The organism is Azospira sp. I09 (assembly GCF_009177135.1).
Lineage (GTDB): Bacteria > Pseudomonadota > Gammaproteobacteria > Burkholderiales > Rhodocyclaceae > Azospira > Azospira oryzae.
Window position 1 is genome coordinate 2970730 of the sequence record NZ_AP021844.1, and the last position, 56388, is coordinate 3027117.

Here is a 56388-nt window from a genome sequence, read left to right on the forward strand (position 1 = left end):
CTGCTGCTCTCCTTTGCCCTGGCCGACCGCATCCAGGCCGAGCGCCTGGCCCGGGAACTGGCCCAGGGCGAGGCTCTCCACAGCAAGCAGGACCTGGTCAACGCCCTGCGCAGCAATGAGCAACTGCTGGAGGCCCGGGTGGCGGAACGGACCCGGGACCTGGCCGCCGCCAACGATCGCCTGCTGGCCAACGAGCAGCAGTTGCAGCGCATGGCGCGGCACGATCCCCTGACCGGGCTGGCCAACCGTCTGCTGCTCGACGACCGTATCAGCCACGGTCTGGCGGTGGGGCGGCGCAACGGCACCCGTCTGGCCCTGCTGCTGATCGACCTGGACGGCTTCAAGCCGATCAACGATAAGCATGGTCATGCCGTGGGCGACCAGTTGCTGGTGGTGCTGGCGGACCGCCTGCAACGCTCGGTGCGGGCGGTGGATACGGTGGCGCGCCTGGGCGGTGACGAGTTCGTGCTGGTGCTGGAGGATCTGGCGGCGGTGGAGGACGGGCGCCAGGTAGCGGCCAAGGTGGTGGCGGAAATGAGCCGGCCGGTGGTGCTGGAGGGGCGGGAACTGCTGGTCTCCGCCAGCGCCGGCCTGGCCTTCTATCCGGAGGACGGGGAGGACGCCCAGACCCTGCTCAGGCGGGCCGACGAGGCTATGTACGAAGCCAAGCGGGCCGGCCGCAACACCTTCCGTCAGGTGGGCCAGTAGGGCGTTGCGGGCAGCGTGAACGTGCAAAAGGCCGCCCGTGGGCGGCCTTTTCATTGCGAAAGCCTGTGGGCGGCGCTGCTCAGCCGGCCAGCTTGGCGAAGGCGTCCACCACTTCGGCGGGAGCCTGCACCAGCTCGATCAGCACGCCTTCGCCGCCGATGGGGGATTCCTCGTTGCCCTTGGGGTGCAGGAAGCAGATGTCGAAACCGGCCGCGCCCTTGCGGATGCCGCCGGGGGCGAAGCGCACGCCGTTGGCCGTCAGCCATTCCACGGCCTTGGGCAGGTCGTCGATCCACAGGCCCACGTGGTTGAGGGGGGTGGTGTGCACCGCCGGCTTCTTTTCCGGGTCCAGGGGCTGCATCAGGTCCACTTCGACCTTGAAGGGGCCCTTGCCCATGGCGCAGATGTCCTCGTCCACGTTTTCCCGCTCGGAGACGAAATTGCCGGTGACTTCCAGGCCCAGCATGTCGACCCACAGGGTCTTCAGCTTGTCCTTGGAAGGGCCGCCGATGGCGATCTGCTGGATGCCGAGAACTTTGAAGGGACGCTGGGACATGGAGAGGCTCCTGAAATCGGTGGAATTAAAAATACATAATTATACAGAGCGGACCGCCGCCCAGGGAGAGGGGCGAGCGGTACTCGGGGCCGGAATCCGGGGTGGAGCCCGGGCGGGCTCCCGGGACCATGTTCCAGGGCGGACACCGGCCCCGGGCGGACGGAGGAGGATGCCGCCTCACGCCACCTGTCCGGCACGATGGGGCGCGAAAAAAAAAGCGGAGCCCCGCCGCCGCAGGTGCTCCGCTTCCCTCTGTAACCGGGCGGACCCGGAAGTGATGGCAATCGCCGTTGCTGCCGGCAGGCGTAACGGTCTGCTTATTTCTTCTTGGCCTTGGCGTCCTTGCTGGCGGCGATGTTGCCGACGAAGGTGTTTTCCACCAGGGGCGGAGCATCCACCTGGGGCACGTGGCACTGCACGCAGTTGTGGCGCAGGTGGGTGACTTCGGCGTGCTGCTTGCCTTCCCGGTCGATGAAGTGGCTCTCGCCGATCTTCGGGGCCTTCTTCTCCTTGTACTTCTCCGGACCGTGGCAGGTCAGGCACTGGTTCTCTTCCAGGGTGATCTCGTCGAAGTTGTCCACCGCATGGGGGATCACCGGCGGCTGCTCCTTGTAGGTGCGGGCGATGGGCTGTTGCAGGCCCGGCTTCTTGCCGGCGTAGGCCTTCACCTCGGGGGCCGGGTCGCCGGCGGGAATGTCGGCGCCGCGCATGGTCTTGGGCGCATCGGCGGCCTGGGCCAGGCAGGCGAAGGAGGCGGCCAGGATGGCCAGGGTCAGTTTGTGCAGTCGGTTCATGGTCGGCTCCTCAATGGATGGTCTTGCGATGGTCTGTCTGGCCTTCGGCCTCCCCGGCCGGGGCGCAGCGCTGGGTGTGCTGGTTGAAGCGGCTGCCGAAGACGAAGACGTCCTTGGCGCAAACGTCGATGCAGCGGCCGCAGTTGGTGCAGGCAGAGGCCAGGATGACCGGGCCGGTGCCGTTGGCCTCGCCCTTGAGGGCGGGGCGGATGACCTGGGGTTCGGGGCAGGCGGCGAAGCAGTCCATGCAGTCGTCGCAGTCCTGGCGCCGCCGGGCGCTGACCCGCAGCAGGCTGGTGCGGCCGAGCAGGCTGTAGAAGGCGCCCACCGGGCACAGGTGACCGCACCAGCCCCGGCTCATGATCAGCAGGTCCAGCAGGAAAATGGCGAGGACCACGGTCCAGGCGGCGCCCAGGCCGAAGATGAGGCCCCGGTGCAGCATGGATACCGGATTGATCAGCTCCCAGGCCAGGCCGGCGCCGGCCAGGGGCAGCAGCAGGGTCAGCCCCAGGATCCAGTAGCGGCTGCGGCGGCTGATGTGGGCGCTGCCCTTGAGACCGAGGCGCTCCCGCAGCCAGCCGGCCAGGTCGGTGACCAGGTTCATGGGGCAGACCCAGGAGCAATACACCCGGCCGCCCACCAGCAGGTAGAAGGCGAGCACGATGGCGGCGCCGAGCAGGGCCAGGCCCTCGGGGCGATGGCCGGAGAACAGCACCTGCAGTACCAGCAGGGGATCGGCCAGGGGCAGGGTGTCCAGGGTCAGGCTGTAGCTGAGGTTGCCCTTGACCAGCCACAGGCCGGCCAGGGGGCCGAGCAGGAACAGGCCCAGGATGCCGAACTGGGACAGGCGCCGCAGCAGCAGCCAGCGGTTGGCGCCGAGTCGGCCCTTGGCGGCCAGGGCGGCGGGGAAACGGGGAGAGAGGAAGCTCATCGCGCCGCCTCGTCGGAAAGCCGGTTGGGCAGGCCGCCACCGGGGATGTTCTGGGGTATGGCCGGAACGCCCGGTCCATGGGCATCGGCACCGGGGATGCTCGGCGCCAGGCTATCGACGCCGCTGCCCGGGGTGGCCGGCTTGCCGGGGACGAGGGACGGGCCTCCCTGGCTGGCCGGGTCGAAGTGGCCCTCCAGGCGGGCGCCTTCAGGCATGCGGTCCGGCAGGTCGCCCAGGCCCTTGTCGTCCACCAGGGAATGGCCGGCCTTCTGTTCTTCCTCCCAGCCGACCCGGTAGTGCTGGCCCAGCTCGCCCTTGGCCAGGGGCACGGGCAGGACCTTGATGGCGGCGGTTTCGAGGACGCAGGAGCGCTCGCATTTGCCGCAGCCCGTACAGTGCTCGGAATGCACCGCGGGAATGAACATGCTGTGGCGGCCGGTGCGGGTGTTGGGGCGCAGCTCCAGGGTGATGGCCTTGTCGATCACCGGGCACACCCGGTAGCAGACGTCGCAGCGCAGGCCGAGGAAATTGAGGCAGGTCTCCTGGTCGAGCAGGACCGCCAGGCCCATGCGGGCCTGGTTGATGTCGGTGAGGCCGTGGTCCAGGGCGCCGGTGGGGCAGGCCTTGACGCAGGGGATGTCCTCGCACATCTCGCAGGGCACCTGGCGGGCGACGAAGTAGGGCGTGCCGGTGGAGACCGGCTGCTCCGGCCGGGCCAGGGACAGGGTGCCATAGGGACAGTCGCGCACGCACAGGCCGCAACGGATGCAGGCACCGAGAAAGTCCTCCTCCGCACCGGCACCGGGCGGGCGCAGGGCTGCCGGCGGCAGGGCCCGGGCCTGCTTGGCGTGGAAGCCCAGACCGAGACCCAGCAGCCCGACGCCGCAGGCCATGCGGCCGGCGTCGGCGAAGAACTGGCGCCGGGCCGCCGCAGCCTTGTCGGACTTGGCAGGAGGGGAGTTGGAAAGATCGCTCATGGCGTGACCGGCGGCGGGAACCGACTGGGGGCGGACTTCGCTGTCCGCCCCGCCGGCCTCCCTGATGCCTTATCCGGTTGTGTAGGTGCTTAGGCCTTGACCACCTTGCAGGCGCACTTCTTGAAGTCCGTCTCTTTCGAGATGGGGCAGGTGGCGTCCAGGGTCAGCTTGTTCACCAGCCGGTGCTCGTCGAAGAAGGGCACGAAGACCAGGCCCAGGGGCGGCTTGTTGCGGCCCCGGGTTTCCACCCGGGTGGAAATCTCGCCGCGGCGGGACTGCACCTTGACCGTGTCGCCGCGCTGCAGGCCGCGCTTCTTGGCGTCTTCCGGATGCATGTAGATCCAGGCGTCGGGCATGGCCTTGTACAGCTCGGGCACGCGCCGGGTCATGGAGCCGGTGTGCCAGTGCTCCAGCACGCGGCCGGTACAGAGCCACAGGTCGTACTCGGCATCCGGCTGCTCGGCGGCAGGCTGGTAGGGCAGGGCGAAGACCACCGCCTTGCCGTCGGGGAAGCCGTAGAAGCGCACCTTCTCGCCGGCCTTGACGTAGGGGTCGTAGCCTTCGCGGAAGCGCCACAGGGTTTCCTTGTTGTCCACCACCGGCCAGCGCAGGCCGCGGGCCTTGTGATAGGTGTCGAAGGCGGCCAGGTCGTGGCCATGGCCGCGGCCGAAGGCAGCGTACTCCTCGAACAGGCCCTTCTGCAGGTAGAAGCCGAGGACCTTGCCTTCCTCGTTCTCGAAGCCCTTCAGCTGGTCGGAGACGGGGAACTTGTTCACTTCGCCGTTGGCGTAGAGCACGTCATAGAGGGTCTTGCCCTTGTACTCGGGGGCCTTGTCCAGCAGTTCGGCGGGCCACACTTCCTCCATCTTGAAGCGCTTGGAGAATTCCACGTACTGCAGCACGTCGGAGCGGGCCTGGCCCTGGGGCTTGACCTGCTGGCGCCAGAACTGGGTGCGGCGCTCGGCGTTGCCGTAGGCGCCTTCCTTTTCCATCCACATGGCGGAGGGCAGGATCAGGTCGGCGGCCAGGGCGGAGACGGTGGGATAGACGTCGGAGTGCACCACGAAGGCGGCCGGATTGCGCCAGCCCGGGTAGACCTCGCCGTTGATGTTGGGGCCGGCCTGCATGTTGTTGGTGGTGGTGGACCAGAAGAAGGCCACCTTGCCATCCTTCAGGGCGCGGCTCTGGGCCACGGCGTGCAGACCCACCCAGTCGGGGATGGTGCCGGCGGGCAGCTTCCACAGCTTCTCGGTGATTTCCCGGTGCTTGGGATTGACCACCACCATGTCGGCGGGCAGGCGATGGGCGAAGGTGCCCACTTCCCGGGCCGTGCCGCAGGCGGAAGGCTGGCCGGTGAGGGAGAAGGGGCCGTTGCCAGGCTCGGAGATCTTGCCCACCAGCAGGTGCACGTTGTAGATCATGTTGTTCACCCAGGTGCCCCGGGTGTGCTGGTTGAAGCCCATGGTCCAGTAGGAGACGACCTTCACCTTGGGATCGGCATAGGCCTTGGCCAGGGCTTCCAGGTTTTCCTTGGGCACGCCGGAAATCTCGTGGGTCTTGTCCAGGGTGTACTCGGCGACGAAGGCCTTGAACTCGTCGAAGGAGATGTCGGTGGCCTTGTTGGGGTCGCCCTTGGGTTTGCCGTCCGGGCCCGGGTAGCCGTTGTTGCCGGCGGCCTGTTCCAGGGGGTGGTTGGGACGCAGGCCGTAGCCGATGTCGGTGACGCCCTTCTTGAACTTGACGTGGTTCTTGACGAAGTCCTGGTTCACCGCGCCGTTCTGGATGATGTAGTTGGCGATGTAGTTGAGGATGGCCAGGTCGGACTGGGGCTTGAAGATCAGCTCGTTGTCGGCCAGCTCGCAGGAGCGGTGGGTGAAGGTGGACAGCACGTGAATCTTGACGTGCTTGGCGTTGAGGCGGCGGTCGGTGATGCGGGACCAGAGGATGGGGTGCATCTCCGCCATGTTGGAGCCCCACAGGGCGAACACGTCGGCGTGCTCCGCATCGTCATAGCAGCCCATGGGCTCGTCGATGCCGAAGGTGCGCATGAAGCCAGCCACGGCGGAAGCCATGCAGTGGCGGGCATTGGGGTCCAGGTTGTTGGAGCGGAAACCGGCCTTCCACAGCTTGGCGGCGGCATAGCCTTCCCAGATGGTCCACTGGCCGGAGCCGAACATGGCGATGTTGCGCGGGCCGCCGGCCTTGAGGGCTGCCTTGCACTTCTCGGCCATGATGTCGTAGGCCTGGTCCCAGGAAATGGGGGTGAAGTCGCCGTTCTTGTCGTACTGGCCGTTCTTCATGCGCAGCAGGGGCTGGGTCAGGCGGTCCTTGCCGTACATGATCTTGGAGAGGAAGTAACCCTTGATGCAGTTGAGGCCCCGGTTTACCGGCGCTTCCGGATCGCCCTGGGTGGCCACCACGCGGCCGTCCTTGGTGCCCACCAGGACACCGCAGCCGGTGCCGCAGAAGCGGCAGACGCCCTTGTCCCAGCGGATGCCGTCATTCTTCGGCTGCTGCGCCAGGGCTTCGGATACGCCGGGCACCGCCATGCCGGCGGCGTTGGCGGCGGCGGCGACGGCGCTGCTCTTGATAAAGTCGCGACGGGTCAGGTTCATCTCAGGACTCCTTCTCGGGATCAGGTTCGAAGTGGTGATACACCATGGCCAGGGACATGACGCCCGGCAGCTGCTGTATCGCCTCGTAGGTTTGGGTGGTTTCCCGGTCGCCGTCGCTCTCGATGGTGACGATCATGCGGCCCTCTTCGGAGACGGCGTGGACCTCCACGCCCGCCAAGGTCGCCAGACCCGCCTCGACGGCCGCGATCTGCTGCGGCCCGGCGTTGACCAGAATGCTGGAAATATTCACGGATGATTCCCCCAATCGGCAGGCACGGCTCGAAGGGCCGGCTCAAGGTTCGACCACTCTATGCCCCTACGGAAACCCAGGTTTATGATGTGAATCAAAAGCGAAAAAAAGCCCCCGCAGGATGTAGGTGATTTGAAAAGTCACCGGGCTTCGGTTAGCCTGATCGGGCTTTGCCTGGTGCGGTTTTCCGCCGCATCGGGGTTAATGAGAATGACCCACAACAAGGCCCGCCCCATGTCGGCAGGCCGGCGGTTCGAGTAACAGCCCCGATTCCCCAGAAGGCTTGTTTTCCCACCCACCCATGTCCCGGCCCCTGCCCATTCTCTCGACGCCCGCAGCCGCCCCCCCGGAGGCCGCTCCCCTGACCCGCTACAGCCCCATTCCCTGGGGCCTGGTGATCGTCCTTTCCCTGCTTTTCGTCGTGGTCTGGCTGCTGCCGCCCCTGGGCGGACTCAAGCAGAGCGACACCATCTTCCCCCTGACCCTGCACACGGTGATGGAGAGCTTCTCCTTCGTCGTCTCCGTGCTGGTCTTCGCCGTATCCTGGCATGCCTACAGCCGGGAGCGGGCGGGCAACCTGATGATCCTGGCCTGCGGCTTCCTCGCCGTGGCCCTGCTGGATTTCGGCCATACCCTCTCCTACCGGGGCATGCCCGACTTCGTCACCCCCTCCTCGCCCCAGAAGGCCATCATCTTCTGGCTGGCGGCCCGCTATGTGGCGGCCCTGACCCTGCTCACCATCGCCCTGCGCCCCTGGCAGCCCCTGGCCCGCCCCCGGGACCGCTACCGGCTGATGCTGTGGGCCCTGCTGGTGACCGCCGCGGTGTTCGTCTCGGAGCTTTACCTGCCGGATTTCTGGCCCACCATGTTCGTGCCCGGGGTGGGCCTCACCGGTCTCAAGATCGCCGCCGAATACGGCCTCATCGCCATCCTCGGCGCCACCGCGGTGATCCTCTATCCGAAGACCCAGGGCAAGCCCGCCTTCGACGCCGCCAACCTGTTTACCGCGGTGCTCATCACCATCCTCTCGGAGCTGTGCTTCACCCTGTACTCCAACGTCAATGACGTGTTCCAGCTGCTCGGCCACACCTACAAGGTCATCGCCTATTTCTGGATCTACAAGGCAGTGTTCGTCTCCAGCGTGCGCGATCCCTACCTGCGCCTGAGCCTGGAGATGGCCGAGCGCCAGGCGGCGGAGGCGCGCATCCAGTTCCTCGCCTACCACGACCCCCTGACCGAACTGCCCAACCGCATCCTGGTGCGGGAACGTTTCGAGCGGGCGGTGGAGCGGGCCCGGGACCAGTCCTCCCGGGTGGGCCTGGTCTATATCGATCTGGACAATTTCAAGACGGTGAACGACTCCCTCGGCCACACCCTGGGCGACCTGCTGCTGCAGGCCATCGGCCAGCGCCTGCAGTCCCTGGTGCCGGCCGGCAGCACGGTCAGCCGCCAGGGTGGCGACGAGTTCCTCATCCTGCTGGAAGACCTGGAGCAGTCCCGGCTGGCGGAGAGCCTGGTGAGCCGCATCGTGGAGCAGATGCAGGCGCCCTTCGAAATCCAGGGCCACGACCTGTCCACCTCCGTTTCCATCGGCGTTTCCCTTTTCCCCGACGACGGCGGCGATTTCGACACCCTGCTGAAAAAGGCGGATACGGCCATGTACCGGGCCAAGGGCGCCGGCCGCAACGGCTACCGCTTTTTCGACCGGGAAATGGACAAGGACGTGGGCGAGCGCCTGCGCCTGAGTAACGACCTGCGCCTGGCCCTGGCGCGCAACGAGTTCGTGCTGCACTACCAGCCCCAGATCGATTTGCGCACCCAGGAAGTGATCGGTGCCGAGGCCCTGATCCGCTGGCAGCATCCGGAACTGGGCCTGCTGGCCCCGGGCCGCTTCATCGGCATCGCCGAGGACACGGGCCTGATCGTGCCCATCGGCGAATGGGTGATCCGCATGGCCTGCCATCAGGCCGCCGCCTGGCAGCGGGCCGGCCTGCCGCCCCTGGTGGTGGCGGTCAATCTTTCCGCCGTGCAGTTCATGCGCGGCGACCTGGTGGGCACGGTGGCCAGCGCCCTGGCCACCTCCGCCCTGCCTTCCCGCTGTCTGGAACTGGAACTGACCGAATCGATCCTGATCCAGGATGCGGAGAACATCCTGGGCACGGTGCAGCGCCTCAACGCCATTGGTGTGCAGATGTCCATCGACGACTTCGGCACCGGCTATTCCAGCCTTTCCTACCTGAAGCGCTTCGCCGTGGACAAACTGAAGGTGGACCAGTCCTTCGTGCGCGACCTCTGCAGCGATCCGGACGACGCCGCCATCGTGCGGGCTATCATCCAGCTGGCCCGCAGCCTGGGCCTGAAGACCATCGCCGAAGGGGTAGAAACGGCGGAAATCCTCGCCCTGCTGCAGGAGCTGGGCTGCGACGAAGCCCAGGGCTACTACTTCGCCAAGCCCCTGCCGGCGGACAACTTCAGCGCCTTCCTCAGCCAGCGCCTGTCCTGACGGTCCGGCGCTGCCGCAGCGCCGGCAGCCCCCATTTCCCCCAACTGAAAACTACTGCCGCACTTCCCGGATGTTGTCGGGCGGCAGGAACTCGCCGCTGCTGCGGAAGGGATTGATGTCCAGGCCGCCGCGCCGGGTGTAGCGGGCATACACGGCCAGGGACTGGGGCGCGCAGCGGGCGCTGATGTCGCAGAAGATGCGCTCGACGCACTGCTCATGGAACTCGTTGTGGCCGCGGAAGGACACGATGTAGCGCAGCAGGGCGGCGCGGTCGATGGCCGGGCCCCGGTAGCGCACCACCACCATGCCCCAGTCGGGCTGGCCGGTGACCAGGCAGTTGGATTTGAGCAGGTGGGAATAGAGGGTTTCCTCGACGCTGCGGCCGGCATCGGCCTGCAGCAGTTCCGGCGCCGGCTGGTAGCGGTCGCACTCGATGTCCAGCTCGTCCAGCAGGATGCCCGAGGGGTAATCCACCCGGGGCCGCGGCTGGGCAGCCAGAGGCTCCAGCTGCACCGTCACCTGGCCGCCGGCGGCGGCGGAAAGATCCCGGACCAGGGTGGCGGCCACCGTTTGCGCGTCGGCGAAGGCGCTCTGGTTGAAGGAATTCAGGTACAGCTTGAAGGACTTGGATTCGATCAGGTGCGGCGTCTGCGCCGGGATGCGGAAGGTGCCCAGGGCCACCACCGGCTTGCCCCGGGGATTGAGCCAGGAAATCTCGTAGGCGTTCCACAGGTCCTCGCCGACGAAGGGCAGGCGGGCCGGGTCGATGCCGATCTCGTCCCGCTTCAGCTGGCGGGGAATGGGAAAGAGCAGTTCCGGGGCGTAATGGCAGCGGTACTCGCTGGCCTTGCCGAGAGGGGAGAGGGCGCTGGGATCGATGGTCATGGGGCGGATTTTACCCCCAGGCGGAGGCAGGCCCCAGCATCGGCCGTGAGCGCCGCCTAGAGCAGCACGTAGCCCTGGGGCTGCAGCAGGGGCGGCAGGTCGGTCTCGCCCAGGGCTTCGCCCAGGTCCCCTTCCAGCATGCGCACCATGGCGTCCAGGGGCAGGTCGTTTTCCAGGGTGCCGAAGGGCTCTTCCAGCTCGTCCCCCAGTGCGTCCAGGCCGAAGAAGGTGTAGGCCAGCACCGCCGTCAGCAGGGGGGTGGCCCAGCCGACGGAGCGGGCCAGGCCGAAGGGCAGCAGCAGGCAGAAGAGGTGGGCGGTGCGGTGCAGCAGCAGGGTGTAGGCGAAGGGCAGGGGGGTGAAGCGGATGCGCTCGCAGGCGGCCTGGATGCCGGAGAGGGCGTGCAGGCGCTGGGTCAGGCCCTGGTAGACGATGTCGCCGAGGCCGTCCCGTTGCCGGGCCTGGACCAGGTCGTGGCCGCACTGGCGCAGCAGGGCATCGGCCGGATTGCGGCTCTGGGCAAGGCGCTCGGCCTCGCTGGGAGGCAGGAAGGGTGCCGCTTCCAGGGCTGCGTCCCGGCCCCGCAGGCGGGCGGCCAGGGCGTGGGCGAAGGCCAGGCTGCGGCGCACCAGGAGGCGCCGGGGTTCCGCCTCCAGCACCAGGCTATCCCGGGCCAGGGAGCGCAGTTCGACGATGAGGCCGCCCCACTGCTTGCGTGCTTCCCACCAGCGGTCGTAGCAGGCGCTGTTGCGAAAGCCGAGGAAGATGGAAAAGGCCAGGCCGAGCAGGGCGAAGGGGGCGGCGGAATAGTCGGGGAAGAGGTGGCCGAAGTGCTGGGCGCCCCAGGTGATGAGCACGGCGAAGCTGGTGGTGAAGACGATCTGGGGCAGCACGTGGGGCACCACCGAGCCGCGCCAGATGAAAAAGAGACGGAGCAGGCTGGGGCGTTCGCGGACGATCATGTCGAGGCAGTCGGTGGAGTGGTGGTCGGGGTGGCGCTCGCCAGTGCGGCCAGGCCGGGCAGGGCGGCGCGGGCGTTGGCGCCGGTGGCGGCGATCAGCTCGGCTGTGGGCATGCCCCGCAGCTCGGCCAGGAGGGCGGCGAAGCGGGGCAGGTAGGCGGGCTTGTTGCGCCGGTCCGGGCTCGCCGCGGTGAGAAAGGCCGGGGGAATGTCGGGGGCGTCCGTTTCCAGGACCAGGGCTTCCAGGGGCAGGGTGGCGGCCAGTTCCCGGATGCGGGTGGAGCCGCTGAAGGTCATGGCGCCGCCGAAGCCCAGCTTGAAGCCGAGCTTGATGAATTCGTCGGCCTGCTGCCGGCTGCCGTTGAAGGCATGGGCGATGCCGCCCCGGGGCCGGTAGCGGCGCAGCTGCTTGAGAATGGGGTCCAGGGCCCGGCGCACGTGGAGGATCACCGGCAGGTCGAACTCCACGGCAAGCTGCAGCTGTTCGGCGAAGAAGTGCTGCTGCCGCGCCAGGGCCTCGCCCTGCTGCAGTTCGGGCACGTACAGGTCGAGGCCGATCTCGCCCACCGCCAGCGGCGCCAGGGGGCCATCCCGCTCCTCGGCCAGCCAGCGGCGCAGGGTGGAGAGGTCTTCCTCCCGGGCCGCCGGCGTGTACAGGGGATGGATGCCGTAGGCCGGCGCGCAGCCCGGGTAGGCGAGGCAGCAGGCGCGCACCTCGGCGAAGGTGGCGGCGGCCACTGCCGGCACCACCATGGCCTGTACACCAGCAGTGACGCCATCCTGGAAGATGGCCTCCCGGTCAGGGGCGAATTCCGCCGCGTCCAGGTGGCAGTGGGTGTCGATCAGCATGGAATCTGGCTGTCCGGGCAGGCCGGGGGGAGAGTCCCGCCCTGCCTTACTTCTGGCCGAAGGCAGGTTTGCGCTTTTCCAGGAAGGCGCCCAGGCCTTCGGCGAAGTCGGGATGGACGGAGCAGGCGGCGAAGTTGCCCTGTTCGGCGAACAGCTGCTCCGGCAGGGAATTGCCGCTGGAAGCCTGCAGCAGGGCCTTGGTGCGGGCCAGGGCCTGGCGCGGACCGGCGGCCAGGCGGCGGGCCAGCTTGGCGCTCTCGGCCTCCAGCTCGGCGGCGGGCACCACCCGGTTGATGAGGCCCCACTCCCTGGCCTGGGCGGCATCGAAACGGTCCCCCAGCAGGGCGATCTCGGCGGCCCGCTTGGCCCCCACGGCCCGGGGCAGGAACCAGGTGGCGCCGCCGTCGGGGGAAAGGCCGATGTGGCAGTAGGCCAGGGTGAAATAGGCGTTGTCGGCGGCCACCGCCAGGTCGCAGGCCAGCATCAGGGACAGGCCGAAGCCGGCGGCGGCACCGCTGACCGAGGCCACTACGGGTTTGCCCATGCGGCGCACCTGCAGGGTGGTGGCGTGCACGGCGGCGATGGTCTGTTCGAAGAGGGCCTGGCGTTCCGCCGGGGGCAGGGCCAGCTGGCTGTGGAACCACTTGAGGTCGCCGCCGGCCATGAAGTGCTCGCCGCCGCGCAGGACCACGGCGCCGACGGCCTCGTCGTGCTCGGCCCGGGCGGTGGCGGCGCGCAGGTCCTCGATCATGGCCAGGTTGAGGGCGTTGAGGGCCTCGGGGCGGTTCAGGGTCAGGGTCAGGACCCCGTCCTCCAGGTGGGAAAGCACGGTGCTCATGGGTTGTCTCCTTTGGGTGGTGGTTTTTATGGTTTTATTGCTTTGTCGTTCCGAGGAACGGGAAATCCGGTTCCGGCCGGCGGCCGGAAATGAGGTCCGCCAGGGCCGCGGCGGAGCCGCAGGACAGGGTCCAGCCCAGGGTGCCGTGGCCGGTGTTGAGCCACAGGTTGGGCAGGCGGGTGCGGCCGATGAGGGGCACGTTGGAGGGCGTCACCGGGCGCAGGCCGCACCAGTAGAGCGGGTCGCCGTCGGGGCGCAGCTGGGGGAACAGTTCCAGGGCGCGCCGCAGCAGGGCCTCGCAGCGCACCGGGGTGAGCTCCAGGTTGTGGCCGTTGAACTCCGCCGTGCCGGCCACCCGCAGGCGGTTGCCGAGGCGGGACATGACGATCTTGCGTTCGTCGTCGGTGATGCTGACGCTGGGGGCGACGCTGTCCGGGGAGAGGGCGATGGTGGCGGAATAGCCCTTGCCCGGATAGACGCAGGCCTTGACCCCGGCGGGCTTGAGCAGGGCCGGGGAATAGCTGCCCAGGGCCACCACGTAGGCGTCGGCCAGGAGCAGGTCGCCGCCGGCGACGACGCCGGCCACCCGGCCGCCGGCGCTGGCAATCTTCTCCACCGGGCAGTTGTAGCGGAACTGCACGCCCCGGGCGGCGGCGGCCTCGGCCAGGCGCTGGGTGAAGCGGTGGGCGTCGCCGGATTCGTCGCTGGGGGTGTAGTCGCCACCAGCCAGGCGCCCTTGCACCGCGGCCAGGGCCGGCTCGATGGCGACGCAGCGGGCGGCGTCCACCGGCTCCCGGTCCACCCCGAACTCCCGCATCAGGGCGGCGGCGTGGCAGGCGGCCTCGAACTCGGCGGCCTGGGTGAAGATGTGCAGGATGCCCTGGCAGCGCTGGTCGTAGTCCAGGGGCAGGGTCTGGCGCAGGGCCTGCAGCCGCTGCCGGCTGTAGAGGGCGAGGGCGATGATGTCGCGGATGTTGCGGCGGGTGGCCCCGGGCGGGCAGTTGGCGAGGAAGCGCAGGCTCCAGGCGAAGAGGGCCGGGTCGTAGCGCAGGCGGAAGAGCAGGGGGGCGTCTTCCTTGCCCAGCCACTCCAGGGCCTTGAAGGGGGCCCGGGGATTGGCCCAGGGCTCGGCGTGGCAGACGGAAATCTGGCCGCCGTTGGCGAAGCTGGTTTCCAGGGCGGCGCCGGGCTGGCGGTCCACCACCGTGACTTCGTGGCCGGCCTCGGCCAGGAACCAGGCACTGGTGACGCCGACGACGCCGGCGCCGAGGACGAGAACACGCACCCGGCCTATTCCTCCTGGCGTTCCCGGGTGATGCGCACCACTTCGGGAATCAGGCGCACGGCCCGCAGGACCCGGGCCAGGTGGGCCCGGTTGGCCACCTGCACGGTGAAGTTGAGGGTGGTGTAGAAGCCCGGATCGGGGGCCATGGAGACCTTCTCGATGTTGGAGCCGGACTCGGCGATCTCGGTGGCCACCTTGGCCAGCACGCCGCGGGCGTTGCGGGCGGCGACGTGGATGTCCACGTCGAACAGCTTGCCCGGTTCCGGTTCCCACTCCACGTCGATCCAGCGCTGGGGTTCGGCACTGCGGGACTTGCGGATGACGGCGCAGTCATGGGTGTGCACCACCAGGCCCTGGCCCTTCTTGATGGAGCCGATGATGGGGTCGCCCGGGATCGGGCGGCAGCAATGGGCCAGCTGGATGGCCATGCCCTCGGTGCCGCGGATCACCACCGAGGTGTGGGGTGCCGGTTCCGCGTTGGGCAGGGCCGCCTCGTGGGCCAGCAGGCGGCGCGCCACCACGGCGGCCAGGCGCTTGCCCAGGCCGATGTCGGTGTACACCTCCTTGACGGACTTGCTGCCCCCTTCCTTGAGCACCGCTTCCCAGCTGGCGTCCGGCAGTTCCGAGGGCGTGATGCCGAGGCCGAACAGTTCCTGGTTGAGCAGGCGCTCGCCCAGAGCGGCGGATTCCTCGTGCTGGCGGGTCTTCAGGAAGTGGCGAATCTTGCTGCGGGCGCGGCCGGTCTTCACATACGAGAGCCAGGCCGGATTGGGATTGGCATGGGCGGCGGTGACGATTTCCACCTGATCGCCGCTGTTGAGCTCGCTGCGCAGTGGCATCAGCTCGTAGTTGATCTTGGCGGCGACGCAGCGGTTGCCCACGTCCGTGTGCACCGCATAGGCGAAGTCCACCGGGGTGGCGCCCTTGGGCAGGGAGAATATCTTGCCCTTGGGGGAGAAGACATAGACCTCGTCGGGGAAGAGGTCGATCTTGACGTGCTCGAAGAACTCGGCCGAGTCGCCGGCGGTGCTCTGCAGCTCCAGCAGGGACTGCAGCCAGCGGTGGGTCTGGTACTGCAGTTCGGCGGCGCTCTTCTCCGTGTCCTTGTACAGCCAGTGGGAAGCCACGCCCTCCTGGGCCATGTGGTGCATTTCCTCGGTGCGCAGCTGCACTTCCACCGGCATGCCGTAGGGGCCGATCAGGGTGGTGTGCAGGGACTGGTAGCCGTTGGCCTTGGGGATGGCGATGTAGTCCTTGAACTTGCCCGGCAGGGGCTTGTACAGGGCGTGCAGGGCGCCCAGGCCCAGGTAGCAGCTGGGCACGTCCTTGACCACCACGCGGAAGCCGTAGATGTCCAGCACCTGGGAGAAGGAGAGGCGCTTTTCCACCATCTTGCGGTAGATGGAATAGAGGCTCTTCTCCCGGCCGAAGACCTGGGCCTCGATGCCCGAGTCCCGCATCTTGCTCTGGACCCCGTCGAGAATCTTCGACAGCACCTCGCGCCGGTTGCCCCGGGCCGCCATGACGGCCTTCAGCAGCACCTGGTAGCGCATCGGGTGGGTGTGTTTGAAGGAGAGGTCCTGCAGCTCCCGGTAGACCGTGTTCAGCCCCAGCCGGTTGGCGATGGGGGCGTAGATCTCCAGGGTCTCCAGGGCGATGCGGCGGCGCTTGTCCGGACGCATGCAGCCCAGGGTCTGCATGTTGTGCAGACGGTCGGTGAGCTTGATGAGGATGACCCGCAGGTCCTTGGCCATGGCCAGGAGCATCTTGCGGAAGTTTTCCGCCTGGGCTTCCTGGTAGGAGGAGAACTCGATCTTGTCGAGCTTGGAGAGGCCGTCCACCAGGTCGGCCACGCCCTTGCCGAAGCGTTCGGTCAGCTCCTCCTTGGAGATGCCCGTGTCCTCCATGGTGTCGTGCAGGAGGGCGGCGATGATGGCGGTGGAATCCAGCCGCCATTCGGCAATGGCCCCGGCCACGGCCAGGGGGTGGGTGATGTAGGGTTCGCCGGAAAGGCGCTTCTGGCCCCGGTGGGCGGCTTCGCCGAAGGCAAAGGCCTCCTTGATCTTGGCGATCTCTTCCGGTTTCAGGTAGTCGAGGCTGTCCAGGAAGACCCGGTAGGCCGGGTCGTCGTTGAACGGGTAGGGGGTGGGCGGCGCCGCCGGGTCAGGTGCCGGCGCGAAGGGCGCGGCGGAAGATGCAGACGGTTTGGCCGGGGCGGGGTCGGTTGCAGTATCCATACCGGTTCACCTTACCCGCCCGGGCCCGGGGTCAGGCCTGACCGCGGTTGAGGATTTCCAGGCCGATCTGGCCGGCAGCCAGTTCGCGCAGGGCGATGACGGTGGGCTTGTCCTTGCTCGGTTCCTGCATGGGGGTGGAACCATTGGCGATCTGGCGGGCCCGGTAGGTGGCGGCCAGGGTCATCTGGAAGCGGTTGGGGATTTGTTTCAGGCAGTCTTCAACGGTAATGCGGGCCATGGTCCATCCAATCAAAAAGCGGAAAATTTAGAGCAGCGAGGCGAACAGCGAAGCGTGGCGTTCCTGCTGCACGGGAAGCTTCAAGCGCGTTGCGCGCACCACGGCCAGCAGGTCGCTGAGGGCCGTCTGCAGGTCGTTGTTAATAATAACATAGTCGAATTCCCCCACATGCCGCATCTCGTCGCGGGCAGCGGCCAGGCGGCGGGCGATGACGTCCTCGCTGTCGGTGCCGCGGCCGGCCAGGCGGCGGGCCAGTTCTTCCATGGAGGGCGGCAGGATGAAGACGCCGATGGCGTCGCCGAACACCTTGCGCACCTGCTGGGCGCCCTGCCAGTCGATCTCCAGCAGCACGTCGCGGCCGGCGGCCAGCTGCTGTTCGATCCAGGTGCGCGAAGTGCCGTAGTAGTTGCCGTGCACCTCGGCCCATTCGAGGAACTCGCCCCGGTCCACCCGGGCCAGGAAATCGGCCACGTCGGTGAAGTGGTAGGCCTGGCCGTTCTCCTCCCCGGTGCGGGGCGCCCGGGTGGTGTGGGAGACGGAGAGGCCGATGGCCGGGTCGTTCTGCAGCAGCAGGCGGACCAGGGTGGTCTTGCCGGCGCCGGAGGGGGCGGTGACGATGTAGAGGTGGCCGCTCATGCTGGCATCCCTTTCCTTATTCGATGTTCTGGATCTGTTCGCGCATCTGCTCGATGAGCAGCTTCAGGTCCATGGAGGCCTTGGAGACTTCGCTGAGGACCGACTTGGAGCCCAGGGTGTTGGCCTCCCGGTTCAGTTCCTGCATGAGGAAGTCGAGGCGCTTGCCGGCGTTGCCGCCGGCCTTGAGGATGCGCTCCACCTCGGTGAGATGGGCCTGCAGGCGAGACAGTTCCTCGTCCACGTCGATACGGGTGGCATACAGCACCACTTCCTGGCGCACCCGTTCGTCGTCGGCGCTGCCCAGGGCCTCCACCAGGCGCTGCTTGAGCTTGTCCTGGTAGGCAGCCTGGGCCTGGGGAATGAGGGGGGCAACGGCGGCCACGGTGGCGCGGATCTTGTCCACCCGCTCCTGGATCATGGCGGCCAGCTTGGCGCCTTCCCGGGCCCGGCTGGCGGTGAAGTCCTCCAGGGCCTCCTTCAGGGTGGCCTGGACGGCGGCGTGCAGGGCGGCCGTATCCACCTCCGGTTCGCCCAGCATGCCGGGCCAGCGCAGCACTTCGGCCACCGACAGGGCGGCGGCGTTGGGCAGGGTCTGGCGTACCTGGCCTTCCAGGGCCTGCAACTGGGTCAGCAGGTCGGCGTTGATGGCCAGCTGGCGGTTCTGGCTCTGGCTGGCGACCAGGTTGAGGCGCAGTTCCACCTTGCCCCGGGCCAGCTTGGCGGTGATGGCTTCGCGCAGGGCCGGCTCCAGCACCCGCAGGTCGTCCACGATGCGGAAATGGATGTCGAGGAAGCGGGAATTGACGCTGCGCAGTTCCAGGTGCAGGGAGCCGCCTGCCACTTCCCGGGTTTTGGCGGCATAGCCGGTCATACTGTAGATCATGGAATTCCTTGCTGTGTGGGGTGTGCCGGCCCGGACGGCGGGCCTGGGAGAGGCTTCTTGAGGCTTCTTTACAGTCCGTTGGCAAAGCCTGACAATGCGCGCAGTGCGCCTGAGGCGCTATCTTAGCTTCGGACTTCATGGCGTCACAAGCCAATCACCCCCTCCCTGCCGGATTCCAACTGGAAGACTACCGCATCGAAAAGCAGATTTCGGTCGGCGGTTTTTCCATTGTTTACCTGGCCCACGATGCCAGCGGCAAGGCGGTGGCCATCAAGGAATACCTGCCGGCCAGCCTGGCCCTGCGCTCCGAGGGGCAGACCAAGCCGGTCATTTCCCAGGAGCATCTTTCTGCCTTCCGCTACGGCATGAAATGCTTTTTCGAGGAAGGCCGGGCCCTGGCCAAGCTGAACCATCCCAACGTGATCCAGGTGCTGAACTTTTTCCGCGCCAACGACACGGTTTATATGGTCATGGAATACGAGCGGGGGCGCACCCTGCAGGAATTCATCCAGAAGCACCACGGTCACATCCACGAGAAATTCATCCGCGGCGTGTTCACCCGCATGCTCAACGGCCTGCGCGAAGTGCACACCCACAAGCTGCTGCACCTGGACCTGAAACCGTCCAACATCTACCTGCGGGCCGACAATACGCCGGTGCTGATCGACTTCGGCGCCGCCCGCCAGACCCTGCATTCCGACACCCCCATGCTGAAACCCATGTACACCCCGGGTTTCGCCTCCCCCGAGCACTACTTCAAGCGGGACGAACTGGGGCCCTGGAGCGACATCTATTCGGTGGGCGCCTCCATGTACTCCTGTCTGGCCGGGGCGGCGCCCCAGGCGGCCGATGCGCGCATGGAGAAGGATCAGCTGCAGCCGGCCTCGGTGCGCTGGGAGGGCCAGTATTCGGACCAGCTGCTGGAGACCATCGACTGGTGCCTGTGCCTCAACCACCTGTACCGTCCCCAGAGCGTCTTCGCCCTGCAGAAGGCCCTCACCGAGGCGGTGGACATGCCGGGTCAGGGAGCCAGCAAGGCGGCGGAAAAGGAAGGATGGCTGGGCCATCTGGTGGGCAAGATCAAGGGAATGACTGCTAAATGAAATTCACCATCTACCAGGAAAGCCGCATCGGCAAGCGGCAGAACAACGAGGACCGGATCGCCTACTGCTACTCGCGGGAGGCGGTGCTGATGGTGGTGGCCGATGGCATGGGCGGCCATTACCACGGCGAGGTGGCCTCCCAGATCGCGGTGCAGACCCTGACCTCGGCCTTCCAGCGGGATGCCCAGCCGGAGATCGCCGATCCCTTCCTCTTCCTGCAGAAGGGCATGACCAATGCCCACCACGCCATCCTGGACTATTCCCAGGAGCACCGGCTGAAGGATTCGCCGCGCACCACCTGCGTCGCCTGCCTGATCCAGGACAACATCGCCTACTGGGCCCACGTCGGCGATTCCCGCCTCTACCACATGCGCGACGGCAAGGTGCTGGCGGTGACCCGGGACCATTCCCGGGTGCGCCTGCTGATGGACGAGGGCCTCATCAGCGAGGCCCAGGCCGCCACCCACCCGGACCGCAACAAGGTGTACAGCTGCCTGGGGGGCGAAAACCCGCCGGAAATCGAGTTCTCCCGCAAGACCCCCCTGGAAGTGGGGGATGTCCTGGTGCTGTGCACCGACGGCCTGTGGGGGCCGCTGCCGGCCGATGTCATGGCCGCCTCCCTGAAGGGGGCCAACCTGATGCAGGCCGTGCCCATGCTGCTCAACCAGGCGGAAATCCGCTCCGGCCCCTACGGCGACAATCTTTCCGTGGTGGCGGTGCGCTGGGAGCAGAGCTACAGCGAGGAGGCCTCCAGCACGGTGATGACCCAGACCATGCCCCTGGACGCGGTGACCACCAAGCTCGGCGAATTCGGTCGGGACCCGGCCTACAAGACCGATCTTTCCGACGACGAGATCGAAAAGGCCATCGACGAAATCCGCGCCGCCATCCAGAAATTCTCCAAATAAGGAAGTTCCATGCGTCCCAGCCAACGTGCCGCCGACCAGCTGCGCCAAGTCCGCATCACCCGCCGTTTCACCCGCCATGCCGAAGGTTCGGTGCTGGTGGAAATGGGCGACACCAAGGTGCTGTGCACCGCCAGCATCGAGGAAAACCTGCCGCCCTTCCTGCGCGGCAAGGGCCAGGGCTGGGTCACCGCCGAATACGGCATGCTGCCCCGCTCCACCCACACCCGCAGTTCCCGGGAAGCGGCCAAGGGCAAGCAGACCGGCCGCACCCAGGAAATCCAGCGCCTCATCGGCCGTTCCCTGCGCGCCGTCACCGATCTCAAGGCCCTGGGCGAGCGCCAGATCACCCTGGACTGCGACGTGCTGCAGGCCGACGGCGGCACCCGCTGTGCCTCCATCACCGGCGCCTGGGTGGCCCTGTGGGACGCCTGCCAGTCCCTGGTGGCCGCCGGCAAGCTGAGCGAGAACCCCCTCAAGGAACACGTGGCCGCCATCTCCGTCGGCATCTACAAGGGCACCCCGGTGCTGGACCTGGACTACCCGGAAGATTCCGACTGCGATACCGACATGAACGTGATCATGACCGGCAGCGGCGGACTGGTGGAAGTTCAGGGCACGGCCGAAGGCGAGCCCTTCTCCCGGCAGCAGATGAATGTGCTGCTGGACCTGGCCGAAGCCGGCATCCGCCAGCTCATCCACGCCCAGGAAACCGCCCTGGCGGATTGATTCGGAGCCCGTCATGGCCCAGGAAACCTCCCGCGACCCGATCAAGGCCCTGCTCGACGATCTGGAACAGTCCATCGCCGATTTCGATCAGCGCCTGGGTGGCGTCGAGGAGTCTCCTGCCGTGACCGGTCTGCGTTCTTCCGGGCAGCGCTATCCCGACATCGAACCCGAGGCCAGGCGTCAACTGTCTCCTGCCGCTCCTGTTGCCGTTGCCGGCAATGCCGACGCAACCGCTGTGTCCGAAGCGCCGGCGGTGGACCTGCTGGCCGAACTGGCCCAGGCGGCGGCCTGCCGCAGCGTGGATGATGCGGAGACCCAGCGTCGCCAGCTGGAACTGACCGAGCGCCTGCACCAGGACCTGAAGACCGTCTTCGACTACCTCAACCAGCTCATCCGCCACGCCAACACCCTGAAGCCGGTGCTGCCCCGCAGCTACCGGCTGGATGCGCGCAACAGCTTCGACGGGCTGGCCTGGCATGACGGATTCGTCGATTACCGCAGCACCAGTCGCTTCGACCGCAGCTACTACGAGCAGATTCTCTTCCAGGTGAGCTACCGGGCGCCGGCGCCGCTGGTCGCGGTCTGCGCTGCGGACCAGGCCGCCATCGTGCGCAAGGAGCTGGAACTGGTGAACCTGCGCATCCAGCGAGAAGAGCCGGTGATGCTGCCGGAGGGCGGCCCCGGGGTGCGCTATGTGCTGCCGGATGCCATTCCGCTGCATCTGGCGGTACAGGCGGACTTCGCCAACGATGCCCTGACCTTCCGCTGCCGCAATGCCGGCAATTTCGGCCCTACTGCCTACCGTCTGCCGGGCGGGAGCATCACCCGGCCCCTGCTCGACGGCATCGGCCTGGTGCTGCTGGGCCGCAGCGACACCATGCCCAAGGAACTGCAACGCATTCCCTACCAACGGATCAACTGAGTCCCATGCAAAAGATCGTCCTCGCCTCCAACAATGCCAAGAAGCTCAAGGAACTGTCAGCCCTGCTGACACCCCTGGGCATCCAGCTCATTCCCCAGGGCGAGCTGGGGGTGCCGGAGGCGGAGGAGCCCCACCACACCTTCCTCGAAAACGCCCTGGCCAAGGCCCGCCATGCGGCCCAGCTGACCGGCTTGCCGGCCCTGGCCGACGACTCCGGCCTGTGCGTCAAGGCGTTGGGCGGCGCTCCCGGAGTGCAGTCGGCCCGCTACGCCGGCGAGCCCAAGTCCGATGCCCGCAACAACGAGAAGCTGCTGGCGGCCCTCACTGGCGTGGCCGACCGCCGTGCCCACTTCGTCTCACTGCTGGTGCTGGTGCGCCACGGCGACGACCCCCAGCCCCTGGTGGCCGAGGGCGAGTGGCACGGCGAGATCATCGACCAGTACCGGGGCGAGGGAGGCTTCGGCTACGACCCCCTGTTCTACGTGCCAGCGGAAAAGGCGACGGCGGCCGAACTCTCCGCCGAGGTGAAGAACCGTCTCTCCCATCGTGGCCAGGCCATGGCCCGGCTGCTGGAACGCCTCAAGCTGGAACTGTGAGCCCGGCCGGCGCCGGGAAACCTTCTGGCGCTGCCGCGGTCCAGGGCAGGGTGTTCCGGACTTGCCGCTCCGCAGTGGCCTGACTCAAAGCGCCATTATTCAGACATCGCATCATGCCGCCTGCGGGCGGAAAGGTTTTCTTTCGTGTCGTCCCGTTCTTCCTCCCGCATCATTCCCATCGCCGTCGCCGGCGGCACCCGCGCTGGCGGCAGTCCCCTGCACTTCACCAGTCCTCCGCCCCTCTCGCTCTACATCCACGTGCCCTGGTGCGTGAGGAAGTGCCCCTATTGTGATTTCAATTCCCATGAGGCGCGGGCGGAGAACGACGAGGCCGCCTATGTGGCAGCCCTCGTTGCCGATCTGGAAAGCGCCCTGCCGTCGGTGTGGGGACGCAAGGTATCCACCATTTTCATCGGCGGTGGCACGCCAAGCCTGCTCTCCGGCGAGGCCCTGCACGAACTGCTGAATGCGGTGCGCATGCGTCTGCCCCTGCTGCCCGAAGCGGAGGTGACCCTGGAGGCCAACCCGGGCACCGCCGAGGCGGGCAAGTTCGCCGCCTTCCGGGCCGCCGGAGTGAATCGTCTGTCCCTCGGCATCCAGAGCTTCAACGACCGGCACCTGGAGGCTCTGGGCCGCATCCATGACAGCGCTGAGGCCAGGGCCGCCATCGAGTTGGCCAAAGCCCACTTCGAGCGCTTCAACCTGGACCTGATGTACGGCCTGCCCCAGCAGTCCCAGGCCGAAGCGATGGCAGACCTGGAGATGGCCCTCTCTTTCGCGCCGCCCCATCTTTCCTGCTACCAGCTGACCCTGGAGCCCAACACCCTCTTTGCCGCCCGGCCGCCCCAGCTGCCCGAGGGCGACACCTGCGCCGACATGCAGGACGCCATCGAGGCCCGCCTGGCTGCCGCCGGCTACGTGCATTACGAAACTTCGGCCTTCGCCCGGCCCGACTACCAGTGCCGGCACAACCTCAACTACTGGACCTTCGGCGACTACCTGGGCATCGGCGCCGGGGCCCACGGCAAGCTGACCCTGCCGGACCACAGCGGCTTCTCGGTGCAACGCCAGATGCGCTGGAAACAGCCCAAGCAGTACCTGGAGCAGGTGGCCGCCGGCCAGCCGGTACAGGAGCAGCACGGCGTGGGGGCGGACGAGCTGCCCTTCGAATTCCTCATGAACGCCCTGCGCCTCAACCAGGGCTTCGATCCGGCCCTCTTCGAGCAGCGCACCGGCCTGCCCCTGCTGCTGGTGCGGGGCGAGCTGGAAAAGGCGGCCCGGGAAGGGCTGCTGACCCTGGCACCGGACTGCATCGCACCCACCGAGCGGGGCCGGCGCTTCCTCAACGCCCTGCTGGAACGCTTCCTGCCGGATGCCTGAATAGGCTATGCCGCAGAAGTAGGAAGGACGCCATTCTTCACCACGGCACGGTGAAGAATGGCGTCCTTCTTGTCTTCTGGCTGAGGTGCCTTAGAAACCCTGGGTATAGGTCAGGCGCCAGATGCGGGGTTCTGCCGGGTGGCTGTGCACATCCTCCACTTTCGCTGCTTCGCCGCGCAGTTGGGACTCGTAGTAGTAGTCGATGTCGCTGGCCTTGCGGTTGAACAGGTTGAGCACTTCCAGGGTCAGCTGGCTCTTGGCGGCCAGCTTGTAGCCCACATTGAGATTGACCATCACCGAGCTGCCGGAGCGCACAGAGTCGTCTTCTTTGAGGGCCCGGGGGCCCAGGTAGCGCAGGCGCAGGCCGCCGCGCCAGGGGCCCAGGTCGTGCACGGCGACACCGACGGAGGCGGTGCGTTCGACGGCGCCGGGGACGTGGTTGCCAACGCTACTGTCATCGCGGAAGCGGGCCTTGGAGAGGGCGATGTCCGCATCCAGGGTCAGCCAGTCTCGGGGCGTCCAGTAGTTGGACCATTCCATGCCCTGGCGGTGGCTGGGGCGGCTGGCCTGGGTGGTGCCGGCGTCGCCGACGAAGAGCAGTTCCGAATCCAGGTCCAGGCGCCACAGGGCGACGCTGGTGTTCCAGCCGGGGGCCGGGGCGCTGCGCCAGCCCACTTCCTGGCCCCGGGATTTGACCAGGGCCGGCACCCGGGACATGGGGTCGCCCGGGTTGGAGGGATCGACGCGGATGGTGGTGCCGCGGGCGTCGTTGCTGTGGAAGCCCTGGCCCCAGTTGTAATAGAACTCCTGGTTGGCGAAGGGGCCGAAAATGAGGGACAGCTTGGGGCTGGTGATGCCGTCGTTTTCCTTGCCGGAATTGGCGGCCAGGCTGGAATCCACCTTGAAGCGGTAGCGGTCGTGGCGCAGGCCGGCGACGCTGCGCAGCCAGTCGCTCCACTGGGCGCCCCACTGGCCGTAGAGGCCCAGGCTGCCCTGGTTCACGCTGTCGCTGCGCACGGTGGACAGGCGCTGGCGGGCGGCGGTGCGGTACAGGCCCACGTTGTCGATGTCGTCCTGGCGCCCCTGCACGCCCCAGGTGAAGTCCCCTTCCTTGCCCAGCCACTGCACCGGCTGGCTGCGGCTCCAGCCGAAGCCGCCGTAACGGCGCCGGTCGGCCTGCTCGAACTGGTCGCCGTTGACCGGATCGTCCATGGCGTAGGTGAAGTTGGAGAAGAGGTTGAGCCGGTAGTCCACCAGATAGGTGTTGGCCCGGGTCTGCACCGCCCCGTCCTGCCGCGCCCACTGGCCGGAGAGGGAGAGGCGCCGGGTGTTGCCGCCGGCGGTGGGGTCCAGGCTGCCGTAGCGGTTCACCAGGCCCTGGTCCACGGCCCGTCGCGCCAGCTGGTCGGTGGAGGTCCAGTCGCCGTCGTAGGCCATGAAGGCCAGCGAGTGGCCGTTGTTGCGCGTGCCTTCCGAATAGCGCAGCACGCCGTTGAGGCGCTTGTAGTGCTCCGGTACTTCCCAGGGACCATCGTTGTGGAAGACCTCCACGGCGCCCAGCCAGCGGCCGCCGCCGGCGGTCTCCTTGTCGGCGGCGGTGAGGAGGCGGCGGTAGCCGTTGCTGCCGAGGCCGATGCTGACGTAGTCCTCCGGCAGGGCGCGGCGGTAGTCGATACGGGCGCTGCCGGCGGAGGAGAAGTCCCCGTCCTCGGCGGCGTAGGGGCCCTTCTTGTACTGGATGCGCTCCACCAGCTCGGGGATGAGGAAGTTGAGGTCCAGGTAGCCGTGGCCGTGGGCGTGGGTCGGCAGGTTGATGGGCATGCCGTCGATGGTGACGGAGAAGTCGGTGCCGTGGTCCAGGTTGAAGCCGCGCAGGAAGTACTGGTTGGCTTTGCCGTCGCCGGCGTGCTGGGTGACGATGAGGCCGGGCACGGTTTCCAGCACTTCCGCCGGGCGCAGCAGGGGGCGGTTCTCCAGCTGCTTCGCTGTCACCGTGCCGACGCTGGCGGCGTCGGCGACGCCGATCAGGTCCTGGGCGCCGGCCTTCACTTCGATCACGTCTTATGTAATCCAATTCAGTGTTGCGTATAGCCAAGTTGCTTCTGCTGAGCGGGATTACATCAGGGGATACGGTTTTCTAGTAGCCTAAAGAGAAAAACGAACAAACCGAAAAATTCTGACTATTGTCAGCTGACACTATCGGAATGATGTGGTTATGTGGCGCCCTTCTAATAAGGCCCTGCATAGCCAATGGCACATGATACCAATCCTACGTTGCGTGAAGCCCTTTTCATGTACTGCGAGCGCATCAGTATCCATAAGAAGGGCCACGCACAAGAGAAATATCGAATTAACCTATATTGTCGTTATTCCATTGCTGATCTTCCGATTCGCAATATAACGTCAGTCGATGTGGCGACATTTAGGGATGAGCGATTAGCGGAGATTAACGCACGAACGGGTAGGGCACTTTCCCCTGCTACGGTTCGGCTGGATCTGGCGCTGCTTTCCGACCTGTTTCGCATTGCGAAGAACGAATGGGGTATATGCAACGATAACCCTGTCGCCAACGTCCGTAAGCCAAAACTTCCGCCTGGCCGTGATCGACGCTTGGCTCCTCGTGAAGAACGGATGATCATGAGGCATTGTTCCCAGCGGGGCGCGCATGAGATGAAGGCCATTGTCCAATTGGCATTAGAAACTGCTATGCGTCAGGGGGAGATTCTGGGGGTGTGCTGGGAGCACATCAATCTGAAATCCAGAATTGTTCATCTGCCCGACACCAAGAATGGTTCCAAACGTGATATCCCGTTAAGCATGGAGGCTAGGGATATCCTGGCGGCCCAGAGGGTGAAGCTGTCGGGGCGAGTCTTTAGCTATACGAACAACGGATTGAAGAGCAGTTGGCGAAGCATGATCAAGAGGCTGAATATTCCTGATCTGCATTTCCACGATCTTCGGCACGAAGCAATCTCTCGCTTGATGGAACGAGGTGTCTTCAACCTGATGGAAGTTGCTGCCATCAGCGGACACAAGAGCCTGTCCATGCTGAAGCGATATACGCATCTTCGTGCTCAGCGTTTGGTGCGTAAGCTCGACGCTGGCGCAAACAAGGGGAAGGCTGCGGTCTTGAGCTACCTGGTTCCTTATCCAGCCTTCATCGAGCCCTATGAGAGCCAGGTAAAAGTAACCTTCCCGGACTTTGACGATCTGCATGTGGCAGGGCCATGTCTAAACAGTGCAGTACAGCAAGCTCAGGATGCCCTATTACGGGAAATTTTGGTCTTGATGCGTCAAGGTCGGCCGATCCCGCCGCCAAACAACTACCTAGAACTCCTCGATGAATCCAGGCTCTTTCACCTGGACCCGTTGGCAACCTATGATTCCCTCGCGGATCTTGCCGAGGGCGCGCTGGTTTGAGTTCTGATGACCTTGCGAGGGAGGAGGAGTCCCTACTGGTGTGGATGAGCGGGTTGAAAGCAGGACCTTATCTAACTACCGCTTGAATTGGGGTGACAGTCATCTAGTGGCAAATCCACAAAAAAGTTGCGCTTGAAGTGAACAACTAAGTTCGTGCATACTGAGAATATGTATCAATCTCTTCGCCACCGTTTTCGTGCATATGTGCAGCACCCTATCGGGCGCTGCGCGGTGGTATTGATGCTGTTTGCCTTGGTGGCAGCCAGTGTTCCGTTTGGTGAGATTCATGCCCATGCGGATGGTGATCACGATCATGATCACGGTTACGTCACTGCTGAATTGACGAAGGCATCGCTCTCCGATCCTTCAGACTCTATGGACTCCGATTCTGATTCGACCGGAGCCAAAGTGCTGCATGCACACGGTTCCGTTGTCACTCCTCCGCCCTTGCCGGTGGATGGACTGGGAATCGAGCCATTCATCTTTCCCGCCCGGGACAAGATTACCCTCGCCTACTTGTCGCGGCCTTCTGCGACACCACTTCCCCCCTATCGCCCTCCAATCGCCTGACGCCTAGCGCCGCTTTTTAGCGGCTTGCTTTGTGTCGTCTGTCGATATTGGAGGTTTTCCGTGAACTTGCGTTGTTTGCTGGTTCTGGCTGTAGCCGGAACCTGCGGTATCCCCTTGTCGGGGTATGCCGCTGAATCCTTGCGCCTGGAGGAAGCAGTCTCCCGCGCCTTGGCATCCCACCCCTCACTTGCGGCCGAGGCCGCGCAATTGAAAGCCGTTCAGGCACGCGCTCAGCGTGAAGGCCTGGCAACGCCCTTTATGATCGGCGCCGATGTGGAAAACGTCGGCGGTACTGGAGCCTTTCGGGGGGGGCAATCAGCTGAAACCACGCTACGTATTGGCCGCGTCATTGAACTGGGCGGTAAACGTGAAGCGCGCCAGGCATTGGGTAGCGCTGAAATCAATCAGCAACAGAACCTGTCCGAGGCAACCCGCCTGGATGTCATCAGCCGCACCTCACTCCGCTTCATTTCAGTGCTGGCTGACCAGCAACGGCTGAAATACGCTCAAGAGCAGGTAGGACAAGCCGAGCGCACACGCCGCGAGGTCGCCAATTGGGTAGCCGCTGCCCGCAACCCGGAGTCAGATTTGCGTGCGGCTGAAATCGCCGTTGCTGACGCCGAGCTGGAGCGCACCCGGGCCGAGCACAAGCTGACCTCTGCCAGGTTAACCCTGGCCTCCAGCTGGGGGGTCTTAACACCCGATTTTGAGACGGCTGCAGGCAATCTGCTCGTGCTGCCCAAAGCGGAGTCGCTGGATACCTTGGTGGCTCGTCTGCCGATGACACCAGAGCAACGTGCCGCATTGCTCGAGGCGGATAGTATCGCTGCTCGCAAGCGCTTAGCCGAGGCCGGCGCCAAGCCGGACGTTACCGTCAATCTGGGTGTGCGTCGCCTTGAGGCAACCAGCGATCAGGCATTGATGATGTCGGTATCGATTCCACTCGGCAACCAGGTTCGCTCGGGACTGTCCGTCGCCGAAGCCAATGCGCAACTGATGGCACTGGAAGCTCGCCGCGATGCTCAGCGTTTCGAGCACTACCAGTCGCTGTTTGGAAAGTATCAAGAACTCAATCAGGCCCGTACTGAAGCTGAAACGCTGCAAAAGCACATGCTTCCCAAGGCCGAGGAGGCACTGGCCTTCACCCGGCGCGGCTTCGAAGCCGGCCGCTTCTCCTTTCTTGCCCTGGCACAAGCGCAAAAAACCCTATTCGAACTGCGCCAACGCGCTGTCGATGCTGCTGCTCGCTGCCAGATCCTGATGACCGAGGTGGAACGCCTCACCGCCATTGCCCCGGAACCCACGCCATGAACCGACTATTACCCCTGATTCTCGTGCCTCTGCTGCTGACAGCTTGCGGCAACGATACCCCTCCCTCCGCTGTGGTTGCTGCGGAAAAAGCCAGTGCTGCCGAAGAGTACGAGCGTGGCCCCCATCGCGGCCGGATGCTGCGCCAGGGTGACTTCGCTCTCGAAGTGACCATCTATGAAACCAATGTGCCGCCGCAGTATCGGCTGTATGCCTACCAGAACGGCAAGCCTTTGCCGCCGGCCAGCGTGCAAGCCGCAATCCAGCTCAAGCGCCTGGATGGCGAATTCAACAATTTCACCTTCACGCCGGAAAAAGACTACCTGAACGGCAGCAGTGAAGTCATTGAGCCCCATTCATTCGATGTCGAGGTCAAGGCCCAGCATGCCGGCCAATCCTACAGCTGGGCGTTCCCCTCGTATGAGGGGCGCACCACGATTCCGGCGGCTGCCGCAAACGACGCAGGGGTTAAGGTCGAGAAGGCCGGTCCGACAACAATCCGCAATACAGTGCGGCTGATGGGTGCTGTGATGGTCGATGCGAATCGGCGTGCCGAGATCAAGGCCCGCTTCCCGGGCATCGTACGCGCGGTCAATGTCCAGGAAGGGCAGCGTGTCAGTCGTGGCCAGACGCTGGTGGCGATTGAAGGTAACGACAGCATGCGGACCTATTCCGTTGTCGCACCGTTTGACGGCATCGTCTTGGCGCGCAATACCAACGTCGGCGACGTTGCCGGCAGCAACACCCTGGTTGAACTGGCGGATTTGTCCAGCGTCTGGGTGGAATTACGGGCTCTCGGTGGAGATGCGGAGAAGCTGTCCGTGGGCCAGGAGGTCGAGATTTCCTCGGCCACCGGTGGCAGCCGGGTCACCGGGAAAATCCAGACGCTGCTGCCCCTGGCCTCCGGGCAAAGCGTGGTGGCCCGTGCCAGCATTGCCAACCCTGAAGGGCGGTGGCGGCCGGGTATGGCGGTCTCTGCGGATGTCACCGTGGCGGCACGCCAAGTCCCGCTGGCGGTGAAGGAATCCGGCCTGCAACGCTTCCGTGATTTCACCGTCGTCTTTACCCAGGTAGGGGACACCTACGAGGTCCGCATGCTCGAGCTGGGTGAGCGTGATGGCCGCTACGCCGAAGTGCTGGGCGGGCTGAAGCAAGGTGCTACTTATGTAGCTGAGCAGAGCTTCCTCATCAAAGCCGACATAGAGAAGTCCGGCGCCAGCCACGATCACTAAGGGATTTGCCATGCTAGAACGAATGATTCGTGCGGCAATCGCACATCGCTGGCTGGTCCTGATACTGGTTCTGGGCACCTCCGCACTTGGTGTCTGGAGCTATGGTCGCCTGCCGATCGATGCCGTCCCCGACATTACCAATGTCCAGGTCCAGGTCAATTCCGAGGCCCCCGGCTATTCGCCGTTGGAGGCAGAGCAACGTGTCACCTTCCCGGTAGAAACCGCCCTGGCAGGTATGGCTCGCCTGAAGTACACCCGCTCGATTTCGCGCTATGGACTGTCCCAGGTCACCGTGGTGTTCGAGGACGGTACGGACATCTACTTTGCCCGACAGCAGGTGAGCGAACGTCTGCAACAGGCGTCTTCCCAATTGCCGGCTGGCGTCAAACCGACCTTGGGACCGGTGGCGACAGGGCTGGGTGAAATCTTCATGTATACGGTCGAGGCCACACCAGGGGCTACCAAGGCGGATGGCAAACCCTGGATGCCTACGGATTTGCGAACACTGCAGGATTGGGTGATTCGCCCTCAGCTGCGTAACCTGAAAGGTGTCACCGAGGTCAATACCATCGGCGGCAACGTGCAGCAGTTTCATGTCACCCCCGACCCGGCCAAGATGGTGGCCTACAAGTTAACCATTGATGACCTGCTGCAGGCCATTGAACGTAACAACGCCAATACGGGCGCCGGTTACATCGAACGGGGTGGTGAGCAGAACCTGATCCGCATTCCTGGGCAGGTGGGTGATGAGGCTGGTTTGCGAGAGATCGTGGTGGCAATGCGTGACGGGCTGCCCTTGCGAATTAGCGACATAGCTACGGTCCAGATCGGCTCGGAACTGCGCACCGGTGCCGCAACCAGGGATGGCCGGGAAGTGGTGCTGGGCACGGTATTCATGCTGATTGGTGAGAACAGCCGGGAAGTCGCCATGCGTGCAGCGACCCGCCTCAAGGAAATCGATGCTTCGCTACCGGAAGGGGTCAGTGCGCGTGCGGTTTATGACCGCACCCAACTGGTGGACCGCAGTATTGCCACGGTCCAGAAGAACCTCCTCGAGGGAGCCTTGCTGGTAATCGTGGTTCTTTTCCTGCTGCTGGGCAATATCCGTGCGGCACTGATCACGGCGGCCGTGATCCCGGTTGCCATGCTGATGACCATCACCGGCATGGTGCAGAACCGGGTATCGGCCAACCTGATGAGCCTTGGGGCCTTGGACTTCGGCCTGATCGTCGATGGCGCCGTGATCATCGTCGAGAATTGCCTGCGCCGCTTCGGTGAGCGGCAGCACGCCCTGGGCCGCTTACTGTCCATCGAGGAGCGCTTCCAACTAGCTGCGAAAGCAAGTGCCGAGGTAATCAAGCCTAGCCTGTTCGGTCTGTTCATCATTGCCGCTGTTTATCTGCCGATCTTTGCCCTCAGCGGGGTCGAGGGCAAGACTTTCCATCCCATGGCTATCACTGTGGTCATGGCGCTGGTTGCCGCAATGGTGTTATCCCTGACTTTCGTGCCGGCGGCCATCGCACAGTTCGTCACCGGCAAGGTCGAGGAAAAAGAAACCCGCCTGATGCAGCGGCTGCATGGGATTTACGCTCCTCTGCTGGAGAAGTCCCTATCGCTGCAAAAGCCGGTGATTGGCGCCGCTGCAGTGCTGGTGGTGCTGTGTGGATTGTTGGCGACTCGCCTGGGTACGGAGTTCATCCCCAACCTGGATGAGGGGGATATTGCCCTGCACGCCCTACGCATCCCGGGTACCAGCCTGACCCAGGCTATCGGTATGCAGGCCCAGCTCGAAGCACGGATCAAGCAGTTCCCGGAAGTAGACAAGGTGGTGGGCAAGCTCGGCACGGCAGAAGTGGCCACCGACCCGATGCCGCCTTCTGTGGCCGATACTTTCATTCTGCTCAAGGAACGCAAGGACTGGCCGGACCCGCGCAAGTCCAAGGCTACCCTGGTGGCGGAGCTGGAGGAAGCTGTTCGTGCCATCCCCGGCAACAACTACGAGTTTACCCAGCCGGTACAGATGCGGATGAACGAGTTGATTGCCGGTGTACGTGCGGAAGTGGCGATCAAGGTATTCGGCGATGACCTGCAAGCGCTGACCGCGGTTGGCAAACAGATCGAGAAAGTCGCAGGCAGCATTTCCGGAAGTGCCGACGTGAAACTTGAGCAGGTGACCGGCCTGCCGCTGCTGGTCATCAAGCCGGATCGTGCCGCCCTGGCCCGCTACGGCCTGGCCGTGGCCGACATCCAGGACACCGTATCCGCGGCGATGGGTGGGGCAACGGCTGGCCAGCTTTTCGAGGGGGATCGCCGTTTCGATATCGTGGTGCGTCTCCCCGATGCCCAGCGCCAGGACCCGAAGGCACTGGCAGCGCTGCCCATTGCCCTGCCGGCGACAAGCAGAGCCGATGGAGCTTCGTTGTCGCGGATGCCCGGCGTGGTGCCCTTGAGTGCCGTGGCCACTATTGCGGTAGAGCTAGGGCCCAACCAGGTCAGTCGGGAAAACGGTAAGCGGCGCGTGGTCATCACGTCGAACGTGCGCGGCCGGGACCTCGGCTCCTTCGTGGAGGAACTCCGGGGGAAAGTTGCGGCGGAAGTCGTGCTGCCTGTCGGAAGCTGGGTCGAATACGGCGGCACCTTCGAACAGCTGATCTCGGCCGGCCAGCGTCTGAGCGTCGTGGTTCCCGTGGTCCTGGTCATGATTTTTGGCTTGCTGTTCATGGCCTTCGGATCGGCCAAGGATGCCGCAATCGTGTTCAGCGGCGTACCCCTGGCGCTGACCGGTGGCGTACTGGCCCTGTGGCTGCGCGGTATTCCCTTCTCCATCTCAGCCGGGGTCGGATTCATTGCGTTGTCTGGCGTTGCGGTACTCAACGGCTTGGTGATGATCACCTTCATACGGAAGCTGCGTGAGCTTGGGCAACCGCTACATACCGCTGTGACCGAGGGGGCGCTGACCCGTCTGCGCCCCGTGCTGATGACCGCACTGGTTGCCAGTCTTGGCTTCGTCCCCATGGCCCTCAATGTCGGTACAGGTGCTGAAGTGCAGCGCCCACTGGCAACCGTGGTGATCGGCGGCATCATCTCTTCGACCCTGCTGACCCTCTTGGTGCTCCCGGTGCTGTACCGGCTGATACACCGGAATGAGAACGAGGAGACAGCCGCGTGACCCCTTCCCCCATTCTATTCAACAAGGAGTTTCCTTTGCCATTTCGCCAGTTCAGCGCCACCGGCATTTGCCGGTGGACCGTGGCGCTCCTCGCGTCACTGCTGCCCCTGTGGGCTTTCGCCCACGGGGTCACGGGAGAGGATCAGTCCTTTCTCGAGCAGAACACCGGCCGCAACCTGCTGTTGTTCGCCTACCTGGGAGCCAAGCACATGGTCACCGGGTATGACCATCTGTTGTTCCTGTTTGGTGTGGTGTTCTTTCTGTACCGCATGCGCGACGTCAGCATTTACGTGACCCTGTTCGCCGTCGGACACAGCGTGACCCTGCTGCTGGGGGTGCTGGGCGGTTTCCACGTCAATCCCTATGTCGTCGACGCAATCATCGGCGTCTCCGTGGTTTACAAGGCGCTGGACAACCTGGGGGCATTCAAGCACTGGTTGGGATTCCAGCCCAATACCAAGGCGGCCGTACTGGTCTTCGGCTTTTTCCACGGTTTCGGCCTGGCCACCAAGCTGCAGGACTTCTCGTTGTCCCGCGATGGTCTGGTGCCGAACATGCTGGCCTTCAACGTTGGCGTAGAACTTGGCCAATTGCTGGCACTGGCTGGAATTCTGATCGTCATGGGGTTCTGGCGCCGCAGCACAGCCTTCTCCCGGCAAGCATTCACCGCCAATACCGCACTCATGGCTGCTGGCTTTGTCTTGGTCGGCTACCAACTTACCGGCTATTTCGTTTCCTGATCGAGGTCTTCCTATGTCCAATACTCAAACCCACTCCCTGCCCAGTAGTGCCAGTCTGTTCAAGGCAACCGCGGTAGCCGCAGGTGTTGCCGCCACCTTGCTGGTGACCATGGTGCTTCCTGCGGAATATGGGATGGACCCTACCGGCATTGGCCGTTTCCTCGGCCTCGATGCCCTTAAACAGTCTGCCGGTGCTGAAACAACATCTGTTCTGGCAACCCCGGATGCTATTGCTGGCCCCAATGCAATGCTTGCCGCCAAAGCAGATGCTGCTTTCGGAAAGCAAGCCGGCAGGTCCTTGGATGCCTCCGCCGTTTCATTGGCAGGTGATGGCCCCATGCGTCGCAACACATTCACGGTAACGCTGGCTCCCGGCAAAGGCGCAGAGGTCAAAGCGCACCTCCGGGCTGGTGAAGGCCTGACCTTCCACTGGCAAGCAACCGCCGCGGTGGCCGTGGATATGCACGGCGAAGCACCGAATGCCAAAAATGCCTGGACCAGCTATTCGGTCGAAAGTGCTCAAAAGAGTGCATCCGGCACTTTTGTTGCCCCCTTCGAAGGAAGTCACGGTTGGTATTGGCAAAACCGCGGCACCGAGCCGGTGACGGTATCCATCGAAGCCTCCGGTTTCCAATCCGAGTTGTATCGGCCGTAACGAAGCTTTCTTACACGGCCCCGTTGTATTAACCCCGCGGCTTGCCGCTTTCACATTGGAGATGTACCCCGTGAAAAACAAAACCTTCCTGTCCCTCTCTTTGCTGGTCGGGTCCTTCATGTCGCTTTCCAGCGTTGCCTATGCCCACGGTGTCCACGAAGACAGTGCCGAACCAAAGGCCACGCCCACTGCTTGCCGGCACCTCACCGACACCGAGCATTACGTGGTGGATCTAAAGGACCCCGCAACCCGGGCGCTCAAGACCCGTTGCGATGCCACCAAGAAGCCTGTAACCCCGGTGGCCGAGAAGAAGGACGAAACACCGGATAAGAAGTAACCCCTCCTGATAGTTCATTGTCGCCCGTAGAGACATAGGAAATAGCCATGCTTGAAATCCTCCGACATCGCAGTTTTAGGCATTTGTTTCTCGCCCAAGTCGTTGCATTGGTGGGGACGGGGCTTTTGACCGTGGCCCTGGCATTGCTGGCCTATGATCTGGCAGGCGCCAATGCCGGTGCGGTACTGGGTACCGCACTGGCCATCAAAATGATCGTCTACGTCACGCTTTCGCCTGTAGCGGGGGCTGTTGTCCCTGCGGCATGGCGAAAGCGTGTCTTGGTCGGCCTAGATTTGATTCGAGCGGCGGTGGCATTGCTGCTGCCGTTCGTCACCGAAATCTGGCAGGTCTATGTGCTGATTGCGCTGCTGCAATCAGCCTCAGCCTGCTTTACCCCGCTTTTTCAGTCGCTTATTCCCCAGATTCTGCCGGAGGAAAGCGACTACACCCGCGCGCTCTCCCTGTCGCGGCTGGCCTATGACCTGGAAAGCCTGCTTAGTCCGGCCCTGGCAGCGGCATTGTTGGTGGTCATCAGTTTTCACGGGCTGTTTGCCGGCACCTCCGTCGGCTTTGTTCTATCTGCACTGTTGGTCATGAGCACGGCATTTCCCGTCGTGCCAGAAACCCGTTTGGGAGATGGCCCCTACAGTCGAGCCCTCCGAGGCATGCGGATTTATCTACACACACCGCGACTACGCGGACTTCTGGCGTTGAACCTATGTGCCGCAAGTGGGGCCAGCATGGTTTTCGTGAATACCGTAGTCCTTGTCCGCGAGGTGCTGGGAGGCGGTGAACGGGAGGTGGCATGGGCTCTGGCAGCTTTCGGTGCCGGGTCCATGGCCGTGGCCTTTTCCTTGCCAACATTGCTCGACCGTATGGCGGATCGTCGAATCATGCTGAGCGCGGCATCAGCAATGGTCGTTGTGCTACTGGCGGTAACGGGGGTTTGGTGGAGTACCGGGGGTTTGGGCTGGGCAAGTCTCATTCCCGCATGGGTGGTTCTGGGTATGTCCTACGCAGGCCTGGTAACACCCGGGGGACGACTATTGCGGCGCTCGGCCCAATCGGACGATCTACCCTTTTTGTTTGCCGCCCAGTTTTCACTCTCACACCTGTGTTGGCTTCTGGCTTATCCACTGGCGGGATGGCTTGGAGCGCGGCTGGGATTCGGTGTTGCCCTCTCCGCCCTTAGCGCCATGGCAGCAGTGGGAGGGGCGCTTGCCTGGCGCACTTGGCCAAGGCAGGACCCTGATGTGATTGCCCACCATCATGACGATCTCTCTACCGACCACCCTCATTGGAACGAGTACGCGCTTGGTGGCGGAGGTCGGACTCATGAGCACCGTTTTGTCATCGATGAACTGCATCAGCGATGGCCCCACTAAGCCGGCCACTACGCGATGGTACTGAGTGATTTTCTTCGAGTAGCAGATAGCCACCTGATTGTTGGTCGGGGACTCTTTCACATGCTCAGCCACATGTGGCTCCACATCGAGTTCCGGCTATTTGCCGTCGGAATTGGCGTGCTACTGGTGTTGCTGTTGGTACTGATTTTTATGAGCTGGGAAGAGGAGCGGTGGATTCGTGCTGTAAGGATTTTTGATTTTTTATTTCGAAAACGGAAATAAAAAAGCTCATTAATGGGGTGGTATTCGCATGCCAAAGATGGAGCTTCCACAGCAGGTGGCAAAACTAGATACAACGCCGACATCCGTAGTTGGTCAGTCCCGTATGCAGACGGCCGACTTCTCGAAAATCCTCAATCAGGCGCTTTCCAGGAGCAACACGCCAGCTGACGTAGGCGTAACCGTGCATAGAGACGGAAACAAGAAACCGGGGGACTTCCAGCAAAAAATGCTGGGAATACGGGCCTATAGGCAACAGCTCATTGCTTCAAATATCGCGAATTCCGATACGCCAGGATATAGGGCTATGGATATCGATGTCGAAGATGCTGCCAAGCAGAACCAAATGGGGCTGTTGCCATTAGCAAAATCATCTCCCAGCCATATCAACGGGAGTGCTCATTGGTCCTCTCCGCCGTTCAACCTGAAATACCGCACACCATTTCAGGCCAGTGCAGACGCAAATACCGTAGAAATGGACATTGAGCGCCAGCATTTTGCTGAGAATGCTGTGATGTACCAATTCACCCTGGATCAGGTTGGTGGCGATTTCAAAGAGCTGACTGAGTTGTTTCGAAACCTAAAATAGTTCGTTCAAGCTAGCCTCATGCCAGCCAGGCTGCAAATCCAATGTAGCAACAAATTTTATTTGTAGAGTTATCAACAGCATTGTAGAGTACACTCATGACTACATGGATCGCACTCATTACCAGCCTTCCCACCGAGAATGCCACGGCCCGCATGCGTGCCTGGCGTAGCCTCAAGGCATCGGGTGCCGCCGTCCTCCGGGATGGGGTCTATCTGATGCCGGAGCGGGAGGATTGCCGGAACACACTTGATGCCGTAGCCGCAGATGTTCGTGCTGCAGAAGGTACAGCCCTGGTCGTCCGCCTCGAGGAGCCCAGCGATGGCAACTTTGTGGTCTTCTTCGACCGCAGCGCCGACTTTGCTACTCTGCTGGGGGAGATTGCCACGGCCCGAGACACGCTCGGTCCGGACACGGTAAACGAAGCTCTGAAGCAAGCCCGCAAGCTGCGCAAGGCGTTCTCCAACCTGGTAGCCATCGATTTTTTCCCTGGAGAAGCGCAAAAGCAGGCCGATGAGGCCTTACGTGACCTTGAGCAACGAGCAGCCTGGGCTCTTTCCCCCGATGAGCCGCACCCGGTCAACGACGCTATCTCCCGCTTAAGCATTCAGGACTATCAAAAACGTCGTTGGGCAACGCGACGGCGCCCCTGGGTGGACCGGCTGGCCAGTGCCTGGCTGATTCGCCGCTACATCGATCCCCAGGCCGAACTGCTCTGGCTGGCAACGCCGGCAGATTGTCCGGCCGAGGCTCTTGGTTTTGATTTCGATGGGGCGACGTTCACCCATGTCGGCGCCCGGGTGACCTTCGAAGTGCTGCTTGCCAGCTTCGGCCTGGAAACTCCGGCTCTGCAGCGCATCGGTACCTTGGTCCATTTCCTGGATGTGGGTGGCGTACAACCGCTAGAGGCGGTGGGCATCGAAAGCACCCTGGCCGGCCTACGCGACACCATTCTCGATGATGACCAACTCCTGGCATTGGCCGGCAGTATCTTTGACGGACTACTGGCCTCCTTTGAGAAAGGATCGAAATCATGAGTACGATCCTGACAGCCGCCGATTCCACCTCGCCAGAGTCCAAACCTGCCGAAGTCAGCTTCTGGCAGGCCTTCCTGTTCTGGCTGAAGCTCGGCTTCATCAGTTTTGGCGGGCCTGCCGGGCAGATCGCCATCATGCATCAGGAGCTGGTCGAGCGCCGGCGCTGGATTTCTGAACGCCGCTTTCTGCACGCCCTCAATTACTGCATGGTGCTCCCCGGTCCGGAGGCCCAGCAGTTGGCTACCTATATCGGTTGGTTGATGCACCGCACCTGGGGTGGCATCGTCGCCGGTGGGCTATTCGTGCTGCCGTCGCTGTTCATCCTGATTGGGCTGTCGTGGATCTATATCGCGTTCGGCAATGTGCCCCTGGTGGCCGGCCTGTTCTACGGCATCAAACCGGCGGTTACCGCCATTGTCGTCCAGGCGGCCCACCGCATCGGCTCCAGGGCCCTGAAGAACAATGCCCTCTGGGCCATCGCTGCAGCATCCTTTGTGGCCATATTTGCACTCAACGTGCCGTTCCCAGCCATCGTCGCGGCGGCTGCAGCCATCGGCTACTTTGGCGGCCGTGTCGCGCCGGACAAATTCAAGGCTGGTGGCGGCCACGGCAAAGCGGATAAGTCCTTCGGCCGAGCCCTGATCGACGACGATACGCCGACGCCGGTACATGCCCGGTTCTCCTGGGGCCAGTTGGCGAAAGTCGCGCTTATCGGTGGCTTGCTGTGGCTGGTCCCGATGGGGCTGCTGACCGCCAGCTACGGATGGAGTCATACCCTGACCCAGATGGGCTGGTTCTTCACCAAGGCCGCATTGCTGACCTTTGGTGGTGCTTACGCCGTACTGCCCTATGTTTACCAGGGGGCCGTCGGGAGCTATGGCTGGCTCACCGGTCCCCAGATGATTGATGGTCTGGCCCTTGGCGAAACAACACCGGGACCGCTCATCATGGTGGTGACCTTCGTCGGCTTCGTTGGCGGCTACGTGAAGGCCGTGTTCGGCCCGGATAGCCTCTTCCTGGCCGGTGCGGTGGCGGCCATGCTGGTCACCTGGTTCACCTTCCTGCCGTCCTTCGTCTTCATCCTGATGGGCGGTCCCTTCATCGAAACGACCCACAATGACCTGAAGTTCACGGCGCCGCTCACCGCCATCACGGCCGCCGTGGTCGGCGTTATCCTGAACCTGGCCCTGTTCTTCGGTTACCACGTGCTGTGGCCGAAGGGCTTCGACGGGGCGTTCGAGTGGGTATCGGCACTGATTGCCCTAGGGGCAGCCATTGCCTTGTTCCGCTTCAAGGCGAACGTCATCCATGTCATTGGTGGCTGCGCGGTCATCGGCTTCCTGGTGAAGATGTTCCTGTGAGCCTCGGCATGGGAACGGCACGGTGGGTAGGGGTCGCTGTGCTGGTGACGGCTATCAACGCTGCTGCTGCCGACAGAGGCTGGGTATTGCTCCAGGGCAAGGTGCTGGCCCAAGCCCTGTCCAACCAGGATTTCGGTGATGGCGTCCACTTTGCCTACCAATTTCTCAGTGGTGGGGAGTTGCGCGGCATGAATATGGGCAAGCCTGCCAGGGGAAATTGGCGGGTCATTGGCAATGAGCTTTGCTGGCACTGGACGAGGCCCAAAGAACCAGAGGAGTGTTACCAGGTACGCCAGCGAGGACAGGCTGTCCGTCTCTATTTGGATGGTCAGGAAGTGCTTTCCGGCAACCTGACCCCGTTACCCGCCAATCTGAAGGAGATGCCCCAATGAAATGGATCACGCGAGAAAGACCCAAGATTGATCGTATCGCCTGTCCCTGGCTGATAAGCCGGTTTGTCGACGAGAGTCCGGAATTCCTCTACGTCCCCGCAGGTGAAGTGATGCGCATTGCGGCCGAGACCGGTGCCACCCCCTACGACGTGCCCAACACCGAATTGGGCCACCATGGCGACCAGTGCAGCTTCGATGCCTTCATCGGAAAGTACAAGCTTGAGGATGCCGCACTCAACAAGCTGGCCCTCATCGTGCGCGGCGCCGACTGCGGTCAGCCACAACTGGCCAAGGAAGCGGCTGGTCTATTGGCCATTTCAAAGGGTCTGTCTCTGAATTTCAGCGACGATCACGAGATGCTGGCCCACGGCATGGTCATCTACGATGCGCTCTACGCCTGGTGCGCCGATACCCCGCTGAAGAAAATAGGCCGGTTTCTGGGGTTGAAGTGACTGGCCGCTGGTTGCTGCCTGAAGGTGTAGACCGGGTAGTGCTGCCGCTCCTGGTGGGCAAGGCCCTGCGGGCATTTGCCGATGGCTATGTGGCAGTTCTCCTTCCAGCCTATCTGCTGGCGCTCGGTTTCGGCACCCTGGATGTCGGCATCCTGAGTACAACGACCTTGCTGGGTTCGGCATTCGCCACCCTGGCGGTGGGGGCCTGGGGCCATCGCTTCCATCACCGGAACCTGCTGCTGGGCGCCGCGCTGCTGATGCTGGGGACCGGGCTCTCCTTTGCCTCTTTGTCAGCATTCCTGCCCCTGCTCCTGGTCGCTTTCGTCGGCACCCTCAATCCGAGTTCTGGGGATGTCAGCGTGTTTCTGCCCCTCGAACATGCCCGGTTGGCCGAATCGGGCCAGGGTACTGCCCGCACCACCTTGTTCGCCCGCTACTCCCTGCTTGGAGCCCTGTTTGCTGCGTTGGGGGCGCTGGCCTCAGGCATTCCCCAGCTACTGGTATCGGTGCTGGGGATCGAGCTGCTATCAGGGTTCCGGGTGATGTTCGTGCTCTACGGGCTGGTGGGTGGCACGGTATGGCTGCTGTATCGACGGATGCCGGCACCCCGGCGGGAGTGCGCGGTGGCCGCTCCGCAGGCGCTCGGCGAGTCGAAGGGCGTTGTTGTCCGGCTGGCGCTGCTGTTCTCCCTGGACTCCTTTGCGGGAGGGCTGGCCATCAATGCCTTGATGGCCCTTTGGTTCTTTCAGCGTTTTGAGTTGTCGCTGGCTGCCGCGGGGAGCTTCTTCTTCTGGGCTGGGCTGTTGTCCGCTGTGTCCCAGCTAATCGCACCGAAGGTCGCCGAGCGCATTGGCCTGGTGAATACAATGGTATTCACCCACATTCCCGCCAGCATCTGTCTCATCGCCGCGGCATTTGCCCCGGGTCTCGAGCTGGCATTCGCATTGTTGTTTATCCGGGCGTTGCTGTCTCAGATGGACGTACCGGTTCGAAGCGCTTTCGTAATGGCGGTGGTGACACCGGCCGAGCGTGCAGCTGCGGCAAGTTTTACTGCGGTCCCACGCAGTTTGGCTTCTGCCATCAGCCCAACGATTGGTGGGGCAATGTTTGCAGCGGGATGGCTTGCAGCGCCTCTGGTTGCCTGTGGAGCGTTGAAAATTTGCTATGACTTAATGCTTTGGAAAGCATTTCGACAACGAGACCCATAACGAAGTGGATTTGTCTCTCGGGCCTCAGAAGGAGCCGAAGTCGGCAATCAAAATTGGGCAGATGCAAGGGCCCTTATCGGAATTTCAACAATAGGCTTCATTGGACGGGCAACAGAATAACAAGGCTTTCTAGCTCCAAAGACTCTCGGTTGAACCATGTCACCTTTAGGTCACCGTTGTCTTGCAGTTCCAAGAAGAGGCCGGTTGCGACACGCGGACCATCAAGTTTTTCGTTCCGGATTGCTTCAATCAACCTTGGCATATGGGAAACGAAGAGCGCAATTTGATAAGCAAGTAGGTCGGCGTCGTCAACGGAAAGCGTAAGTCGAACACCGAAATAGTCGTTCGGAATGGGGAGAGCGACCACGATGTCGGTTCGCTCTGGAAGTTTCTTCTTTAGGCGAACAACCTTCTCCGCGAACAACTTCACCTTGTTTGCCGCGCCTACCACGAGCGCCGTCGCCTTTGCGCGGTTCTTCCACGATTCCTTTGCCGCTTCCTTCACGATCTCCGCCATATACAAAGCCGCGGCAGCCGAGAAAAGGCTAATCCACCAACTTGAATCGGCAATCAGGTGAATCCACGACGGTGGCTCAGCAGATAGGAGAGCAACGCGTCCATCTTCGATCTCAAATTCGAATTCTGGACCAACGTCTTCGCCAAATTCCTTGAGAGGTTGAATCGGTACATCTGCAGTGGAGAGCGCTCTCATAGCCTATGAAACCTCGCGTCGAAATTGAGCGGCCTGCGCATCTTTTCGCGCAGGTCCGCTCGAATGTAGTGGTAGGGGGCGTATTGGTATTGATGACACGAAGCGCCCTCAACGACTGAAGTGCCGAAGCATGAGATCGCCGTACCCCCAGACAAATGCACCCCAGATAGCAACGAACGTAATGATCCAGCTAACGGTACCGTGCTGTTTGTTGAACAGGCGGAAGAGTGCCCACGACTCGGAGAATGTTCCACCACGGATGGATTCGAAGAAGTTGTTGATTCTGAGTTGGGCAAAGACGCAGAAGACCGAAGTGATTGCACCGCTGCGCTGAAACCACGAAGCAAGAGGTTCAGATTCCGGCTTTAGCACCGCGGCAGCCGCCAACACCTCCGCCAAAACCGCGACAAAACACAACGACAGGATGAACAGCAATTCCAGTCTAAGGCGGGTCTCAACGGCGATGGTCACTTGTGCCCCTAACGTTGAAGGCAAGGGGCGGCCCACTTGCGGGACGTCCCAGCAGCCGAAGGCTGCGCCTTGAACGTGGTGTTAGGCTCCACCACTCAGCACCTCTGCGATATCTTGACGTGCGACAGCGATGAATGCCTCTTTCAGTTTGAAGAAGTCAGCAACTTCCTTCGCAGGCTGCGCACTATGACTGGTAATGACGTAGTCGGCCAATTTCTTCGCCGCCTCCACGACCATACCGGATGCGACAAGTGAAACCTCCGCGAACTTTCCGTTCAGCATGTTTAGATCGGCAAGGGATGAAATTTTCTCTTCTCTCGCCTGAACTACGAGTCGTTGCGTTTCAACTAGAAACTCCGCGTAAAGTTTGTGGCGAATAGTGCTTTGTTCTTTCGCAAGCGCAAGTTTCCATTCGTGGTTCTTTACACTGCGGCTCGCCAAGTAGTTTATGAACCCACCAATCAACACCCCCGAGAGGGTACCGAGTACGGCGATAGTTTCAGACGGCATAGTGGAGCCTAACAGTTAATAGACGGACCCATGGGTCCGTCTATGCGTAATCGTACGGACATGAGAAAAATGCCGGGAACCTTGAACTAGCGACGATTCTCGCGCCTTGTGGCCGAAATATGATTTACGAAAAAGGAGATGGAGTCGCAAGTATCTATCCATCTTGCATTTGGCTCAAGGCGAGCGTCTGCTCGATGTGAAATTCACAGTATTCATGCGAATACTCACCTAACCTTCCCTTGGACTTTCGCTGATTAAAGAGACTTTTCTATTTTCTGCCCGGAGGTTGGCGATCAAGGAATCCTTCTCTTTCAACAAATCCTCCAGCTCTTGAATACGTTGCTGGAGCGCGTAATTCTCCCGGGCAATCTTCAACAGATTGGACTGCTCCAGTTCCAGAAGCTCCCGGTATTCCTTCTTTCGTTCCTCTGCCTTTGCAAGCGCGGATGTCTTGATCTTCAACTTCGACTGGGCATCAGTGTCGTTGATGCGCTGAATCTCGGACAATATCTCCCGGTGGTACCGATACAGTGTGGAACGCTCCACTCCAGCCTCTTGAGCAACGCTGGCGGCGGTCAGGCGAGACCCAACCCTTACCTGATCGGGATGTCCGCCAACAATGCGCTGTATTGCCAAGTTCAGGGCTTGTCGCGTCAGCTTGATCGAATTTTCCTTATGGGCCTGTAGCGCTTGCGGGTTCCCAGCATTATTGCTCATTGAGGTATTTCCAATTTGGCGATGACATCAAGGGCCTTATTCAGGATTCGCTGGGACCGGGTTTTACCAGGCAGCCCCAGATCCGACATGTCTAAAGCCGTTTGCTGCTGAAGAGCAATTTCCTTCCAGACCGGAAGGTGCTCAGGGCCGATCATCCCGTAGGCGCAATCGACGCACATGTCTGCCTCAAAAACACACAGGCCACCACAACTTGTCCCCTTGGCATTGCCGATGCACCAACTGTGGCCGGTCCCATTTAGGGTGATGCTTGACGAAATCTGTTGCAACAAGGACTGCTTATTCTTGGCAGTTTTGATGGTCTGGCGTAGATCGGCAAGCATGATGTCGCCGTTGGCCAGGGGAGCGTCTGTCATCAGGTAATTGTGTAGAACGCTCTCCTGCTTTTCTGTCTTGCTCCGCAATATTTCCGTGAGTAGGTCTGTATCCGTCTGGTAGGCATCGGAGGCTCCGCTGGTATATAGCAGCGTCATGTCAATGGACCAGTGACCAAAATGCTCTCGGAGATAGTGGAGATCGCCCAGCTCGGCTGAGGCGACGAAATAGGCATAGGTTCTGCGGAATTGATGGGATGAAAGCCGCCAATATTTGCCGTCGTCTCCCAGAATATTGAAATGTGGACAGAAGTTCTGGAGGCGTCGATGAATGGTGCTTTTGCTGAGCACTCCTACTAAATGACCCACACAGGGGGCGCATCCCAGGAAGAGCCCATCCCGGTCCTTTCTGGCGGTGTGCAGGCGTTTGAGTTGGCGTTTGTGGAAGGTCGAGCCCGGAATGGACATGTCGAGTTGCTGTTCAAATTGGGAAATCTGCTCCTCGATCTGAATTGCATACGGTTGTCGATACCACTCCATTACACGAACTGCGGTCTCAACAATTGGCGGGACGAGCCATTTGTGCGGCTTTATTCCAGTCTTGAAGATTGTGCCGTGAAGCCAGATGAGATCAATGCCATCGTCCGCTTTGTCATGAGCGATGCACCCCCTTTTTAGGGATAGCGTTTCGGAATCCCGGATTCCGGAGAACATGGCAATCACGATATAGCAGGAATCCCGGAGATAACTCAGTTCTGCACTGAGGTCACGAGAGCCCTCAAAACCCAATTCCCGGGCTAGTGGTATTCGGATATTGGTGGCTTGGAATCCCTCTTTGTTAGCCACCGCCTGCTCCAGGGCATCCCGAGTGCTTAAGATATGGGGAGCTAGGTTGGTGACGTAATTTATTGCGACTTCGGCTAGCTGGCGAACCGTGCGCTCTGGGATTCGTAGTGTCTTGATGGTTCGACCTTTGGCTCGTTCTCCTGACAGAGTGAAACCGGATTCATCAGGCCATGGATGTGTAGGTAAGGCATCGGCCAGCTTTTCACGTTGAAGATATAGCTCCTCCAAAACTATCAACCGCCTTGCATGCCAGCCCTTGGCTGTCGGTTTGCCTGTTCTCTGATTAATCTTGGCAATGGGGACATATTCCAGGGCTCTTCCCTCTATATCCCTGAACTGTCGCATGCCTCGGGACGCCATCCAGCGCAATAGGGGCGTTAGCGCTACCACATGGGCAATCACGGTTGCCATTCGCGGTCGTTGGCGCCCATCGATAGGGTCTATAAACAAGGACCAGGTAAAGTCCTTGGTACTTTCCAGCAGGGGGGCATGCTGGTGGTCAGTGAGAAATTCACCAGGTGCGATCTCAATGCGCCAGTTGATCCGCTTTTCACTATCCCTAGCGTTGTTTTGCGGGATGTAAGGCCAGAAGTCCCAGATTTCGTCCTCATACCGGGACACCACGACGGACTCACCCAGATCCGTCTTCGCCATAGAGACCGGAGTTCTGGCCTTTTCTGCGGATGAAAGCGCTCGAATGGGCTTCGCAGGATTAGCTAGTGTGCTCATATCAGGGGGGCGTCATTGCGCCAGGCAGGATGCGGTGTGGATTGGGCTCGCTGGCGGGCTTCCGCCACTACGGCAGAATCAAACTGCACCGCAATTTGTTCGTCGATAGTTCTTATGACTGGTCCGAATGTTTTCATCCACTGGTGGGGAGGAATCTTGGGGCGCTCAGCCAGGAGACGGAAATAGAAGCTGTATAGGCGGTAAAGGTCGTCCTCAAACACCACCATGCTGGGGCAGCGAAAGCAGGCCAGGAATTTTCCGCAGACCTGGTCCGCTTCGCGAAATGGATTCCGACAGCGGGCAATCGATGTGTTGTAGCCACCGGTGAGCAGCTCAGTTGCGTTCCGAAGAGGAATCTCTCCATCTGCTGCTAAGCGGATAGCTAAGGTTTCATCTCTGCTGGTGGCCCAGCCCACCATGGCCTGGCCAATGAAGGCATGGTTGCGAACAGCCTCGGGAGTGACTGGTGGAATGTAGCGTTGGATGGTCAGGAGAATGGAACTATGGCCAAGGGCTTGTTGTAGCTTACGTAGGTCGCGATGACGTAGGTAGTAATTCAGCGCAAATGTCGGTCTGAGGCGTGCGATGCTCAGGTTCAAGGGGGCGCCTCGGTCGTCAAATAGCTCATGTCGATTGACAAAGCTTTTGAGTGCATTGCGCACCTGAACTTCGTCGAAACGAACAACATTTCCGCGACGTCGTGAGTACGTGACGTCGGCCAAACGGCAGAGAAAAACGAATGGGCGATCTGCTTCGTCAGCGTCTGACACAAAGCGCTCTGTGTATTGCTGTAGCTGCCGGAGATAATCTCCCACCATTTTGGTAATGGGTGTTGCAGTTTCCTCCGGTGTATTTTTGGGAAGGGATATGGTGCGCGTGGTATACCCACGGCGCTTCTCCAAGACCAGTAAGTCTCGATCCGGAAGAAAGCTGCGCAGGCTATCCCGGCGCATTTCCAGGAGGGGGGTCATATTCACGCCGCAGGTCAAAACGGTGATGACGGCATGAACTGCCAAGACTTGATGAGATGAGAGGGCTTCCGGATTTGCGTTGAATAGGGCCAGATCTTCTGCGCAGGCAGCAATGATCCGCTCTTGCTCCCCTGCAGAGTAACCTTCTCGTCGCGGTATCCGCTTATTGGAGTTGGGATAGGGATTCTTGGGGAAATTCAGGTTAGGGTTGATGGACTCTGGCACATGTTGCCGGCGATTTTTGAGTATTGATTTGATACCGGCATAGGTCGCATTACAGGCGGATACAGACCACGGTAACCCCTTGTTCTTTCCGTGTTGAACGGTCTGTAGGGCCAACCATGCTACAAATTGCATGATGATTAGCCGGTCGACCTGTTCCAGAGTAGTCACTACTTGGCCGGATTGCTCCAGGTCATCCAGGAAGTGCCAGAAGCAACGAATACCGCTATTGAAATAGGTCATCAGTGATTTGCCGGCAGAGACAAAACGCAGAGACCAAATGGCATCTCGCATTTGCTCGGCCAACGGCTCACGGCCTCGGGCCCGGTGGCTTGTGAAGTCGAAGTGATACTCCGCGCCACTGTGTACACAGCGAATGGTGAACGCCCATCCTGGAGGGAGGTCGATGATCTGCTTTTCTGGGGTCAGATCGATGTGGGTATTGCGATCAACCCGCTTACGCCGGATCGCCATCAGACACAATCCTCTTGGAGCAGTTTGCAGATGTCAGCTTGGTAGCCATCCAAGGCTGTGTGATCTACCAGACTGGCTGTGTGTATATAGATTTGTGTCGTTGCCAAACTGCTGTGTCCCATGCGTTCCATGACCCAAAACAGAGCGCTTTCCTTACTCTTGAATTGACTCATCCGGATAAATTCGTAGGTGCCATACGTGTGACGCAGCATGTGTGGTGTGCATTTGATTCCTGATTTCTCTGAGGCCTTCTTGAAGGCGTTGTTTATTCCGCCCAGGCTGATTGGCTCTCCATATGCTGTCAGGAAGACCCGGTTGCTCTCAGGACCAACGTGCCGTTTACGGTAGCGCTTAGCCAGCGAAGATCTCTCATAAATTACGTAGTTCCATAACTGGACAGCTAGGTCATAAGGGACAGATACCCATCGGGGTTTTCTGCCCTTTGTTGTACGTAGCGTCATCGCGAGAGGCTTACCTGGTGGATGGCCAGATGGATTGGGAATGTCCTCCAACTCCAAGGTTGCAACCTCTTCCCTACGAAGTCCCGAAAACCACATCAAGTAGGCCATTAGGCGGTTACGTCGCGGGGTTAGCGCGGTGACGAACAGCCTGGCCTTGTCGGCTGTTAGAAATTTTGGTTGTGGCTTAAATGAACGTAACTTCAGTTCATTGGCTTGGACTTGATTTCCCTTGGCATCAATGTGCGCCAGAAATCCCTTCGGCCGGGATACCCGAACGTCCTCCATATAGAAGGGGAGGGAAGAGATTTTCTGTGAGCGCAAGGCCCATTTGTAGAAGTTGGATACAGCCCCCACACGGTGGTTGACCGTAGAGCGGCGACATCCTCGTGAAAGCATGGAGTCCCGCCAGGCTGCTAGATGAGTGCTTCTTATCCTGTCCCAGGAAATCTCTATGGTTTCCAGGAAGCTGAAGAATTCATAGAGGTGATTTCCATAGGTCTGCCAAGTCTTCGGGGACGATGTTCTTCCCCTAACTACGGCGACGTGGAAGAGATATTCATTTGGCGCTGTGACAAGCGCCATTTGGTCGTCAATGAGAAATGGGATGCCTGGGTATGGCTGTCCGTGTACCGTGAAGGTTGGGTCGGTGAGGAATAAGTGCATATCGATCCAGGCAGTAGTAATCCAGTTGTCCAGAATGGCAACTTGGAGAACCGTAACTGTAAGGACCTTTTTTTTCTACAGAGGCAACACTCTGCAGGTCTCTTAACACGTCCAGGGTCGGCATGCCTGCGGCCCCTGCCTGGAGCGGCAATAGCAATGCGGCTCCCGGCAGGGCGCCGGCCAGCAGGACCGTCCTTATTGCCGCCTGGAGGCGATGGTTTTTGCCAGGTGTGAAGATATTTTTATTTTTCATATCCGAGGGCGAGAGCAGTGGCAGGTGGTTGGATGACAGCGCAGGATAGGGCGGGCGGTTCAGGCCGGCAGGGGCCGGCGGGCGAGGCGCAGGGCGAGCAGGAAGCTGGCGGCGATGATGCATACCAGGGCGAAGCCGAAGGCCAGTTCCTTGCCATCGCTCCAGGCTTCCACCGCGGGGGAGAGCATCTTGGCGGCGCCGAAGGCGGCCACCAGCAGGCTGACGGCGGAGACCACCAGGCCCATGACCCGGGAGGCCACCAGGGCCACCGTGTCGGCCCGGGCGATGAGGCGGGAGATCCACAGGCCGTTGATGCCGTCGGTGATGAGCATGCCCAGCATGAACAGCAGGGAAAGGCCCAGGGCGTGTTCCCAGCCGCCGTGGCGGGTGGCGGTGAAGGCGAAGAGGGCGGCCTGGGACAGGGTGTCGAAGGAGAGGGCGAAGAGGGCGCCGACGGCGGCCACCAGCAGGGGGTGGCCGGCTTCGGTGAGGCGGCCGAGGAAACGGCCCTTGATGCCGGCGGGGCGCACCATCTCGCCCGGAGCGGCGGCCAGCACGGCTCGCAGGTTCACGGCGCCGAGCAGGGTGAGGAAGGCGATGGAGATGAGGCCGCCCACCCATTCGAACCATTCGGGCACCTGCCACACGTCCGCCAGGGTGCCGACCGCCAGGGCGATGGCGATGACGATGGCGCCGTGGCCGAGGGAAAAGAGGGTGCCGCAGTAGCGCGCCAGGCCCGGGTTGCGCCGGCTGTTGAAGCGGGTGAGGCCGTCGATGGTGGCCAGGTGGTCGGCGTCGAAGCCGTGCTTCATGCCCAGGATCAACACCAGGGAAGCGAGGGCGAGCCAGTTGTCGGGCAGGGTATCCACGGGCCGTGAGGGGGCCGCCGGCGGGCGGCAGAAGGTTAGAAGATGTGAAGAATAAACTTTCCGTCACACGATTGGGGTTGACCTGGATCAGAAAGCGGCAGGGAAATCCGGGGCGACGGGCTCGATCCGCTCCACGGCCGGCCGGGCTGGGGCCGTGGGCAGGTGTGCCGGCAGCAGGGTGCCGCCGGGGGGCTTCAGGCGGCGGGGAGGTCCCGGGGCAGGGTCAGGCGGAACACGGCGCCGCCTTCGGGATGGTTGCTGGCGACGATGCGGCCGCCGTGGCGTTCGACGATGCCGTAGGAGATGGAAAGGCCCAGGCCCGTGCCTTCCCCCACCGGCTTGGTGGTGAAGAAGGGGTCGAAGAGGTGGCCCAGGGCTTCGTCGGGAATGCCGGGGCCGTTGTCGTGGAAGGTCAGGCGCAGTTCCCGGTCCCCCAGTTCGCCGCTGATCAGCAGCTCTCCCCCGGGCTGGGCGGCGGTGGCCTGCAGGGCGTTCTGCACCAGGTTCATCACCACCTGCTGCAGCTGCCCCGGGGAGCCCCGCAGGGGCAGTTCCGCCGGCAGCTCGGTGCGCACGGTGAAGCTGGGCGGGGCGCTCTTGGCCACCCAGCGCACCGCCCGCTGCACCACCTCGGCCAGGTTGAAACGTTCCGCCGCCTCCCGGTCCAGGGCGGAGAAGCGCTTCAGGCCGTCCACGATGTCCCGGGTGCGCTCGGCCCCTTCGATCATGCCGTCGATGAGGGGGGACATGTCTTCCAGGATGCGGTCGATGCGCAGTTCGCTGCGCAGCTCCTCCAGTTCCGGGATGCAGTCGCAGCCCCGGTTGTGTACCGCTTCCAGATAGGTTTCCAGGCGCCCGGCGTAGCGCTTTAGGGCCAGCACATTGCCCAGCACGAAGCTGATGGGGTTGTTCAGTTCGTGGGCCACCCCGGCCACCAGGCGGCCGAGGGAGGCCATCTTCTCCGAGTGCAGCAGCTGCTGCTGGGTGCGCTTCAAGTCCTCGTGGGTCTGCCGCAGTTCCCGGTAGGCCCGGCGCAGTTCCCCCACCGGGCGGCCGGTGACCACCATGCCGATCAGCTTGCCGGTGCCGGAGAGGCGGGGCGTCCAGTTGAAGGAAACGGGTACGGCGCCGCCGTCCTCGGCCTGCAGGGGCAGCTCCACGTCCTGGGCGCCGTCGTGGCTCTGGCTGGCGAAGAAGCTGCGGGCCTTGTCCCGGGCCTTGTCGTCGGCGAAGAGGTCGAAGATGGAAGTGCCCTTGAGAGTCGGCTCGTCCCGTCCGGTGTAGCGCTGGAAGGCCGGGTTCACCTCCTCGATGGCGCCGTGGCGGTCGCACACCACCAGGATGTCGGACATGGAGGCGAGGATGCTGGCGATGAAGCGGTGGGACTCCTCCAGGGCGGCGTTGTTCTGCTCCAGGGCCACTTCGTACTGCAGCAGGTCGTTGTAGACCTCGTCCATCTTCTGGATCACCTCGATCCACACCTTCTCGTTCACCCCCTCCAGCAGCTGGGCCGGCTCCGGCAGCAGGCTGCCGTCGAGCAGGGGGCGGGCGGGACGCTTGGCGGTCATGGCGGCGGGACTAGCGGCTGGGCTTCAGGTGCAGGTGGCGATAGCCGTGGCCGTGGGCATGGCTGTGCTTGTGGCTGTGCTGCTTCTGGCTCTCGTCCAGTTCCACGGTGACCAGGTTGAGCTGGCCATGGCGCACGCCGCGCTCCGCCATGAGGGCCTGGGCGAAGGCCCGCACGTCCTCCGTCGGCCCCTTGAGGATGGTGCTCTCGATGCAGTGCTCGTGGTCCAGGTGGGCGTGCAGGGTGGACACGGTGAGGTCGTGGTGGTCGTGCTGGATGGAAGTGAGGCGCTCAGCCAGTTCCCGCTCGTGGTGGTTGTAGACGTAGGAGAGGTTGGCGACGCAGTGGTCCGATTCCTTGCGCGCCTGGCGCCAGGTTTCCAGCTGGGAGCGGAGGATGTCGCGCACCGCCTCTGAGCGGTTGCTGTAGCCCCGGGCGGCGATGAGGGCGTCGAATTCCCGGGCCAGGTCCTCGTCCAGGGAAATGGTGATGCGTTCCATGCGTTCTCCCTCGCCGGCGGGCGGAAGGCCGCGGAATGCGGCAGGCCGGCGCAATGCCCGCCAGTCTACCAAAAGGCACCGGGCTTCACGGCGGCGCCGGGGTCTTTGCTGCAAAAGAAAAGGCCCGCCGGAGCGGGCCTGGGGATGCGGTGCGCCGCCATGGGCAGCGCCTCGATGCTCAGCCGCGTTGCTGCAGGGCGGCGATGCGCTCCTCGATGGGCGGGTGGCTGGAGAAGAGGCTCATCCAGCCCTTGCCGCCGGCGATGCCGGAGGCCGCCATATTGGCCGGCAGGGGCTCGGGGGACAAGCCGCCGAGACGCTGCAGGGCCGCCATCATGGGGCGCGGGTTGTTGCCCATGAGCCGGGCGGCGCCGGCATCGGCCCGGAATTCCCGCTGGCGGGAGAAGTACATGACGATCATGGAGGCGAGGATGCCGAAGACGATGTCGCACACCACCACCGTCACCATGTAGCCGAGCCCGGGGCCGGAGGATTCCTCGTTGTCCTTGCGCAGGAAGCTGTCCACCAGATAGCCGACCACCCGGGCCAGGAAGAAGACGAAGGTGTTCACCACGCCCTGGATCAGGGTCAGGGTCACCATGTCGCCGTTGGCCACGTGGGCCACCTCGTGGGCCAGCACCGCCTCCACTTCCTCCCTGCTCATGGACTGCAGCAGGCCGGTGGACACGGCCACCAGGGAGTTGTTGCGGCTGGGGCCGGTGGCGAAAGCGTTGGCCTCGCCTTCGTAGATGGCCACTTCCGGCATGGGCAGGCCGGCGTTCTTGGCCAGGCGGGCGACAGTGTCCACCAGCCAGGCTTCGGTGGGGTTGCGCGGCTGCTCGATGACCTGGGCGCCGGTGCTCCACTTGGCCATGGGCTTGGACAGCCACAGGGAAATGAAGGAGCCGCCGAAGCCCATCACCGCGGCGAACCCCAGCAGCATGGGCAGGTTGAGGCCGTTGGCGGTGAGGAAGCGGTTGAGGCCCAGCAGATTGATGACCAGGCCCAGGACCACCATGATGGCCAGGTTGGTGGCAAGGAAGATCAGAACGCGTTTCATGGTATTGCTCCGGTAAAGACTGGATCAGAAGGCAGGTTGCAGATTGAGCTCCGCCTCTTCGGCGGCGGGCAGGCGGCGGGCCAGACGGCCCTGGCGGCGCAGGGGGGCGACGCTGCGCCGCAGGGTCCGGGCCAGGGCCTGGGCAGCCCGGTGGGCGGCGCCGTCGATGGCGGCCCGCAGGTCGCCGGCCACGTCGCTGACCACCAGCGGGGCCTGGCCGTCCACTTCCACCTGGATGCGGCACAGCTTGTCCACGCCGCCGCGGTGGCCGTTGCGGTCCATCAGGCGCACGGTGACGGCGCGGATGCGATGGCGGCTGCGGTCCAGGGCGAAGCCGAGGCGATGGGCGACGTAGCTGCGGATCTCGGCACCGATGTCGATGCGACGGGCGATGATGGTGGGTTGCATGGCGTCCTCCTGTGGCAGAAAGCGAATCGAGAACGCAGCTTAGGGGCTTTCGTTGTCAGGAAAAAGCAGAGAGAATCGAATCATTACTTCGTAAAATACTGAACATGAGCGCCCCCAACACCTCCCCGGCCAGCCTCAACCACCGCCATCTCCATTATTTCTGGGTGGTGGCCAAAGAAGGCGGCATCAGTCGCGCCGCCGAGCGCCTGGGGGTGGCGGTGCAGACCATCAGCGCCCAGCTGAAGGAACTGGAACAGTCCCTCGGTACCGCCCTGTTCACCCAGGAGGGGCGGCGCCTGGTGCTGACCGAGGCGGGCCGCACCGCCCTGCATTACGCCGACCAAATTTTCCTCCTCGGCGAGCAGCTGCAGGAGGCCCTGCAGCTCCAGTCCGCCGCCGCCAGCCTGAAGCTGACCGTGGGCATTTCCGACGCCCTGCCCAAGCTAATCGCCTACCGCCTGCTGCAGGCCGCCATCGACCTGCCCCAGCCGGTGCGCCTGGTCTGCCATGAAGGGGAATTCGACGAACTGCTGGCCGACCTGGCCCTGCACAAGCTGGACGTGGTGCTCACCGACCGTCCCGCCGGCAGCCGTCCCAATCTGCGGGTGTACAGCCATCCCCTGGGGGAGTGCCGCATGGGTGTTTTCGCCACGGCAGAGCTGGCGGCGCGCTACGGCCCCGGCTTTCCCGATTCCCTCAACGGCGCCCCCCTCTTGCTGCCGACCCGGGACACGGCCCTGCGCGGCCGCATCGACGCCTGGCTCTCGGCCCGCAACCTGCGGCCCGACGTGGTGGGGGAATTCGAGGACAGCGCCCTGATGATGACCTTCGGCCGTTCCGGCCTGGGCCTCTTCCCGGCCCCGACCCTGCTGGCCGACGCCCTCGAGGAGCAGTTTCGCGCCCGCCCGGTGGGCGGCATGGAGGACGTGCGGGAGCAGTTCTACGCCATCTCCAACGAGCGCAAGATTCGTCACCCGGCGGTGGAGGCCATCCGCCTGGGGGCGGAGAAGCTGCCTTTGGGGTAGGGCTGGAAGGCAGGCGGGACGGGGCTGCTAGCCAGCCCATGCCTGAAATTCCCGTCTTTTCTGGATCGCCGGCCGGTGCCTAATGCACCGTGCACACCATGCACGGATCGAAGGAGCGCACCACGTGCTGCACCAGCACCGGCGCCGCTTCGTCCTTGGGGATGGGCAGGCCCACCAGGGCCTGTTCCAGGGGGCCGGGGGTGCCGGCGGCGTCCCGGGGGGAGAAGTTCCAGGTGGTGGGGGCGATGATCTGGTAGCCGGCGATGGCGCCGTGCTTCACCGTCAGCCAGTGGCCCAGGCTGCCCCGGGCGGCTTCGGTGAGGCCGACGCCGACGGCGGTATCCGGCAGTTCGCCGTGGGCGCAGAAAGGTTCGCCGGGGGCCAGCTGCTGCACCCAGTTTTCCATGGCCGGGATGAGGGCGGCGATTTCCAGCATGCGGGCGACGATGCGGGCGGTGACGTTGCCGCCGGCGGATTTCCCTTGCCCGTTACGCACCAGGTCCTGGGCCAGGGGCTGGCCGGCCACCAGTTGCCGCGCCAGGGCGCCCACCTCGGCCACCTGGCCGCCGTAGCGGGGGGCCTTGCACCAGGTGTAGGCGTCCTCCTTCTCCAGCAGGGGCCGGGTCTGCCCCTGGGCGGGAGCCTGGGGGGCGTCGCCGGCCAGCCAGGCGTGGCTCAGGTCCTCGACAATGCGGGCGGTGTCCAGCTCGGCGCGGCGGCCCTTGGCCCCGTCCCAGACGCCGGCGGGGAAGAGGCTGCCGACGGAGCCCGGGTAGGCGCCGACGCTCAGGAAGAGATTGCCGGCCCGGCCCACCTGCTGCAGGCCCAGGTCGTCGGCCAGGGCCAGGAAGCGGGGAAAGTCGGCCTGGCGTCCGGCGGCCCAGGCCCGCAAGGCGTCGGCCGAATCCAGGGCGGCCACGGTTTCCAGGGCGTCGCCGAAGAGGGTGCTTTCCAGCCAGGCGCGGAACTCCCGCAGCACGGCGTAGAGGCGGATCTTCTCCGCCGCCAGCACCGCCCGGGTGGTGCCGCCGGGCTGCAGGGCCATGGTGTGGGGCCATTTGCCGGCCAGGTAGCCCTGCAGGCGCATGAAACCGGCCCGGGCGGGCAGCATCTCCGCCGTGGCCCGTCCCGTCTGGGCCTTGAAGCGGGCCTCCGTTTCGGCAAACCAGGGCTTGGCGGCGTAGGCGGCCCGGGCGAAGTCCGGCATGAAAAAGAGGTAGAAGTGGGTCAGGTGGTCCGCCAGGTTTTCCCCGGCCTGGATCAGGTTGCGGGCGAGGCGGCCGTTGGGCGGCGGGATCAGGCCCATGGCCTCGGCCAGGGCGCTGGCGGCGGCGGCCGACTGGGCCACGGAGCAGATGCCGCAGATGCGCGGCACGATGGCCAGGGCATCCAGGGGCGCCTTGCCCAGCAGCATGGGCTCGAAGCCGCGGTAGAGGGGGGCGTTCACCCGGGCCGAGTGCACGGCGCCGTCGCTTACCTCCAGGCTCACCTCCAGGTCGCCTTCGACCCGGTTGAAGGGACCCAACACCAGCTTGCTCATTTCAACCCCGTCTTGCGGATGGCCGGCATCACCACCGGATGGTCGGCGGCGGCGTTTTCCCGAACCCGTTTCGGCGTGGCCGATTTCGACAGGGCGGCGAGGGCGACGAACCAGGCCTTGGGCATGTCCGAGGGCAGGCCGATGGGAATGCCCGCCACCTTGGGCGTTTCCATGAAGGGATGGCC

At 63.3% G+C, this 56388-nt stretch carries 54 protein-coding genes (2 of these 54 cut by a window edge); 24 read left to right on the forward strand and 30 right to left on the reverse strand.

All coding sequences use genetic code 11. From position 1 onward, the window contains the following. On the forward strand, window positions 1-708 hold the final stretch of the coding sequence (locus AZSP09_RS13885) for a diguanylate cyclase (RefSeq protein ID WP_152090377.1). The gene continues 1167 nt to the left of window position 1, outside the view; only the last 708 of its 1875 coding nucleotides appear in the window; its start codon lies off the left edge, out of view; its stop codon occupies window positions 706-708. A gap of 79 nt (window positions 709-787) precedes the next feature. Here the strand turns inward: AZSP09_RS13885 and AZSP09_RS13890 are convergent, their stop codons facing one another. The 6 genes from AZSP09_RS13890 to AZSP09_RS13915 form a co-directional block, all read right to left on the reverse strand. Next, a complete protein-coding gene (locus AZSP09_RS13890; RefSeq protein ID WP_014235627.1) occupies window positions 788-1264 on the reverse strand; it encodes a VOC family protein in 477 nt (158 codons plus the stop codon). A gap of 317 nt (window positions 1265-1581) precedes the next feature. Beyond that, on the reverse strand, window positions 1582-2058 hold the full coding sequence (locus tag AZSP09_RS13895; RefSeq protein ID WP_130459820.1) for a nitrate reductase cytochrome c-type subunit: 477 nt from the start codon (window positions 2056-2058) through the stop codon (window positions 1582-1584). Window positions 2059-2068: 10 nt separating this feature from the next. Further along, window positions 2069-2989, reverse strand: coding sequence for a quinol dehydrogenase ferredoxin subunit NapH (napH, locus tag AZSP09_RS13900; RefSeq protein ID WP_152090378.1), 921 nt, complete (start codon window positions 2987-2989; stop codon window positions 2069-2071). Next, on the reverse strand, window positions 2986-3966 hold the full coding sequence (napG, locus tag AZSP09_RS13905; protein WP_152090379.1) for a ferredoxin-type protein NapG: 981 nt from the start codon (window positions 3964-3966) through the stop codon (window positions 2986-2988). The genes napH and napG overlap by 4 nt, the downstream gene beginning before the upstream one ends. Before the next feature lie 89 nt (window positions 3967-4055). Next, window positions 4056-6581, reverse strand: coding sequence for a nitrate reductase catalytic subunit NapA (gene napA, locus AZSP09_RS13910; protein ID WP_152090380.1), 2526 nt, complete (start codon window positions 6579-6581; stop codon window positions 4056-4058). A gap of 1 nt (window position 6582) precedes the next feature. Beyond that, entirely contained in the window at window positions 6583-6831 is a 249-nt protein-coding gene (locus AZSP09_RS13915) for a chaperone NapD (RefSeq protein ID WP_014235622.1), read from the reverse strand. A gap of 301 nt (window positions 6832-7132) precedes the next feature. On the opposite strand from AZSP09_RS13915, the gene AZSP09_RS13920 reads away from it, so the two are divergent. Continuing rightward, window positions 7133-9334 (forward strand): putative bifunctional diguanylate cyclase/phosphodiesterase, encoded by a 2202-nt coding sequence (locus AZSP09_RS13920; protein WP_152090381.1) that lies wholly within the window; start codon window positions 7133-7135, stop codon window positions 9332-9334. 51 nt (window positions 9335-9385) lie between these two features. Here the strand turns inward: AZSP09_RS13920 and queF are convergent, their stop codons facing one another. Genes queF through AZSP09_RS13965 form a run of 9 tightly spaced genes read right to left on the reverse strand, consistent with a single transcriptional unit; the run spans window position 9386 to window position 18146 of the window. Beyond that, a complete protein-coding gene (queF, locus tag AZSP09_RS13925) occupies window positions 9386-10219 on the reverse strand; it encodes an NADPH-dependent 7-cyano-7-deazaguanine reductase QueF (protein WP_152090382.1) in 834 nt (277 codons plus the stop codon). 56 nt (window positions 10220-10275) lie between these two features. Then, the gene (locus AZSP09_RS13930) at window positions 10276-11181 is read right to left on the reverse strand and encodes a bestrophin family protein (protein WP_152090383.1); all 906 of its coding nucleotides are present in this window, start codon (window positions 11179-11181) and stop codon (window positions 10276-10278) included. Further along, window positions 11178-12029 carry a TatD family hydrolase gene (locus AZSP09_RS13935; protein ID WP_152090384.1) on the reverse strand — a complete coding sequence of 284 codons (852 nt, stop codon included), beginning with the start codon at window positions 12027-12029 and terminating at the stop codon, window positions 11178-11180. Before AZSP09_RS13935 ends, AZSP09_RS13930 begins: the two co-directional genes overlap by 4 nt. 46 nt (window positions 12030-12075) lie before the next feature. Beyond that, window positions 12076-12867: an enoyl-CoA hydratase gene (locus AZSP09_RS13940; protein WP_014235617.1), complete on the reverse strand. Its 792-nt coding sequence runs from the start codon at window positions 12865-12867 to the stop codon at window positions 12076-12078. A 34-nt stretch (window positions 12868-12901) separates the two neighbouring features. After that, a complete protein-coding gene (locus tag AZSP09_RS13945; RefSeq protein WP_232058799.1) occupies window positions 12902-14152 on the reverse strand; it encodes a D-amino acid dehydrogenase in 1251 nt (416 codons plus the stop codon). A 5-nt stretch (window positions 14153-14157) separates the two neighbouring features. Beyond that, entirely contained in the window at window positions 14158-16389 is a 2232-nt protein-coding gene (locus AZSP09_RS13950) for a RelA/SpoT family protein (RefSeq protein WP_130459828.1), read from the reverse strand. Window positions 16390-16420: 31 nt separating this feature from the next. Beyond that, on the reverse strand, window positions 16421-16627 hold the full coding sequence (gene rpoZ / locus AZSP09_RS13955) for a DNA-directed RNA polymerase subunit omega (RefSeq protein ID WP_014235614.1): 207 nt from the start codon (window positions 16625-16627) through the stop codon (window positions 16421-16423). Window positions 16628-16654: 27 nt separating this feature from the next. Beyond that, window positions 16655-17263, reverse strand: a complete 609-nt coding sequence (gene gmk / locus AZSP09_RS13960; protein WP_130459829.1) for a guanylate kinase — start codon at window positions 17261-17263, stop codon at window positions 16655-16657. A gap of 16 nt (window positions 17264-17279) precedes the next feature. Continuing rightward, window positions 17280-18146 (reverse strand): YicC/YloC family endoribonuclease, encoded by an 867-nt coding sequence (locus tag AZSP09_RS13965; RefSeq protein ID WP_152090385.1) that lies wholly within the window; start codon window positions 18144-18146, stop codon window positions 17280-17282. 137 nt (window positions 18147-18283) lie between these two features. On the opposite strand from AZSP09_RS13965, the gene AZSP09_RS13970 reads away from it, so the two are divergent. The 6 genes from AZSP09_RS13970 to hemW all read left to right on the forward strand — a co-directional run bounded on the left by AZSP09_RS13970 (window position 18284) and on the right by hemW (window position 23781). Beyond that, the gene (locus AZSP09_RS13970) at window positions 18284-19249 is read left to right on the forward strand and encodes a serine/threonine protein kinase (protein ID WP_152090386.1); all 966 of its coding nucleotides are present in this window, start codon (window positions 18284-18286) and stop codon (window positions 19247-19249) included. Further along, window positions 19246-20157 (forward strand): PP2C family protein-serine/threonine phosphatase, encoded by a 912-nt coding sequence (locus AZSP09_RS13975; protein ID WP_014235610.1) that lies wholly within the window; start codon window positions 19246-19248, stop codon window positions 20155-20157. The genes AZSP09_RS13970 and AZSP09_RS13975 overlap by 4 nt, the downstream gene beginning before the upstream one ends. A 9-nt stretch (window positions 20158-20166) precedes the next feature. Next, complete coding sequence (gene rph / locus AZSP09_RS13980; protein WP_130459832.1) at window positions 20167-20883, forward strand: ribonuclease PH; 717 nt, start codon at window positions 20167-20169, stop codon at window positions 20881-20883. A 13-nt stretch (window positions 20884-20896) separates the two neighbouring features. Then, window positions 20897-21805, forward strand: a complete 909-nt coding sequence (locus AZSP09_RS13985) for a hypothetical protein (protein WP_152090387.1) — start codon at window positions 20897-20899, stop codon at window positions 21803-21805. Window positions 21806-21810: 5 nt separating this feature from the next. Further along, window positions 21811-22401: an RdgB/HAM1 family non-canonical purine NTP pyrophosphatase gene (gene rdgB, locus AZSP09_RS13990; protein WP_014235607.1), complete on the forward strand. Its 591-nt coding sequence runs from the start codon at window positions 21811-21813 to the stop codon at window positions 22399-22401. A gap of 144 nt (window positions 22402-22545) precedes the next feature. Continuing rightward, window positions 22546-23781 carry a radical SAM family heme chaperone HemW gene (gene hemW / locus AZSP09_RS13995; protein ID WP_152090388.1) on the forward strand — a complete coding sequence of 412 codons (1236 nt, stop codon included), beginning with the start codon at window positions 22546-22548 and terminating at the stop codon, window positions 23779-23781. 90 nt (window positions 23782-23871) lie between these two features. Here hemW and AZSP09_RS14000 read toward each other — a convergent pair whose 3' ends face one another. Further along, on the reverse strand, window positions 23872-25839 hold the full coding sequence (locus AZSP09_RS14000; RefSeq protein ID WP_232058800.1) for a TonB-dependent receptor: 1968 nt from the start codon (window positions 25837-25839) through the stop codon (window positions 23872-23874). 192 nt (window positions 25840-26031) lie between these two features. On the opposite strand from AZSP09_RS14000, the gene AZSP09_RS14005 reads away from it, so the two are divergent. The 15 genes from AZSP09_RS14005 to AZSP09_RS14075 all read left to right on the forward strand — a co-directional run bounded on the left by AZSP09_RS14005 (window position 26032) and on the right by AZSP09_RS14075 (window position 41873). After that, the gene (locus AZSP09_RS14005) at window positions 26032-27201 is read left to right on the forward strand and encodes a tyrosine-type recombinase/integrase (protein ID WP_014236230.1); all 1170 of its coding nucleotides are present in this window, start codon (window positions 26032-26034) and stop codon (window positions 27199-27201) included. A gap of 168 nt (window positions 27202-27369) precedes the next feature. Next, window positions 27370-27771: a hypothetical protein gene (locus AZSP09_RS14010; protein WP_133247329.1), complete on the forward strand. Its 402-nt coding sequence runs from the start codon at window positions 27370-27372 to the stop codon at window positions 27769-27771. Between the two features lie 60 nt (window positions 27772-27831). Further along, the gene (locus AZSP09_RS14015) at window positions 27832-29082 is read left to right on the forward strand and encodes a TolC family protein (RefSeq protein WP_014236231.1); all 1251 of its coding nucleotides are present in this window, start codon (window positions 27832-27834) and stop codon (window positions 29080-29082) included. After that, window positions 29079-30311, forward strand: a complete 1233-nt coding sequence (locus tag AZSP09_RS14020) for an efflux RND transporter periplasmic adaptor subunit (protein ID WP_014236232.1) — start codon at window positions 29079-29081, stop codon at window positions 30309-30311. Before AZSP09_RS14015 ends, AZSP09_RS14020 begins: the two co-directional genes overlap by 4 nt. A gap of 10 nt (window positions 30312-30321) precedes the next feature. After that, window positions 30322-33480, forward strand: coding sequence for an efflux RND transporter permease subunit (locus tag AZSP09_RS14025; RefSeq protein WP_014236233.1), 3159 nt, complete (start codon window positions 30322-30324; stop codon window positions 33478-33480). Then, on the forward strand, window positions 33477-34220 hold the full coding sequence (locus AZSP09_RS14030) for a HupE/UreJ family protein (protein WP_014236234.1): 744 nt from the start codon (window positions 33477-33479) through the stop codon (window positions 34218-34220). Before AZSP09_RS14025 ends, AZSP09_RS14030 begins: the two co-directional genes overlap by 4 nt. 13 nt (window positions 34221-34233) lie before the next feature. After that, on the forward strand, window positions 34234-34875 hold the full coding sequence (locus AZSP09_RS14035; RefSeq protein ID WP_014236235.1) for a hypothetical protein: 642 nt from the start codon (window positions 34234-34236) through the stop codon (window positions 34873-34875). A 70-nt stretch (window positions 34876-34945) separates the two neighbouring features. After that, complete coding sequence (locus tag AZSP09_RS14040) at window positions 34946-35212, forward strand: hypothetical protein (RefSeq protein WP_043797801.1); 267 nt, start codon at window positions 34946-34948, stop codon at window positions 35210-35212. A 47-nt stretch (window positions 35213-35259) separates the two neighbouring features. After that, window positions 35260-36597: an MFS transporter gene (locus AZSP09_RS14045; RefSeq protein ID WP_014236237.1), complete on the forward strand. Its 1338-nt coding sequence runs from the start codon at window positions 35260-35262 to the stop codon at window positions 36595-36597. 271 nt (window positions 36598-36868) lie between these two features. After that, a complete protein-coding gene (gene flgB / locus AZSP09_RS14050) occupies window positions 36869-37426 on the forward strand; it encodes a flagellar basal body rod protein FlgB (RefSeq protein WP_232058801.1) in 558 nt (185 codons plus the stop codon). Between the two features lie 95 nt (window positions 37427-37521). Beyond that, entirely contained in the window at window positions 37522-38460 is a 939-nt protein-coding gene (locus AZSP09_RS14055; RefSeq protein ID WP_014236239.1) for a chromate resistance protein ChrB domain-containing protein, read from the forward strand. Then, complete coding sequence (chrA, locus tag AZSP09_RS14060) at window positions 38457-39821, forward strand: chromate efflux transporter (RefSeq protein ID WP_014236240.1); 1365 nt, start codon at window positions 38457-38459, stop codon at window positions 39819-39821. Before AZSP09_RS14055 ends, chrA begins: the two co-directional genes overlap by 4 nt. Further along, window positions 39818-40213, forward strand: a complete 396-nt coding sequence (locus AZSP09_RS14065; RefSeq protein ID WP_014236241.1) for a hypothetical protein — start codon at window positions 39818-39820, stop codon at window positions 40211-40213. The genes chrA and AZSP09_RS14065 overlap by 4 nt, the downstream gene beginning before the upstream one ends. Beyond that, on the forward strand, window positions 40210-40665 hold the full coding sequence (locus AZSP09_RS14070) for a chromate resistance protein ChrB domain-containing protein (RefSeq protein WP_014236242.1): 456 nt from the start codon (window positions 40210-40212) through the stop codon (window positions 40663-40665). Before AZSP09_RS14065 ends, AZSP09_RS14070 begins: the two co-directional genes overlap by 4 nt. Window positions 40666-40703: 38 nt before the next feature. Beyond that, a complete protein-coding gene (locus AZSP09_RS14075) occupies window positions 40704-41873 on the forward strand; it encodes an MFS transporter (protein WP_232058802.1) in 1170 nt (389 codons plus the stop codon). A gap of 97 nt (window positions 41874-41970) precedes the next feature. On the opposite strand, the gene AZSP09_RS14080 is transcribed toward AZSP09_RS14075, so the two are convergent. The 12 genes from AZSP09_RS14080 to AZSP09_RS14135 form a co-directional block, all read right to left on the reverse strand. Beyond that, entirely contained in the window at window positions 41971-42585 is a 615-nt protein-coding gene (locus AZSP09_RS14080) for a hypothetical protein (RefSeq protein ID WP_014236244.1), read from the reverse strand. 108 nt (window positions 42586-42693) lie between these two features. Beyond that, window positions 42694-43056, reverse strand: coding sequence for a hypothetical protein (locus AZSP09_RS14085; protein ID WP_043797805.1), 363 nt, complete (start codon window positions 43054-43056; stop codon window positions 42694-42696). An 81-nt stretch (window positions 43057-43137) separates the two neighbouring features. Then, window positions 43138-43566: a hypothetical protein gene (locus AZSP09_RS14090; RefSeq protein WP_043797807.1), complete on the reverse strand. Its 429-nt coding sequence runs from the start codon at window positions 43564-43566 to the stop codon at window positions 43138-43140. 228 nt (window positions 43567-43794) lie between these two features. Continuing rightward, window positions 43795-44283: a hypothetical protein gene (locus AZSP09_RS14095; protein WP_014236245.1), complete on the reverse strand. Its 489-nt coding sequence runs from the start codon at window positions 44281-44283 to the stop codon at window positions 43795-43797. Further along, window positions 44280-46115, reverse strand: a complete 1836-nt coding sequence (locus tag AZSP09_RS14100; protein WP_197739017.1) for an integrase — start codon at window positions 46113-46115, stop codon at window positions 44280-44282. The genes AZSP09_RS14095 and AZSP09_RS14100 overlap by 4 nt, the downstream gene beginning before the upstream one ends. 71 nt (window positions 46116-46186) lie before the next feature. Further along, window positions 46187-47857, reverse strand: coding sequence for a site-specific integrase (locus AZSP09_RS14105; RefSeq protein WP_014236247.1), 1671 nt, complete (start codon window positions 47855-47857; stop codon window positions 46187-46189). Then, window positions 47857-48981: a tyrosine-type recombinase/integrase gene (locus tag AZSP09_RS14110; RefSeq protein ID WP_014236248.1), complete on the reverse strand. Its 1125-nt coding sequence runs from the start codon at window positions 48979-48981 to the stop codon at window positions 47857-47859. The genes AZSP09_RS14105 and AZSP09_RS14110 overlap by 1 nt, the downstream gene beginning before the upstream one ends. Before the next feature lie 312 nt (window positions 48982-49293). Next, a complete protein-coding gene (locus AZSP09_RS14115) occupies window positions 49294-50103 on the reverse strand; it encodes a HoxN/HupN/NixA family nickel/cobalt transporter (RefSeq protein WP_152090389.1) in 810 nt (269 codons plus the stop codon). Between the two features lie 194 nt (window positions 50104-50297). After that, window positions 50298-51671, reverse strand: coding sequence for a sensor histidine kinase (locus tag AZSP09_RS14120; protein ID WP_152090390.1), 1374 nt, complete (start codon window positions 51669-51671; stop codon window positions 50298-50300). Window positions 51672-51681: 10 nt separating this feature from the next. Continuing rightward, window positions 51682-52170 (reverse strand): nickel-responsive transcriptional regulator NikR, encoded by a 489-nt coding sequence (gene nikR / locus AZSP09_RS14125; protein WP_014236251.1) that lies wholly within the window; start codon window positions 52168-52170, stop codon window positions 51682-51684. 178 nt (window positions 52171-52348) lie between these two features. Beyond that, the gene (gene htpX / locus AZSP09_RS14130) at window positions 52349-53230 is read right to left on the reverse strand and encodes a protease HtpX (RefSeq protein ID WP_014236252.1); all 882 of its coding nucleotides are present in this window, start codon (window positions 53228-53230) and stop codon (window positions 52349-52351) included. A gap of 24 nt (window positions 53231-53254) precedes the next feature. Continuing rightward, window positions 53255-53638 carry an HPF/RaiA family ribosome-associated protein gene (locus AZSP09_RS14135; protein WP_014236253.1) on the reverse strand — a complete coding sequence of 128 codons (384 nt, stop codon included), beginning with the start codon at window positions 53636-53638 and terminating at the stop codon, window positions 53255-53257. A 104-nt stretch (window positions 53639-53742) separates the two neighbouring features. On the opposite strand from AZSP09_RS14135, the gene nhaR reads away from it, so the two are divergent. After that, window positions 53743-54663 (forward strand): transcriptional activator NhaR, encoded by a 921-nt coding sequence (gene nhaR / locus AZSP09_RS14140; protein WP_014236254.1) that lies wholly within the window; start codon window positions 53743-53745, stop codon window positions 54661-54663. A 79-nt stretch (window positions 54664-54742) separates the two neighbouring features. Here nhaR and AZSP09_RS14145 read toward each other — a convergent pair whose 3' ends face one another. Next, window positions 54743-56203, reverse strand: coding sequence for a nickel-dependent hydrogenase large subunit (locus AZSP09_RS14145; protein WP_152090391.1), 1461 nt, complete (start codon window positions 56201-56203; stop codon window positions 54743-54745). Further along, window positions 56200-56388: the 3' portion of a HupU protein gene (locus AZSP09_RS14150; protein WP_152090392.1), read on the reverse strand. The gene runs 807 nt beyond the window's last position; the window shows 189 of its 996 coding nt (coding positions 808-996); its start codon lies off the right edge, out of view — the gene reads right to left on this strand; its stop codon occupies window positions 56200-56202. The genes AZSP09_RS14145 and AZSP09_RS14150 overlap by 4 nt, the downstream gene beginning before the upstream one ends.

Coding starts and splice junctions, on each gene's coding strand:
- AZSP09_RS13890 (WP_014235627.1), bottom strand. CDS start 1,264: ATGTCCCAGCGTCCCTTCAAAGTTCTCGGCATCCAGCAGATCGCCATC.
- AZSP09_RS13895 (WP_130459820.1), bottom strand. CDS start 2,058: ATGAACCGACTGCACAAACTGACCCTGGCCATCCTGGCCGCCTCCTTC.
- napH (WP_152090378.1), bottom strand. CDS start 2,989: ATGAGCTTCCTCTCTCCCCGTTTCCCCGCCGCCCTGGCCGCCAAGGGC.
- napG (WP_152090379.1), bottom strand. CDS start 3,966: ATGAGCGATCTTTCCAACTCCCCTCCTGCCAAGTCCGACAAGGCTGCG.
- napA (WP_152090380.1), bottom strand. CDS start 6,581: ATGAACCTGACCCGTCGCGACTTTATCAAGAGCAGCGCCGTCGCCGCC.
- AZSP09_RS13920 (WP_152090381.1), top strand. CDS start 7,133: ATGTCCCGGCCCCTGCCCATTCTCTCGACGCCCGCAGCCGCCCCCCCG.
- queF (WP_152090382.1), bottom strand. CDS start 10,219: ATGACCATCGATCCCAGCGCCCTCTCCCCTCTCGGCAAGGCCAGCGAG.
- AZSP09_RS13930 (WP_152090383.1), bottom strand. CDS start 11,181: ATGATCGTCCGCGAACGCCCCAGCCTGCTCCGTCTCTTTTTCATCTGG.
- AZSP09_RS13935 (WP_152090384.1), bottom strand. CDS start 12,029: ATGCTGATCGACACCCACTGCCACCTGGACGCGGCGGAATTCGCCCCT.
- AZSP09_RS13940 (WP_014235617.1), bottom strand. CDS start 12,867: ATGAGCACCGTGCTTTCCCACCTGGAGGACGGGGTCCTGACCCTGACC.
- AZSP09_RS13950 (WP_130459828.1), bottom strand. CDS start 16,389: ATGGATACTGCAACCGACCCCGCCCCGGCCAAACCGTCTGCATCTTCC.
- rpoZ (WP_014235614.1), bottom strand. CDS start 16,627: ATGGCCCGCATTACCGTTGAAGACTGCCTGAAACAAATCCCCAACCGC.
- gmk (WP_130459829.1), bottom strand. CDS start 17,263: ATGAGCGGCCACCTCTACATCGTCACCGCCCCCTCCGGCGCCGGCAAG.
- AZSP09_RS13965 (WP_152090385.1), bottom strand. CDS start 18,146: ATGATCTACAGTATGACCGGCTATGCCGCCAAAACCCGGGAAGTGGCA.
- AZSP09_RS13970 (WP_152090386.1), top strand. CDS start 18,284: ATGGCGTCACAAGCCAATCACCCCCTCCCTGCCGGATTCCAACTGGAA.
- AZSP09_RS13975 (WP_014235610.1), top strand. CDS start 19,246: ATGAAATTCACCATCTACCAGGAAAGCCGCATCGGCAAGCGGCAGAAC.
- rph (WP_130459832.1), top strand. CDS start 20,167: ATGCGTCCCAGCCAACGTGCCGCCGACCAGCTGCGCCAAGTCCGCATC.
- AZSP09_RS13985 (WP_152090387.1), top strand. CDS start 20,897: ATGGCCCAGGAAACCTCCCGCGACCCGATCAAGGCCCTGCTCGACGAT.
- rdgB (WP_014235607.1), top strand. CDS start 21,811: ATGCAAAAGATCGTCCTCGCCTCCAACAATGCCAAGAAGCTCAAGGAA.
- AZSP09_RS14005 (WP_014236230.1), top strand. CDS start 26,032: ATGGCACATGATACCAATCCTACGTTGCGTGAAGCCCTTTTCATGTAC.
- AZSP09_RS14010 (WP_133247329.1), top strand. CDS start 27,370: ATGTATCAATCTCTTCGCCACCGTTTTCGTGCATATGTGCAGCACCCT.
- AZSP09_RS14020 (WP_014236232.1), top strand. CDS start 29,079: ATGAACCGACTATTACCCCTGATTCTCGTGCCTCTGCTGCTGACAGCT.
- AZSP09_RS14025 (WP_014236233.1), top strand. CDS start 30,322: ATGCTAGAACGAATGATTCGTGCGGCAATCGCACATCGCTGGCTGGTC.
- AZSP09_RS14035 (WP_014236235.1), top strand. CDS start 34,234: ATGTCCAATACTCAAACCCACTCCCTGCCCAGTAGTGCCAGTCTGTTC.
- AZSP09_RS14045 (WP_014236237.1), top strand. CDS start 35,260: ATGCTTGAAATCCTCCGACATCGCAGTTTTAGGCATTTGTTTCTCGCC.
- flgB (WP_232058801.1), top strand. CDS start 36,869: ATGCCAAAGATGGAGCTTCCACAGCAGGTGGCAAAACTAGATACAACG.
- AZSP09_RS14055 (WP_014236239.1), top strand. CDS start 37,522: ATGACTACATGGATCGCACTCATTACCAGCCTTCCCACCGAGAATGCC.
- chrA (WP_014236240.1), top strand. CDS start 38,457: ATGAGTACGATCCTGACAGCCGCCGATTCCACCTCGCCAGAGTCCAAA.
- AZSP09_RS14070 (WP_014236242.1), top strand. CDS start 40,210: ATGAAATGGATCACGCGAGAAAGACCCAAGATTGATCGTATCGCCTGT.
- AZSP09_RS14080 (WP_014236244.1), bottom strand. CDS start 42,585: ATGAGAGCGCTCTCCACTGCAGATGTACCGATTCAACCTCTCAAGGAA.
- AZSP09_RS14090 (WP_043797807.1), bottom strand. CDS start 43,566: ATGCCGTCTGAAACTATCGCCGTACTCGGTACCCTCTCGGGGGTGTTG.
- AZSP09_RS14095 (WP_014236245.1), bottom strand. CDS start 44,283: ATGAGCAATAATGCTGGGAACCCGCAAGCGCTACAGGCCCATAAGGAA.
- AZSP09_RS14100 (WP_197739017.1), bottom strand. CDS start 46,115: ATGGCGAAGACGGATCTGGGTGAGTCCGTCGTGGTGTCCCGGTATGAG.
- AZSP09_RS14105 (WP_014236247.1), bottom strand. CDS start 47,857: ATGGCGATCCGGCGTAAGCGGGTTGATCGCAATACCCACATCGATCTG.
- AZSP09_RS14110 (WP_014236248.1), bottom strand. CDS start 48,981: ATGCACTTATTCCTCACCGACCCAACCTTCACGGTACACGGACAGCCA.
- AZSP09_RS14120 (WP_152090390.1), bottom strand. CDS start 51,671: ATGACCGCCAAGCGTCCCGCCCGCCCCCTGCTCGACGGCAGCCTGCTG.
- nikR (WP_014236251.1), bottom strand. CDS start 52,170: ATGGAACGCATCACCATTTCCCTGGACGAGGACCTGGCCCGGGAATTC.
- htpX (WP_014236252.1), bottom strand. CDS start 53,230: ATGAAACGCGTTCTGATCTTCCTTGCCACCAACCTGGCCATCATGGTG.
- AZSP09_RS14135 (WP_014236253.1), bottom strand. CDS start 53,638: ATGCAACCCACCATCATCGCCCGTCGCATCGACATCGGTGCCGAGATC.
- nhaR (WP_014236254.1), top strand. CDS start 53,743: ATGAGCGCCCCCAACACCTCCCCGGCCAGCCTCAACCACCGCCATCTC.
- AZSP09_RS14145 (WP_152090391.1), bottom strand. CDS start 56,203: ATGAGCAAGCTGGTGTTGGGTCCCTTCAACCGGGTCGAAGGCGACCTG.